The sequence below is a fragment of the Shewanella saliphila genome (assembly GCF_014648295.1).
Taxonomy (GTDB): domain Bacteria; phylum Pseudomonadota; class Gammaproteobacteria; order Enterobacterales; family Shewanellaceae; genus Shewanella; species Shewanella saliphila.
This window is the reverse complement of record NZ_BMQV01000006.1, coordinates 1-57,671: the sequence shown is the minus strand read 5'-3', so window position 1 is coordinate 57,671 and position 57,671 is coordinate 1. Positions and strand designations below refer to the sequence as shown.

Sequence of the window (57,671 nt, the reverse complement as noted above, 5' to 3'; positions counted from 1 at the left end):
ATATTGTTAACGAATATATAACCCTTTAATAAAGCACTAATAACAGATTAGTAAATCTTAATATTAAAAAATAGCGGAATTAAAAAATATCATTACAATTCAGTCAAATAGAAATACTTTCAATCTAATTTATTTAAAAAACCACAATACGCATTATTAAAACTAATTCCAAATGTCATTTTTTCTCATTTGAGCTTTGTAAATGTCGATCGTATAATTTATATACAACATTCTTCGTGGTATTTGCCACCTTAGTCTAGATCCACCTTCCCCTTTGATTTGAGATATCGTATGACACTGTTATTTGAAAATATTGTGAACTTATATAAACACGCCTTTTCTGAAATGTTTACCCCGAAAGAGGATAAATAACTGGCGTAAGTAAGCGGCATTATCAGTATTTTACTGCTCAAAATATGCCATAAAAAAAGCGACTCAATTGAGTCGCTTTTTTGTTCACTAAACATGCTTAGCCAATCTTAACCCGAGCATTACGGAACATACGCATCCATGGGCTGTCTTCGCCCCAACCATCTGGATGCCATGAGTTAGCAACCGTTCTGAACACGCGCTCAGGGTGTGGCATCATAATGGTCACACGACCGTCAGTAGTACAAATACCGGTTAAACCATTTGGCGAACCATTAGGATTTTCTGGGTATTGCGTTGCGATCTGGCCGTGGCCATCAACATAACGCAGTGCAATCGTCCCCGAAGCTTCAGCACCAGCAAGTGCTTGAGCATTGGCAAACTCTGCTAAACCTTCACCGTGTGATACTGCGATTGGCATACGCGAACCGGCCATACCGTCAAAGAATGCCGATGGTGATTGCTGTACTTCAACCAGGCTAAAACGAGCTTCAAAACGCTCAGAGCGGTTGCGCACAAAGTGTGGCCAATGTTCACTGCCAGGAATGATTTCTTTTAAGTTAGATAACATCTGACAACCATTACACACACCTAGCGCAATGCTTGAGTCACGCTCAAAGAAGCGGCTAAATTCATCACGGGCACGACTGTTAAATAAAATCGATTTAGCCCAACCTTCACCAGCGCCAAGTACGTCACCATAAGAGAAACCGCCACAAGCCACTAGGCCCTGGAACTCCTCTAAACTAATACGACCAGATAAGATATCAGACATATGCACGTCGCGGCTTTCAAAACCTGCGCGGTCAAATGCGGCAGCCATTTCAATGTGCGAGTTAACACCCTGCTCACGTAAAATAGCCATTTTAGGCGCTGCGCCTTTTAAAATATAAGGTGCAGCAACATCTTCGCTCGGATTAAAGCCTAATTTAACGGTTAAGCCTGGTGCATCTGCTTGCTGTTTAAGCTCAAACTCTTGCTTAGCACATTCAGGATTATCACGCAGGGCTTGCATGCGGTAGGTCGTTTCAGACCACAAAGTGCGTAATGCGGTGCGGCTATCGGCAAAGATAACGCGCTCGCCATCTGTAATACTGATCTTATCAGCTGTTTGCAGGCCACCAATGTGATGGCAGCTCACACCTTTGGCTTCAAACTGCGCAGCAATGTCGGTTGCTTGCTCTGCACTCACTTGAATAACTGCGCCTAATTCTTCGTTAAATAAACGCTCTAAATCAGTGCCGTTTAAGCCTGCTAAATCGATGCTTAACCCTGTGTTACCGGCAAATGCCATTTCAACTAGGGTGGTAAATAATCCACCGTCGCTGCGATCGTGATAAGCAATGACGGCCTGGTCTGAAACCAGTTTTTGCATCACTTCAAAGAAGCCAGCAAGGTTAGCCGTGTTGTCCAGTGTTGGCGCAATATCACCAAGTTCACTGTACACCTGCGCTAAACATGAGCCGCCTAAACGGTTTTGGCCATTGCTCAAGTCCAGCATTAGCAATGCGCTATCGCCTTTATCTGCGCGCAGCTCTGGGGTGACTGTTTTGCGAATATCTTGCACAACACCAAAGGCGGTAATCACTAACGACATAGGCGATGTTACGGTTTTATTTTCGCCGTTGTCTTGCCATGCGGTTTTCATCGACATTGAGTCTTTACCAACAGGAATGGTAATGCCCAGTGCTGGGCATAAGTCTTCACCGATGGCTTTAACCGCTTCGTAAAGGCCGGCATCTTCGCCTGGGTGACCCGCTGGCGACATCCAGTTAGCTGATAGTTTAATCCGTTTGAACGAGCCAATATCAGTACCGGCAATGTTCATAATCGACTCAGCAACAGCCATACGCGCCGAGGCATCAAAATCAAGTAGTGCTAACGGAGTACGCTCGCCCATCGACATGGCTTCGCCGGTGTAGCTGTCATAACTTGACGCGGTTACTGCGCAGTCAGCAACAGGCACCTGCCAGGGACCGACCATTTGGTCGCGATTCACTAAACCAGTGACAGAGCGATCACCAATGGTGATTAAGAACGTTTTGTCGGCAACGGTTGGTAGGGTTAACACACGCTTAACGGCTTCGGTTAACTCAATCTTAGTTTGATCTAATGCCGGAGAGACTGCTTTAGCCGTTACCACATCGCGGCTCATTTTAGGCGCTTTGCCTAATAGCACTTCAAGCGGTAAGTCGATTGGCTTGTTATTAAAGTGGCTGTCAGCAAGGGTTAAATGCATCTCTTCAGTGGCTTCACCCACAACGGCAAACGGCGCACGTTCGCGAGCACAAATATCAGCAAACTGTTGTAAATTCTCAGGGGCTACTGATAACACATAACGTTCTTGCGATTCGTTACACCAAATCTCAAGTGGGCTCATGCCTGGCTCATCAGAGGGTACGTTACGTAAATTAAATACACCGCCACGATTACCGTCGTTAACTAATTCAGGGAAAGCATTAGATAAACCGCCCGCTCCCACGTCATGAATAAACTGAATAGGGTTGGTGTCGCCCAATTGCCAACAACGGTCAATCACTTCTTGGCAACGACGTTCCATTTCAGGGTTTTCACGTTGCACAGATGCAAAGTCTAAATCTTCACTTGATTGGCCCGACGCCATTGAAGAAGCTGCGCCGCCACCTAAACCGATGTTCATTGCAGGGCCACCTAGCACAATCAGCTTAGCACCGACGGTGATTTCGCCCTTTTGCACGTGTTCTTCACGGATATTACCTAAACCACCGGCAATCATAATCGGCTTGTGGTAACCACGTACTTCAACGCCGTTGTGGCTTGACACTTCTTGCTCGTAGGTACGGAAATAACCGGTTAACGCCGGACGACCAAATTCGTTATTAAATGCCGCGCCGCCTAATGGGCCTTCGAGCATGATTTCTAACGGGGTCACAATACGGTCAGGTTTACCGTAATTGCCTTCCCATGGTTGTACAAACCCAGGGATTTTAAGGTTAGACACGGTAAAGCCATTTAACCCTGCTTTGGGTTTAGAGCCTCGACCGGTTGCGCCTTCATCACGAATCTCGCCACCAGACCCCGTAGCTGCACCTGGGTATGGACTAATCGCAGTTGGGTGATTGTGGGTTTCTACCTTCATCAATACATGCATTGCTTCGGTGTGATAGTTGTATACACCGTCAGGATCGGGGAAGAAACGCCCTGCAACAGAACCTGTCATTACTGCAGCGTTATCTTTATAAGCAGATAACACGTTATCAGGGGTCACTTCAAAGGTGTTCTTGATCATTTTAAACAATGATTTTGGCTGTACTTCGCCGTCGATTGTCCAATCAGCATTGAAGATTTTATGACGACAATGTTCTGAGTTTGCCTGAGCAAACATCATTAATTCAATGTCGTTTGGATTACGATTTAAACGGACAAAGTTTTCGACTAGGTAGTCAATTTCATCATCGGCTAACGCTAAGCCTAACTTAACGTTAGCCACTTCAAGTGCGCGGCGACCTTCGGCTAAAATATTGACGCTGTTAAATTTAGCTGGTTCAGTGCGGGCAAACAGCACTTGGGCGTCATCAAAGCTTGGTAACATCACTTCAACCATGCGGTCGTGTAATAAACCTTGTAATTGCTTTTGCTGCTCGGCCGTTAATGTGGCTGACTCAACATAATAAGCAATACCGCGCTCTAAACGCTTAACTTTAGCTAGCCCACAGTTATGGGCAATATCGGTCGCTTTAGACGACCAAGGAGAAATAGTGCCAGGACGTGGCGTAACAAACAGTAACGATCCCTCTGGCGCATGTGACTCAATGGCAGGGCCGTAGGTAAGAATGGTTTCTAGTTGTAGACGTTCATTATCATCGAGTTGTTCAGTCAGATCGGCTAAATGCACATATTCGGCATAAATTTGCGATACTGGAAGCGATGCGTTTTCGCAAGCCTCCATGAGTTTTTGAACTCTAAATGCAGATAGTGCAGGGGCTCCGCGAATGATTTCCATCACGTCTATTCACCTTATAATTTATATAGGAGGGTCAGAATTGGCGCTATTATAGGGAATTGCACCATACAAATCACGCTCGAGCACGGGTGAAAACAGTGTTTCCTGATAGAGAAAATATCCCCAGCGATGAATGCTACAGTGAATAGTATGGTAACTTTACATTTGAGCAATAACAGTACATTTTGTGGCGTTTTTTTGTACAAGCCTAGGCGTTTTGCAAAACACCTGATAAAGTATGCGAAAAATAACGCCTACCCCTACATATTTAAAGGCTATTCGACAGTATTAAACTCGTTTTTCTCGTATAACTTTCGTGAACATTAACGATACAACTTAAGATAACCAGTTAATAAATATGATCAAAACCTTATTCATTATTCTACTTTGTGCCATTTTAAGCGCCTGTCAGCCAGTTGATATTCAACAGGTCGATATTGCTGCGCCTGCACAAAAGCGCAGTGTTTTGAAAGTTGGCACCTTGTATGGCCCGCAGATTTACCTTAATTCTGAATTAGGTGAAACCGGTTTTGACTTTGAAATGGCTCAGCGTTTTGCTGACTATTTATCGCTGCCATTAGAGATGATCCCTTACACCGATCGTAAAGCCTTATTTAAAGCGTTAAAAGATAACGATATCGACATTATTGCGGCAGGTATTGCCAAAACCCCCAATCGCAGCCAGCAATTTAAACTTGGGCCTACCTTATATAAAGTTAACCAAGTATTGGTGTACAAAGAAGGCACACCTGAGCCTAAAGATATTGGTACCTTGTCGGGTGAAATCACCGTGATGGCCAATTCATCGTCGGTAAATACCCTGACTCAATTGCAAAAAGATTATCCTGAATTGATGTGGAACCAGGTCAGCGATAAAGATAATGAAGAGCTATTTGCCCTGATTGCCAAAGGTGAATTGAACTACACAATTTCTGACTCAAACAGTCTGCTGATCAATCAGCGTTTTTTACCTGAATTACGCGCAGGGATGATTTTAGAAGAAAAAGTGGAAGTGGTTTGGTTGTTGCCGCCAAAAGAAAGTGACCGTTTAATGAGTCAGCTTTTGGCTTTTTGGCACAAAGAGAAACGCGCTGGCACGCTTGAGCACTTAAACGAAAAATACTTTGGCCATGTAAAACGTTTTGATTATGTCGATACCCGCGCCTTTATCCGTGCTATTGACAATATTTTGCCAGAATATCGCGGCATGTTTGAAGAGTACGCTGGCGAACTAGATTGGCGTAAGCTCGCGGCTGCGAGCTATCAAGAGTCGCACTGGAACCCAACGGCTCGCTCCCCTACTGGCGTTCGCGGCATGATGATGCTGACTCGACCTACAGCCTCTTATGTGGGGGTGGATAACCGTTTAGATGCAGAACAAAGTATCCGTGGCGGAGCATTTTATTTAAAAGATATGTTAGACCGCTTGCCAGAATCGATTGCCGACTCACAGCGGGTATGGTTTGCGTTGGCCGCTTATAATATCGGTTTGGGCCATGTTGAAGATGCGCGCCGCTTAACCGAATCAATGGGCATGGACCCTAGCGCTTGGCGAGACGTGAAAAAAGTATTGCCGCTATTACAACAATCAAAATACTACAAACAAACCCGATATGGTTATGCACGCGGCAGTGAAGCGGTACACTATGTTGACAGCATTCGTCGTTATTACGACACCCTAGTTTGGGTAGATAACCAAACTAAACAAATGGAAATGATTGAAGAAAACGACAGCATTGAAGTGATTGCAGAAGAAGCACCAATAAATACCAATGTGTCTGCGCAGCAACCTTAAGGCCTGTTGATCTTTCTTAATAAACCATTGCATTGTCGGTTTTGAAAAAATATTATGACGGTTCTACGATGAGCGATGGCTTATCGTTACACTATTTCACACTGCAATAATGATTGAGGTATGGGTATGAGAAGAAGAATAATGAGCAACATGGTGTCACGCCGCCGTGTGATGCTTAAGGTGCAAAAAAACCGCATTCAAAATCGTCAACGCGCTCATTTTTTACTTGTTCAAACAGAAACTTAATTTAAGTCTGTTCACTCATTACACGCTATTGGGTCCCTGCTAAGCGAATGCTAATCTGCGGGTATTCATCAAAAAGTCTTTAATCAGTTTGCTGTTTAGCTAACTGTTTAAGGGCTTTTTTTTCAGCTCGTCTACGTTTAAAAAACGCACTTAGCTGCGCCGCGCAGTCATCGGCTAATATACCAGCACTGACCGCTAGCTGATGATTAAACGCCGGATGTTGTAATAAATTAATCACGCTCCCCGCGGCACCTGTTTTTAAATCCTCTGCACCATAAACCACCCGTTCAATACGGCTATGCACCATTGCGCCAGCACACATTGAACACGGCTCTAACGTCACATACAGGGTTGTACCTAACATACGATAGTTTTCGAGCACTTTACCGGCTTGGCGAATGCATTCCATTTCTGCATGAGCGGTAGGATCGTGATTTAAAATGCTTAAATTAAATCCGCTGGCTATCATCACATCATCTTTTACCAATACCGCCCCGACCGGGACTTCACCTTTTAGCTCCGCTTGCTCAGCAAGCTGCATCGCTACCCGCATCCACTTTTCATCAATGGCTAACTGGGCACGATCTATTTCGGTATTTTTGATGTCATTATCAACATTGGAATGTAACCAAGGGTCGCTTGGGCGTTCTGCCTTTGGAGTATCTGTCACACTATTAACCTAGGTAAAGTTTATGCTTTCTATTCTACCAAATAAAAAAGACGCCGCAGCGTCTTTTTTGTAGAACCGAGGGTTAATCCGCTTGGGTTATTCCCATTCAATCGTTGCCGGTGGCTTACCTGAAATATCGTAAACCACACGAGAAATACCATCGATTTCATTAATGATGCGGTTCGATACTCGACCCAAAAAGTCGTACGGTAAGTGCGCCCAATGTGCGGTCATAAAGTCGATAGTTTCTACCGCGCGAAGCGACACAACCCAATCATATTTACGACCATCGCCCATCACACCCACTGAACGTACCGGTAAAAATACCGTAAATGCTTGGCTGACTTTGTTGTATAAGTCTGCATTATGCAATTCTTCAATGAAGATAGCATCAGCACGACGTAACAAGTCACAGTATTCTTTTTTCACTTCGCCAAGAACGCGTACACCAAGACCTGGCCCTGGGAACGGGTGACGATAAAGCATGTTGTAAGGTAGACCAAGTTCTAAACCAATCTTACGCACTTCATCTTTAAATAACTCACGTAACGGCTCAACTAAACCTAGTTTCATATCGTCAGGCAAACCGCCTACGTTATGGTGCGACTTAATCACATGCGCTTTACCGGTTGCACTGCCTGCAGACTCAATCACATCTGGGTAAATAGTGCCTTGAGCTAACCATTTCGCATTAACGCATTTTTTAGATTCTTCATCGAAGATTTCAACAAACACGCGGCCAATGATTTTACGTTTGGCTTCTGGCTCAGCTTCGCCTGCCATCGCATCTAAGAAACGGCTTTCAGCATCGACATGAACAATGTTCAGTCCAAAATGATCGCCAAACATTTCTAATACTTGATCGGCTTCGTTTAAACGCAATAAACCGTTGTCGACAAACACACAAGTAAGTTTATCGCCAATAGCACGATGTAATAACATCGCCACAACTGATGAATCCACCCCACCTGAGAGGCCTAAAATCACTTCATCATCGCCAATTTGTTGCTTTAAACGCTCAATAGCATCTTCGATAATTGATGAGGGTTTCCAGTTAGCTTCACAGCCACAAATGTCTAACGCAAAATGCTCAAGCATGCGTTGACCTTGACGAGTGTGGGTCACTTCTGGGTGAAATTGTACGCCGTAAAAGCGTTTTTCTTCGTTGGCCATTGCCGCAAAAGGACAGGTTGCGGTTTTAGCAACAGTCACAAAACCTTCTGGGATCACCGAGACTTTATCACCGTGGCTCATCCATACGTCAAGTAATGGCTTACCGTCTGCACTTACGGCATCTTCAATGCTTTTGAACAGTGCAGAAGTGGTTTGCAGTTCGATTTGAGCATAACCAAACTCGCCCTCGCCTACGCCTTGAATCACTTTACCGCCAAGCTGCTCAGACATGGTTTGCATGCCATAACAAATGCCCAAAACGGGGACGCCTGCGGTAAATACATATTCTGGTGCACGTGGAGAATGATCAGCTGTGACGCTTTCAGGGCCGCCCGCTAAAATAATGCCGTTTGGAGCAAACTCACGAATTTGTGCTTCGCTTACATCCCACGCCCATAACTCACAATACACGCCAATTTCACGAATACGGCGGGCAATAAGTTGAGTGTACTGAGAACCAAAATCGAGGATCAAAATCTTATGATCATGAATATTAATCATGGGTAACCTTTACAAATTGATTAAATGCCATGGCCAACACATAGGCCACAATGCGATTAACAAAAGGGCGACAAACGTCGCCCTCACAAAAATTATGAACCTGAACGGTAATTTGGCGCTTCTTTGGTAATGGTCACATCGTGAACATGTGATTCACCCATACCGGCAGAAGTGACTTTTACAAACTGTGCTTTTTCATTTAAATCTTTAATGGTGGCACAACCTGTTAAGCCCATGCATGAACGTAAACCGCCCATGTGTTGGTGAATAATTTCTTTAATTTTGCCTTTGTATGGTACGCGGCCTTCAATACCTTCTGGTACTAATTTGTCAGCGGCGTTATCGCTTTGGAAATAACGATCTGATGAACCTTGGGTTTGACCCATTGCGCCCAATGAACCCATACCGCGGTATGACTTATAAGCACGGCCTTGGTAAAGCTCAGTCTCACCAGGCGCTTCGTCAGTACCGGCAAACATAGAGCCTGCCATGATGCATGATGCACCCGCTGCTAATGCTTTTGCTAAGTCACCAGAAAAACGAATACCGCCATCAGCAATCACAGGAATGCCAAGTGCAAGCACGGCTTCAGCAGCATCAGAAACTGCAGTAATTTGCGGCACACCTACACCTGTTACAATACGGGTTGTACAAATTGAACCTGGACCAATACCCACTTTAACCGCGTTAACACCTGCTTCGACTAACGCTAATGCGCCAGAAGCTGTGGCAACGTTACCGCCAACAATTTGTAACTCAGGATATTTAGCGCGAGTATCACGAATGCGTTGTAATACGCCTTCAGAGTGGCCGTGAGATGAGTCAATTAGCAGCACATCTACGCCTGCTTTAACAAGTGCATCAATACGCTCTTCATTGCCTGCACCAGCACCAACCGCAGCACCGACACGTAAACGACCTAACTCGTCTTTACATGCGTTTGGCTTACGCTCAGCTTTTTCGAAGTCTTTTACAGTAATTAAGCCTTTAAGCTTAAAGTTGTCATTGACCACCAACACTTTTTCAATGCGGTGTGAATGCATTAACTTTTGCACTTCGTCTAATTTGGTACCTTCTGGTACTGTCACTAAACGATCTTTTGGCGTCATCATGTCAGCAACCGTTTTGCTCCAATCGGTAACAAAACGCACGTCACGACCAGTAATAATACCCACAAGTTCGTGTGCATCATTCACCACTGGATAGCCGGCAAAACCATTACGTTCAGTTAAAATACGTAAATCAGTTAAGCTGGTAGTCGGGGTTACAGTAACAGGATCTTGAACAATACCTGCTTCGTAGCTTTTTACTTTACGCACTTCTTCGGCTTGTTGCTCAATGCTCATGTTTTTATGAATAAATCCTAAACCACCTTCTTGCGCGATAGCAATTGCAAGACGAGATTCAGTCACTGTGTCCATAGCGGCAGACACAAGTGGAATATTCAATTCGATTTTATTCGTTAAACGAGTTTTGAGGACAGCGGTATTAGGGAGTACGGTCGAGTGGGCAGGAACCAACAACACATCATCAAAGGTTAGTGCATCTTTCAGTAAACGTAGCATGGCAACATCTCCCTAGTAAGTAGGATTTGAGGTGAAATATTGCGGCGAGATTATACCTTGCATATTACAGTTGGTAAATGGAAAATAGATTTTTATTACCTTTAGAATGAGAACACTCATGAGTGCCACAAAAAACAATGTTTACACTGTTTCGCAATTAAACGGCGAAGTCAGGCATATTCTTGAAGGTCAAATAGGTAAAATTTGGTTAAATGGTGAAATTTCAAACTTTTCCTCACCCAGTTCTGGCCATTGGTATCTCACGTTAAAAGACAGCCGTTCCCAAATACGTTGTGCCATGTTTAAGGGCCGTAATCAATCGGTACGCTTTAAACCCGTTAATGGTCAACAAGTGTTAGTTAAAGGCGCCATCAGCGTTTACGAGCCTCGTGGCGACTATCAATTACTATTAGAGTCAATGCTACCTGCTGGCGACGGTCTGTTAGCGCAAGAATTTGAAGCGTTAAAACTCAAATTGGCCGCAGAAGGCTTATTTACCACAGAAACAAAGCGCCCTATTCCCCAAAACATTCAACGCATTGGTGTGATTACTTCGGCAACGGGCGCTGCACTTCGAGACATATTGCACGTATTAGCCAGACGCGACCCATCAATTGAAGTGATTGTTTATCCAACCCAAGTACAAGGCGCAGCGGCGAGCCAGTTAATTTGCCAGGCCATTGCTAAAGCAAACCAGCGCCTTGAAGTGGATGTATTACTGCTAACCCGAGGTGGCGGCTCGTTGGAAGACTTATGGTGCTTTAACAGCGAACATTTAGCGCATGCCATTTACAACAGTGCTCTGCCGGTTATTAGTGCTGTTGGCCACGAAATAGATACTACCATCAGCGACTATGTTGCCGACGTTCGCGCCCCTACGCCATCAGCAGGTGCTGAGCTATTGTCTAAAGACAAAGGCAATAAAGCGGAAAAGCTTATGTTGCTGTTATCGCGCTTACAGCAAGGGATGAAGCATTATCAATTACAAAAAAGCGGACGCTTAAGCCAGTTAGGTCACCAGCTTCAGCGCCATGAGCCACAACGTAAACTGCAACAATTTGAACAACGTTTTGATGAGATGCAAATGCGCTTAGAAAATGCCTTACAGCATAAATTGAGCCGCTTAACCTTACGCCACCAGCAATTACATAACCGCTTACAACAACGTTCACCGGCCAGTACCTTAACATTAGAAAAACAGCGCCTACAGTATTTAACAGCGCGGTTTAACGACGCCAGCAGCGACTACTTTAAACAGGCAGCGGAACGCGTTGCCCAAGCATCCCACAAGCTTGATACGGTTAGCCCTTTGGCCACATTGAGCCGCGGCTATTCAATCACTAGCACCAATAAACACGTTATAGAAAATGCTCAGCAGTTAACACTAGGAGATGAAATTCATACCCGCTTAAAACACGGTGAAGTGACTTCTACCGTGACGAAAATATCGAGCAACTAAAACAAATCTCGAGACCCTAGATACACAAAAGCCATCTTGCGATGGCTTTTTATTTAAGCAGTAAAACGATTAAAGCGTGTTACTTAACCTGAGCTCTGGTTACTTACCAATCGGTGTTAATACAATTTCAACACGGCGGTTTTGTGCACGGCCATCGGCAGTATTGTTGCTCGCTATCGGGTTTGACTCGCCCATGCCGGTTGATGACACACGTGAACCACTCACATTCTGGCTAGTGATGTATTGCGCCACTTCACTGGCTCGTACTTGCGATAAACGTAGATTGTATGACTCAGACCCCGAACTGTCGGTATAACCAATCACGTTTAAGCGGGTGTCGCTGTATTCTTTGGCCACTAACACAACGCTGTTTAAGACTGATTTAGCGCGTTCGCTTAACACGGTTTGGTCAACGGCAAACGTCACTTCGTTTGGCATGTTAAGGATGATGTTATCACCATCACGAGTCACGCTGACACCAGTAGATTGTAACTGCTTACGCAATTTAGCCTCTTGTACATCCATGTAGTAACCAATACCGCCGCCAACGGCCGCACCCGATGCAGCACCAATTAATGCGCCTTTACCGCGATCGCTTTTACTTGATGAGGCCACACCTATGGCTGCACCGCTAATGGCACCAATAATGGCACCATTGGTCGCTTTAGCATTTTCAGACTCGCCGGTGTAAGGATTAGGTAATTGGCAGCCTGACAACAAAGTCGCCCCTAATAAACAACCGCATAATAACGATGAATTTAATTTTACTAACATACACTCTCCTAAATACTTATTTTTTAAATCAAAATAAGTAAAAAACTGAGGACTTCAAAAAAACGTAATTCTACTCTAGATGAATCTGATGTTTACGTTATTTTTTGTTCATCAAACGACGGCACCATGCCAATGCGCCAAATAAGCTAACCGTTAACCAAGACAGCGCGCCGCCATGTACTTCTTCCACATAGACTTCTTCAATATATACGGTATCTCTATCGCCACTTTCAAGCGGTAATGCATACAATGAATCAACATCATCACTGCTGATGGTGGCAACAGGGTCAGCATAACCTAGCTCATATAAGTCAATTAACACATCGTAGTGATCGGTTTGATAACCGTTAGCTAGAGTGGTTAATACTTCATAATCATCAAAGCTTGAATCAGCATTTAGCGTGAATACATCGGTCGAGTAATAATGGATCCACGGACCACCGTTTTGGCTTAAATATAACTCAGCAAATACATCTGCTTGCACGTCACCGCCACTGCTGTTGATGTCAGCATCAAAGGTCACGCTAAAGGTTTGATAAAACCCGTCATAGTCGTAATCTTCAAATAAACGCGTTTGAGCATCATAAAATGAAAAGTCATAATAAATGACCTGGTTTTGCTGAGCGAATGCTCGCAACTGTTGGCTTGTTTGGGTGGCTGCGGCTTTTTGATGGACAGCCATACGTTGTTCGCGGGTCACTTTTGAACTGCTATCAGCGGTAGCAGTTAATAACTTAGCTTGTTGATGCAGTGCTGCTACTTGGGTTTCATTGTCGGCGCTCGCAGGCGCATCCAATAATCTTGCTTGGCTTACCGCGCCATTGACCTGGCTTGCACTGACTTGAATCGCATTGGCTTCTTCACTATTGGCGTTAGCAGAGCTTAACCCCAGGGCGCATACCACACCCAAGCTTAGCCCTAACTTAACGGTGTTAAATGATGTTGCTTTGCTGATGTTATCTAAATATGGGTTCATGGTGATTCCTCACAACCTTAAATGTTGTAATCATTAAAACTCACTTAAAATGAACACAAGCTGAACATTACCAAACAGTTAAGCCTCTATATCATCCAATCATCACGCTGTTATTGCCATTCAGTTAATGTTCATCTGCAGACAGGTATACTTGCCCAGCAACTCATTTTGAATCGACTCCCTGTTCAATTATTTAAGTAGATGTTTCTATATAGAAAAGGATCTTTTACACTAACGGTAATGAGGTAAATAGGATTAACACCATGCAGCGAATGTTCAAACTCAAGGCCACGCTTTTAGGCTTAATGTTAGTGATTTCATCACCCAGCTTTGCTGGCGCTTCGCATGTGTTACCGTTAAGTTCTGCGGCCCCATTTGAGCTTGTTCCAGGTCTTAAAGACAATCGCCAAAGTAACAACTTGGTGGTCACTAGTGCACAACAAGCCATTCAAATTGCTAAGCGCAGTTACTCCGGCAAGGTGTTAAAAGTTCAATCTAGCAGCGTAAATGGACATCCTGGGTATCGAGTCAAACTACTCACCAATGATGGCGTTATTTTTTATGTCTCTGTTGATGCCACCAATGGTTCAGTGAGAAGGAACTAGCCCATGAGATTATTACTGGTTGAAGATGACCTAGCCTTACAAGCTAACGTTAAGCAGCACCTTATTGATGCGCAGTACACTGTCGATGTCGCTTCTGATGGTGAAGAAGGCTTATTTCAAGCCCAAGAATATCAATACGATGTGGCGATTATTGATGTCGGGTTACCTAAAATTGACGGTTTAACCCTAATCAGCCAGCTGCGCGAACAAAATATTAGTTACCCCATTATCATTTTAACCGCCCGTGATAGCTGGCAAGACAAAGTGATTGGCCTTGATGCCGGTGCAGATGATTATTTAAGTAAACCGTTTCAGCTAGAAGAGTTAGTCGCACGTATTAATGCATTAATACGGCGCTCAGCAGGCAAAGCCAGCCCAGTGATTCAAAATGGGCCATTTAGTATTAATACCCGCAGCCTTGAAATTAAAATACATCAAGAAGTGGTTAATTTAAGCGGCTCTGAATACAAATTATTTGAATACCTGATGCTACACCCAGGTTCAGTGCATTCAAAAAGCAGTTTAATTGAACATATTTACGATCAAGATTTCGACCTAGACTCTAACGTTATCGAAGTGTTTATTCGTCGCTTGCGTAAAAAGCTCGACCCAGACAATCAATACCAACTTATTGAAACATTACGAGGCCAAGGCTATCGTTTGCGTCAATTAGGACAGCATGAGTAAGTTATTAGGTTCGCTTAAAGTTCGCATTGTGGTCAGTGCGCTACTGCTTATTTTAGGGCTATTACCCATCATTGGCATTACCGTTAATAATGCCTTTGAAACCCAAATTAACGTTGCCGCCAAAAACCAATTAAAAGCTTATGTGTACTCAGTGTTAGCCATGGCAGAAGTAGAAAACGATGAACTACTCATGCCAGAGCACCTGCTCGAAAATCAATTTAATGTTATCGGCTCCGGACTTTATGCACTCATTACCACCAAAGATAACCAATTACTGTGGACCTCAAATTCATTTTTAGGTCTAAATACCCCAATCAACCTACCAAAACCTGCAACAGGTAGAAGCAGTTACGACAACCTGTTAATTAACGACAAGCCGCAATTAATTTACAGTTACAGTGTCAGTTTCGCCACCAGCGAACAACCTTTTACCATGACACTGCACATCATTAAAAACCAGCAAGAATACCAACAGCAAATTAACCAATTTTCTAAGACATTATGGACCTGGTTATTGATCTTAATGGCGCTGTTATTTAGCGTGCAGTTGAGTTGGTTATTATGGACATTAAAACCCTTAGGTAAATTCAGCCAGGAGCTCAGCGCCGTTGAGCAAGGTAAGTCTATGCAGCTAAGCACCCAATACCCCATTGAGTTACAAAAGGTGGCGAAGCAGCTCAATACCTTACTGCAAACAGAGCAAAATCAGCGTAAACGCTACCGTAATGCCCTTGCCGATTTAGCCCATAGTTTAAAAACGCCATTAGCGGTCATGCAAACCCAGGCCAATTTAAATGACGCATCGTTAGAACAAATTAATCGTATTAATCAAATTGTGGCTTACCAATTAAAGCGTGCACAAAGTGCTGCGGGCACAGGTTGGCACCTTGGGGTCAGTGTTGATGACATTGCCGCACGGTTAGTGCGAACCTTAGGTAAAATTTATCAACAGCAACAGCTGGCTATTGATTATCAAGGCGATGCCGAGGCGCGTTTTAAAGGTGATGAGTCGGACTTAACTGAGATGCTCGGCAACGTGTTAGACAATGCCTGCAAAGCCGCCAATCACCGAGTGTTACTCACTGTTAAGCAATTACCGAACAGTTTACACATCTGCGTTGAGGACGACGGCGCAGGCGTACCTAAAGACAAACAACAACAAATTTTTGAACGAGGCATGCGAGCAGACACCTACACACAAGGGCATGGAATTGGCTTGGCAATTGTGCGTGACTTAGTCGACAGCTACCACGGCACATTAACAGTGACACAATCGTCTACCCTGGGCGGCGCCAAGTTTGAGTTTGCATTTACCCATTAATCAATACCCAGATAATCATCATCGCTTTTTTACTCCCCCTTAGTTAACTTTCAGCTTATGTTCATCTTCGGATGGTTATGATGGCTTTAACAGTCATCAATGACACTGGAGATAACATGAAAAAAGCCATTCAAACACCCGCTAAAGCGCTTATTGCATTAGCCTTGGTTTGCATGCCATTAGCAAGTGTACAAGCCGCACAACCTACCGAGTCATCCACTTACAATACAGTGGATGAAGTGGTCAGTGATGCAGAGTTGGCACAAATGCTCGCGCCTATTGCGCTATATCCAGACAGCCTATTAACGCACATACTGATTGCGTCAACCTACCCGCTTGAAATTGTGCAAGCCAAACGTTGGTTAGCCAGCCAGGGAGAGCGCGATACCAGCCAAATTATGACCGCGGTAGAGTCGCAAGATTGGGACCCAAGCGTGAAAGCCTTGGTGGCCTTTCCTAATGTGCTTGAACGCTTAAATGATGATTTAGTGTGGACGCAAAACCTAGGCGATGCATTTTTACAAGATGAGGGGCGCTTGCTAGACACCATACAGTCACTAAGACTACAAGCCGATGAAGCGAATAATCTGGCCGATCTTGAACAAGTTAAAGTGACCCGAGTTGAGCGCCGAATTATTATTGAATCTGTTCGTCCTGAAATTGTCTATGTGCCTTACTATGACAGCCGCATTGTTTATGGTAACTGGCGTTGGAACCGATACCCACCCGTGTATTGGCATGCACCTGCATATGTGCATTACCGCCCAAGTCACAGTGCGATATTTTGGGATGCAGGCGTGCGCATTAGCTTTAACTTCTTTTTTAGTGGATTCCATTGGCATGATCGCCGTGTCATCGCGGTACCGGTTCGTAAAAACTACCGTTATTACACGCCACGTAAAATCAGTTACAGCCATGGTGCACAACATTGGCAACACAAACCTAAACATCGTAAAGGCGTGGCTTATCGCAGCCAAGTCGTGAGTAAACGTTACAATGGTCATTATGAACAACGTCATAAGCCTGTTAGCTATTCTCGTGAGACTAAACGCCAAATGGTTAATGAGCCTCGTAAACAAGTGAGCCACAGCACTAAACAAGACAAGCGCAGTGAGCATGCAGCGGTAAAGGGCGTCAATCGTAATCAAGTGGTAGAGCATCGCAGCACTGCGTTAAAGCGCGAGCTAAGTCAGCAACGTCAAGCCACCTCTAAAAGCAAATCGTTTGACCGTAAAGGTGAACCAATGCGTTCGAGCTACAGCAATAAGCGCGATGTGGTAAATAACAAATCCAAATATGAGGCCAAACCGGTAACCTATGTGACTCAAAAATCACGACAGGTTGAATCTAAAAAAGCAGCAACGCAAAAAGTACAACGTGCAGCAAAAGTAGAAAAAACTCGTCAATCACAAGCCGCTTCGCGAAGTGTCCAGCAAGTGGCAAAACGGCAACGCAGAAGCGAGCCCAAACAGGTGCGTTCTGTCACTCGAAGTGCCCCGCAAAAAGCACAACGCTCAAGCAATTCGCAACGTAGCATGAGCAACCAACAGCGTAGCAACTCATCGAGGCAAGCAAGTCACTCAAGAAGCAGTAAACCAACCAGAGAAAAACATTAGGACCGCAAAATAAAAACAGCATGAGTTTGAGCTCATGCTGTTTTCATTTATAGGCTCTCAGCGTGTTATACCAATCCGTTTATGAGATGGCAGGTAAGCGGATGCATACCAATAACCCTTGCGGCTCAATACGGCGAAGACTCAACTCACCTTGATGTAAACTAATAATATGTTGGCAAATCGACAACCCTAACCCAGCCCCTTGAGAAGCATTTTCATCGACCCGGTAAAAACGGTTTTGGGCTAAACTAATTTGCTCATCTGTCATACCACTGCCCTGATCGCTCACATAAATGTTGATACCCGCATTGGTTTGCTCCGCACGCACAGTAATAACAGAGTCTACAGGGCTATATTTACACGCATTTTCAATGACATTTTTTAACACTAGCTCCAAATAAAATGGGTCGGCATTAACGGTTAACTCATTGGGAATATCAACGTGCCATTGGTAATCGGCGATTAAATGCAATAATTGATTAATTACATTATCAATAATCGCTTGAAGCTGACAATCTTGACGATTTAAGGCATCTATCGCATCAACCCGTGACAACAATAACAGCTGCTCTACCGTATGGCTGATACGGTTAACCCCTTCATCGATAGCATTAATATAAGGTAAGGTTGCTTGTTGAACCGCCTCTCCATGAGCCGACAACTCATCACTTAACCCATCACTATGAAGCTTAATAATGGCTAATGGGGTTTTAAGCTCATGAGCTGCGTCGGCACTAAAGCGCCGTTCCCGAGCAAGGGTTTCGTTAATGCGCTGTAGATAGTTATTGAGTGCTTTTTGGGTTGAACCTAATTCTGTCGGTAAGGCGTAATTAATGGGCGTTAAATCTTGGGCTGAACGATTCGCGAGATTTCGCTCAAGTAATTTCACGGGCTTAAACAAATAGTAAGTCACCAATAACATCATTAGCATCATCACAGGGGTAATGAGTAGAGGCGCACGCCATGAGTTGTTAATGATCATCGAGACGATTTCTTGGCGAACATCATCGCGTTGTGCAGTAATAATCCACACTTGTTTAGGCTGAGAGAAAAAACTGTACACATGCCATAATTTACCGCCAACAATGCGGGTGTCATAACCTTGAGTAAAGTGGGTCAATAATTGCTCACCTGAGCTATCAGAATACGCCAACATTTGCCCTTGTTCTGACAATAATTGAAATGATAATTTGTGTTCATATGACAAGGTGACAGCGTTGGCTTTCTCGGCCAAGGTTTCAATTTGCGAGTCAGCAACATGAAATAACACCGGCTGTTTAATGAGTGCATCTAGTTGCGATGACGTGAGTTGATTAACATAAAATTGCTCAAGCACTTTAGCCGTTTGTACCATTTGGGCGTCAAACAGTTCTTCGACCTCATGGGTTGCATCACGATTACTTAATATGCTCGAAAATGTCACCGTCAACACAATGCCAACAAGCATCAATAAACTTAACAATAATCGTAATGAAAACATAATACCCTTATCTACACCGTAGTTTGGCGACCAATGACTATAGCGTGTCAGTTAAAATATAACCGATACCCCGTACGGTTTTAATTAGTTCTGTGGCGGTTTTTTTACGTAAATGATGAATGTGCACCTCAATGGAATTACTGCCCACCTCATCCCAGCCGTAAGTTAACTGTTCCAATTGATTACGCGTTAATACACGCCCAGCAGATTGAGCAAACTCCAGTAGCACTTGGTATTCACGGCGCGATAATGACACCAATTCGCCACGAAAATGCACCTCGCAGCAAGTAAAATCGATATTGAGTGCGCCATAACTAAATTGATTATTATCGAGCCCATGTTGGCGCCGAATAATTGCCCGTAATCTGGCAATAAGCTCTCTGACATCAAAGGGTTTACTTAAATAGTCATCGGCCCCTATGTCTAGGCAATCAAGGCGGGTATCGAAATCGGTATTGGCCGTTAACACAATAATGGGTAATGATACGCCAGAGCGACGCCACAATTTGAGCAAATCGGCACCATTGCCGTCAGGTAAACCTAAATCTAAAATGATTGCGCTAAAGTCTTCATTATCAAGTGCCACTTGCGCTTGTTTATAGGAAGGTAAATGGTCGACTTGAATGCCTTCTTTTGCCAAGCTCATCACCACGCCTTGAGCCAGTAACTTATTATCTTCAACCAGCAATACTCGCATTTTCACCCTCGAAAGACGTTAAAATCGACACCCTGTTGCTGCAAAAAGGCTTCAGCATCTGGCCCTTTTAACATCGACATAGTGGCTAACATACCGGCCATCACACAATTTGGCGCAAGCACGGTAACCGATAAGGGCGCCTGCTCAACAGGATAGCCCGTTTTAGGATTAATAATATGGCCGTAGCGCTTGCCATCCACCTCAATGTAACGGCGAGTGGTTCCGCTAGTGGCTAGCGCCCCCTGGCGAATGGTTAATAGCGCTGCGGCATTATCTAATTGTTGCGGATTTTCAATCCCGACCTGCCAACCATCGCTTTTGGTGATCGGGCAAGCAATATCGCCACCAAAGTTAACCAACACAGAGTGTTCCGGCCATTGTTTAGCGATCATTTGCGCCGTTTTATCAACCGCATACTCTTTACCTATGCCGCCCAAATCAATACTCATACCTGAGGGTAAATACACGTGGCTATCGCTAAGGGTCATTTGCGATAACCCAACATGTTCTATGGCCTCCGTTATATCGATGTGTTTCGGTACACTGTGTTTACCGTCAAAACGCCATAATGACATTAACGGGCAGGCACTAATGTCAAAGGCGCCGTCACTCAATTGATAACATTGTTGAGCAAATTGCAATAAGTGCACGGTTTCGGCATCAATGGGTTTTGCCACCCCGTTTGCATGATTTACATGCCAAATTAAATTTCCTTCAATAAAGCGACTAAATTTTTGTTCAATACGCTTAGCTTCTTGAAACGCGAGTTGCAGCATTTGCTCGGCAATATGTTGATCATCTACCGCCATCAACACTTCACAGGGGCTTGCCATCGCCGTAAACGAACCTAAAAAACCCCATTCGCGGGGCTGTAAGCTTATGTTGTTTGCCTGTGGGTTTGACGAATTAGCGACCATAAGACTCTCGGTTTATAGCAGCAGGCCATTATTACTCATGCAATAATGGCCTACGATTCAAATTACATTAGATCCACATTAAAACGAATAACTGACTTGAGCAACAATCGCTTTCACTGACGGGAACAAATCATAGTTTTGTAATTGCCCCGGGATTTCAGTGCCGTTGCTATCAGGGTTTTGCTGATAGTACTCAAGACGATATGTCATCTCATGACCACCCGATAAACGCTGACCAAATTTAAGCCCAATGGTATACGCCGTCATATCACCAATTCGGTAATCGGCACTGGCATATTCAGGTAATGCATCGCCGACCATTAAGAAAGGTTGATAGAACTCAGCCGCTTGTTGTTGATAGTAACGTAAGTGCAACTGGCCATAAAAACTCGGGCTAAAGTAATAGCGATAATGCGTTTCTAACGTGTGTGAGGTAATGTCCCAATCATCAGTACTGTAACGATATGAAAAATCCACCACACCAGAGTCAAGCGCGCCTTTTGTCATTAAAAACACACTGTGTTTTAAGCGAGAGTCTGGGCGGTTCTCATAACGATAGCCCTGGGTTAACCCGTTAAGGTCTACTTCGCTTAATATTTTATAAGGGTCGGTCATGTAACCCGACACGCTCGACAAACCGTAATTAGCTTGCATCAACCAGTTACGGTTTAGGATCTGAGTTACACCTATCATCACATCCGTCGTTTGTTTGGTATCATCGCCGTTTAAACGGGTCTGATCAAACGCAGCTTGATACTCAGCGTCACTGTTATAGTCGGCACTAAACACCATTTCAGACAGCGCTACAGGGCGGCCACCAACAGGGTCAACAACGTCATTCGTAAACGCCCCCGACAAAGCAATTGTGGTGTTGTTTTTGTTAAAACTACGTTCTACCCCAGCATTTAAACCCATTGATAAATAATCAAATTCTTTAGAGGCATACATACCGACATTAGTAGTCCAATCTTGATTTAAGATCTCTTGCCAATTGGCACTTAACTGTACGCGAGTATCATGAAAAGTATCGTCAAGCGGCGTGTCACCCGCCTTAACTGTGTACTCGCCTTTACCTGAAGGACGGGTAAATGTTTGGCTTTGCGCTTGAGCAACGGCACCTGATGCAGAGGCACCGGTTAAGCTATCTACCACAATCTTTAGGTCTAATAATGACGAGTCGCCAAAGGCTTTTTGTACATTGCCTATCGCTTCAGCTGCTTGTACGCGGTCTTGTTCACCGTAATACATAATCGCTGCATCGACTTTCCAATCATCGTTAGCAGGCACGGTTTCTGCCGCTTGGGTTTGGCCAATAAGGCTACAACTGGCTAGTGCCAGTGCACTGGCAATACTTTGTGTTGACGTTAGTTGCATCCACAACCTCCACCGGCTAATGAGCGGCCACCACTGGTGCCTTCTTTACTGAAATAAATGTGATCATCTAGTGCTAAATCCAGCTTTTCACTGTTCAGCGCCATGTCTTCACGGGCAAATTGATCTTTTTCCCATGGCTGCACACCTAAACTCGAACAACCCAGTAAACTACTGGCAATCGCTAATGCCAACGCGGTTTTAATTAAAGGCTTATAAAGCACATTACTCATGTGATGACTCCTGTAACAACAATTGAATTTCTTGCTCATAAGCAGGAATGTTTTCTTGATAAAATCCCACATGAGTTTGTACCAGTTGTCCCTGGCGATTAAACAAAAAGCTGCTTGGCATGCCTTGTAAATCATAGGCTTTAGCAACATCACCTTCGGGGTTAAATACAAGATTAAAATGGGCAGGCAATTGAGCTAAAAACTCATGGGCAAGTGCTGTATCAACATCAAGATTAATGGCCACAACCTCTAACCCCTGTTGTTGATATTTTGCATGCATGGCATTCATCCATGGAAATGACTTACGGCATGGCCCACACCAAGATGCCCAAAAATCAACATAAACCACCTTGCCAGCATATTGCTGCAAACTAACCGATTGACCTTGAGCGTTTAACACTGAGTGCTCTAAAGACGGTGCGGCATACACTGCAGTGCTTAGACTCAGTGCCACACTAAGTAGGGTAAAACTGAATTTATTTGTGAGAGAAAATAACTTTTTAGACATTATATTTTCACCTTATGAGTTGATAAGTCACACACTAGGTCACCAATCTTAAGGTTTACTTAAGCTAAAAACAGATTTAAGCATTAACGATAAACAACTCGTTATGTCATCCGTATTAGCCACCAATCATTTTAGATACAATGCCTTTTTCATCGGTATATTCGGCAATGAATATACCGGCCACGTGCAAGCTGATAAACGGAATAAAATACCATAATGCCAGTTTATGTATTGTTTCTACTTGATGCTCTATGGCCTCAGGACCAAATTTGAGTAATAACCCGGTGACCACCGACATGGCCACACCGACATAAAACACCCAATACACCCATGCTTGAAATTTTTGCTTCATTGTCGCCTGACGGCTCAATGGCGAAAGATAATGCAGACCAAATTTAGCCATATACATAAAGCGAGCAAACACCAATACACTCACTGCATAACCAAAGTAAATGTGCCATTTAAACATCACTCCACGGATCCCTTTCGCAATAATTACCGCTTGTTTATCGGTGATCATGACATCAATATTGGCTAAGCCTTGAGTGACCACTGCAGCCATGTGATGTTTCTCCATCCAGCCTAAACGTAACAATACGGTTAATAACATCACCAGCATGGTTATCGCTAATCCCCAGTGGAGAAAACGGTGAAGCAATGAAAAATTTGATTGGGTATACATAGACACCTCGATAGATTAAGTTAACCACTGCATTATTGTCTCGTAAGCTTAACAATCACTTACGGTTTTGGATTTTATTCGTAATATGACTGACCGAGCGGCAAGATAAATATGAAAGGGATTTATGAATAGGACGTTCTCATGGCTGAATTTTTTAAACGTACACAAACCTTAGCACTGCTGATTGCCGGTATTGGTACATCGTTAGGTGGGCTTTATACTATCGCGCCTCAATGGGCTTTAGCGCAGTTAAACCAATTGCCCTATATTGTTAGCGACACAATATTTATTCAGCATTGGGGCTTTTTAGTGTTAATGATGGGCTGTGGTTTCTTGATTGCGATATTTCGTAATGACTGGAGCATCCCAGTGTTTTGGGTGGCATTAATTGAAAAATTATTTTTTGTCAGTTTAGTTATAGGTTATTCAAGCCAACCTTTTACTCATGGCTTTTGGTTATCCATGGTAATGGAAAGTGTTATCTGCCTGTATATTGCTGGCTATCTATTGAGCGCTAGACAATCGAAAACTAAGACGCGCCAATAGCATCTACAGGTTCTTCACGATCACATTTTTTACAGTTAAGTTGCATACCTAAATGTTGTTTGCGACCAAGATCGGTAGTGACCCATTCGCGGACAGTCCAGGGTGGGTCATGGCGCACATGTTGAAAATGGCCACATGTTATACCAATTCCACTAATTATCTGGTCATTCAGCGGGAATTCTGTGTCTTCTAGGCAAGTAATAGAATTGAAGGCATAGTTGCTCTCGGCAACTGCTCCTGCGTTGCTCTACCTCCTGCATCCATGCAGTCGTACGTCAAAATGCTATTAAGCAGCATAGAAGGCACAGAAACCCGCCTTGCAGGAGGCACTCAGACCGTTCATTTCTTTGTTGCATCGTCTTAGAAGGGAATAACCATTATTACAACAATGCGCCTCAAACTGAACAGTCTGAGTGACTCTGATTGGTCACATAATTAATGGAAATGGTATTAACTGGGCAACCCAATGCTGTTCTTCATCTTGGTGGTAAGCCATTATAGCTTGTATGCATTTCCCTATTAATATGCCAGCCACAAAAAAGCCTGAACATGTCAGGCTTTTTGTTATTGCTTGTCGTTATTTTTTACGATCGCGAATATGGCTCATTGCACGCTTACGGCGACGTTCCTGCCCTAGGGTTAACTTGTCTGTTTTACCTTCAAACGGGTTAGCACCTTCGTGGAAACGTAACTGGATTGGCGTACCAACGACTTTTAATGAACGACGGAAATAGTTCATCATATAACGTTTGTATGAGTCAGGCAGCTTGCTGACCTGGTTACCGTGTACCACAACAATCGGTGGGTTATATCCACCCGCATGGGCATATTTAAGCTTAACACGGCGACCATTGACCAATGGTGGTTGGTGATCTTCTTGCGACATTTGCATAATACGAGTCAACATCGACGTGCTTACACGACGGGTTGCACTGTCGTAAGCTTCTTCGATTGACTCATATAGATGGCCAACACCAGTACCGTGTAATGCTGAAATAAAGTGAATACGAGCAAAGTCGATAAAACCTAAACGACGGTCCAATTCGCTTTTAACTCGGTCTTTAACCAGTTGATCAATACCGTCCCACTTATTCACGGCAATCACGAGTGCACGACCAGCGTTTAAGGCAAAACCAAGTAAGCCAAGGTCTTGCTCTGCAATACCTTCGCGTGCATCAATCACTAACAATACCACGTTAGCGTCTTCAACCGCTTTGAGGGTTTTAATTACTGAGAACTTTTCAACGACTTCATGCACTTTACTACGACGGCGTACACCGGCTGTGTCGATAAGGACATATTCACGGCCTTCGCGCGACATTGGTATATAAATACTGTCACGGGTGGTGCCTGGTTCATCATAAACCACGACACGGTCTTCACCTAAAATACGGTTAATCAGCGTTGACTTACCTACGTTTGGCTTACCAATAATGGCCAGCTTAATCGGCAGGTTTTGTAAACGAGTTTGCTCTGCTTCAGCTTCTTCTTCGCTGTATTCACGTTCAACCTGCTCACCTTCTTCGTCAAGCTCACGGACAATGCCCATAGCTTCAGCGTAAGGTGTTAACGCGTAGTCAATCATGTTGGTGACACCACGGCCCTGTGCGGCAGCCATTTGGTATACTTCACCTAAACCTAGAGACCAAAATTCTCCACAGGCCGAATCGGCATCGATACCATCAACTTTGTTAGCAACCACGAAGGTCACTTTGTCACGGCTACGTAAATGCTGTGCAATGGCTAAGTCGGCAGCGGTTAAACCAGCGCGAGCGTCGGTCATAAACAACACAACATCAGCTTCTTCAATAGCCGCTAATGACTGCTCAGCCATTTTGGTTTCGATCCCTTCTTCGGTGCCATCAATACCGCCGGTATCAACAACGATAAACTCGTAACCAGCTAAAAATGCACGGCCGTATTTACGGTCACGTGTTAAGCCAGGAAAATCAGCTACTAACGCATCACGAGTACGTGTAAGACGATTAAATAATGTCGATTTACCGACGTTTGGTCGCCCCACAAGGGCCACTACAGGGATCATGATTTTGCCTCTAAAAAACTTTTCAATAAAAAGCCCCCGGAACGCTTCCAGGGGCTCTAGTAGAGATATTATACCTTAATTAATTCAGAAATGGTCCTAGGACTTATTCTGTATTGGCTTGGGTATCTTCCTCAACATGCATTTACTCTTCGCCTAAGACAACAATGGCAACTTTACCACTGCGACCTTGCACATAGATTTTGTCATCAACCACTAATGGCTGAGCATATAAACCATCACTGTCGACTTGAATACGGCCTACAACATCACCATTAGTACGGTCGATGAAGTGTAAGTAGCCTTCTAAATCGCCAACAACTAGATAATTATCGATAACAGCTGCGGCAGTAAGCTCACGGTTTTTAAGGGTTGAGTTACTCCATAGCTCTAAGCCGTTACGACGGTCAACTGAATAAATTCGGCTATGGTCATCAACAAGATATAAGCTTAAGCCCGCTTCTACTAGTTCATTAAAGCTCGAATATTTACGCGACCAAACAGTACGTCCGCTGCGTAATTCCATTGACACTAAGTTACCGTTGTAGCTGGCAACATATAAGTTTTCGCCCAGAATTAACGGGGTCATATCAACATCAGCCATACGGGTAAACTCATTACCGCCACTTGGGCTGTATACGGGTTGTTCCCAGGCGGCCTGGCCGTTATTTTTAACCACGACAGCCACTTTACCGTCGGCAGTACCAACAAAGAACCCACCGGCTTCATAGGCAGCAGAAGATGTGCCACGCAATGTTAAGTTAGGAAGCTGACTTTCGTAAGTCCATAGCTTTTCGCCAGTATCAATACTAAAAGCTTCAAACGCACCTTTAGCCGTGTTGACTGCAACAACGTCTTCAGCAACCGTTGGCGCTGAGAGTAACTCGCCGTTTGCTTGTGCTGACCAAACCACTTCACCAGTAGCCTCATCTAACGCAACCAATAAACCCGTTTCACCACCCACAAACACTTTTTTACGTGCTGCGGTCACGCCCGCTGCTAAGCGAATGCCTTTGGTTTTGGTTTTAAGCTCTTCTTCAAACGCGTCATTAAAGTCTGTCGACCATAATTTTTCGCCGGTTGTTTCATCAAATGCAACAACAACACCGCTGCGATCTGCAACGAATAACTTATCGTAACGAATCGTAGGACGAAGCTGCGAGTAATAATCACCTACGCCTTCGCCTACACTGGTGTCCCAACTGATTTCTGGAAACACGGTTGCTTGAATATCAACTAATTCACTCACAGGCTCTTCTTCAACATCACTCGAAGAACAAGCTGATAAAAAAGCAACACTTAGCCCAACGGCAAGTAGATTTCTACACCACGACTTCATCGGCTAAGTTCCTTATGCCTTGTTTAGATTGTCTAGTTTCATTGTCAGCGCAGGACTGGTTAAGGCTCCACCATTATCTACCGCTGCTTGATAAGCTAACTTGGCATTATCCAAATCACCTTGACGCACTAAAAAGTCGCCTTTTAATTCTTCACGTTGCGAGGCAAATGCTTCGTCTGTCACTTGCTCAAGTGTAGCTAATGCCACACCTAAGTTATTTTGTTCAGCTTGCACACGTGCTAAACGAATGGTGGCTACCATGTCTAAACCTGAACCAGGTTTTGCAGCAATCACTTTGGTTAATGCCGTTTCTGCTTTGGTTAAGTCACCTGCGTCAATGGCAGCCTTAGCGACCATTAATTCAAGCAATGCTTGATAACCCGCTTGGTCGTGCTCAGCAGTAAAGGTTTCTGCTTGAGTGATAAACGCAGCAGGATTAGTTGACTGCTCAGCAATGGCCTGAAAAGTCTCAGAAGCTTGTTCAGCTGATTCGACTTTCATGTCTGAATAGGTATTCCACCCATATAGACCACCAAGACCTACCACTGCCCCTACGGCAATTGAGGTACCATAATCTTTCCAGAACTGCTTGATAGCATCTACTTGTTGTTCTTCTGTGCTATAAATTTCCACTTACGCTTCCCCTCTTAAATCAGTTCTGCAATTTTAGTCACCAGTTCAGTACGGGCGACTAATTGTTGTTCGTTGTTATTTCGTAATGGCTTAATGGCAACTTGGTTATTTGCAACTTCATTTTCGCCAATAATTAACGCATATTGAGCACCGCTTTTGTCTGCGCGCTTCATTTGCTTTTTAAAGTTACCACCACCGCAATGAGACATGACTTTAAGCGTTGGTAACTGTTGACGCAACTCTGCGGCAACTTTAATCGCTTCAACTAAGCAATTGTCGCCCATCGCTGTGACGTATACATCAACTTCAGCGGCGATGTCACTAGTTAGCTCTAAGGTTTCAAGCAACAATACAATGCGCTCTAAGCCCATAGCAAAACCAACCGCTGGCGTATCTTTGCCGCCTAACTGGCCCACTAAGCCATCGTAACGGCCGCCAGCCAACACAGTACCTTGTGAGCCTAAACTCGTGGTTACCCATTCAAATACTGTGCGGTTATAGTAATCTAAACCACGTACTAAACGCGGATTGACGGTGTATTGGATGCCAACAGCGTCTAAGAGTTCACATAAAGTTGAAAAATGTGTTTTTGTGTCTTCACCCAAGTAGTCCATCAATGCGGGTGCATCGGCTAAAATAGCCTGTACTTGTGGGTCTTTACTGTCTAAAACGCGCAGAGGGTTTGAATACATGCGGCGCTGGCTGTCTTCGTCTAATTTATCTTTGTGTTGCTCTAAAAAGGCAATTAATGCATCACGATAAGCAGCACGCTCAGCAGGATCGCCAAGTGTGTTTAACTCAAGTGCGACATGGTCTTTAATGCCTAGTTGGTCCCACAAACGTGCAGATAACATTAACACTTCAGCGTCAATGTCAGCAGTGCCAATACCGTAAACTTCAACACCAAATTGGTGGAATTGACGATAACGGCCTTTTTGAGGGCGCTCATGGCGGAACATCGGCCCCATGTACCATAAGCGTTGTTCTTGGTTGTACAGTAAACCATGTTCATTACCGGCGCGCACTGTTGAAGCAGTGCCTTCTGGGCGTAGCGTTAAGCTGTCACCGTTACGGTCTTCAAAGGTGTACATTTCTTTTTCAACGATATCGGTCACTTCACCAATTGAACGTTTAAAAAGATCGGTACTTTCAACGATAGGAGTGCGGATTTCACTGTAACCAAATGCACTTACTGATGAGCGAAGCACCGCTTCGACTTTTTGCCAAATTGGGCTTTGAGTTGGCAGAATATCGTTCATTCCGCGAATTGCTTGGATTTGCTTTGCCACTGTTACTGGTCCAATTTAAAAATTAGCTTACACTAATAAAAAGTAAATTTACCCGCTCAATCTATGCTTCGCACAACGAGCAGGTTAGTGAATTAATCTGTTTTGTCGGCTATATCAATACGATTAGCCATCATCGCCGCTTTAGCGCGAATTTTGGCTTCTAGGGCATCAACAATACTGTTGTTGTCAAAACGCTCTTTTTGGCGTACGCCGTCATCGTAATAGCCACTTTTAGCGTGACCACCGGTTAAACCTATGTGCGACACTAATGCTTCGCCTGGGCCATTAACCACACAACCAATAATTGACACATCCATGGCCGTCGTTAAATCTTCTAAGCGGCGCTCAAGTTCATTCACTGTGTTAATCACATCAAATTCTTGACGAGAACAAGATGGGCAAGCAATGAAGTTAATGCCGCGACTGCGAATGCGTAATGACTTTAAAATGTCAAAACCGACTTTGATTTCTTCAACCGGGTCTGCAGCCAAAGAGATACGAATAGTGTCACCGATACCTTCGGCTAACAACATACCTAACCCAACGGCAGACTTAACCGAACCCGAGCGCATTCCGCCCGCTTCGGTAATGCCTAAATGTAAAGGTTGGCGAATTTGCTTGGCCAGTAATCGATAAGACTCAACCGCTAAAAACACATCAGACGCTTTAACACTGACCTTAAATTGATCAAAGTTAAGGCGGTCTAAAATATCCACGTGACGCATTGCAGATTCAAGTAATGCCTCAGGTGTTGGCTCGCGGTATTTGTCCATTAAATCTTTTTCAAGTGAGCCGCCATTGACCCCGATACGGATGGGAATGTTTTTGTCTCGGGCACACTCAACCACACTGCGGATACGCTCTTCGTTACCGATGTTACCTGGGTTGATGCGCAAGCAATCAACGCCGTATTCGGCCACTTTTAATGCAATACGGTAATCAAAATGAATGTCGGCAACTAATGGCACATCAACGGATTGTTTGATGATTTTAAACGCTTCAGCAGCGTCCATCGTCGGCACTGAAACGCGCACGATGTCGGCACCCACTTTTTCTAAGGCTTTAATTTGCGCCACAGTGGCTTCGACATCTGTGGTTTTTGTATTGGTCATCGACTGTACAGCAATCGGTGCACCGTCACCAATAGGCACTTTGCCCACGTAAATACGTGTGGAAGGTCTGCGAATAATTGGGGATTCGTTATACATGCAAATACGCTCTACTGCTTGTTGCTAAAGCACATTATGCTTTTGGCAGGGTTAATCTTGCGACTCGACCGTTAGCAAATTCAGCTAGGCTGACTTGGTCACCGTCAAGGCTGATACTGGCAACCTGTGGGGCGCCGAGTATCACTTTAAAAGGTTTAAGACCACGCACTTCAACTGACTTAGCGGCGGTTTTCACGCCATCGACCAATACTTTACCATTGGCATCAGTGACGTTAATCCAGCAATCACCACTTAACTCAATCGTAAGTAAGCCTTCAGTGCCAGAAACACTTAACGCGGTACTATCAAGATTAACGATTGATTCAGTGCTAGCTTGATTTAAGGTACTGTTAGCTGCAGGTGTCAACGTACTGGCAGGCATTGTCGTGATGGATGCATTCGGTTGTTCAAGGCTGCTAGTTGCAGCATCGATTTCGGCACTGGCAGCTACACTTGCTTGCTCGGCATTGGCATCAACAGCGGTGCCGTCATCTATCGTAGCTTGTGTATCACCGGCTTGTTCTGCCGGCGTTATTTGTTGCGGCTCAGGCATGCTGGCCTCTGCGGCAATTTCTTCAACCGTTGGCATCGACACGTCAACATTGGTTAATAATGATGACTTTTGCACCCACCAAAGTACAAACATGGCAATTAACACAGCCAAAATAAGGTAAGTGACTAAATTAAGGCGACTGTTACGAGCCTGATGAGTGGTTTTACGTGAAAAGCTTTGCATTGCCGGAGGGACAATTTCAGGCAACTGATGGCTTAAACATAATTGAATGTCATTCAAATCCGCATTAATGAAACGCGCATAGTTTCGGATATAACCCCGAACGTAAGTTGTGGAGGCAATATTATCAAAAATGTCTTGTTCGATATCGCTGATTATTTTTGGGCGTAAATGTAATTGCGTTGCCACCGTCTCAATAGACAGCCCTTTGGCTTCGCGAGCCGCTTTTAAAATAGCACCCGCGGTAACAACGTCATTCAACAACGCGGCCTTTTCAGCGTCTTGTTCTACTTCGAATTCTTTAGTCATTAATTCAAGTTAGCTCTATAATTTTTGGCTTGTGGAGATGCAGGAAACTTCGCAATTAATAAAATGCCAAATCGTTTTACGGCTTCTAAGTCATTCGCCGCCCGCTCAATCTTGATCCCTAAGGCTAAACTTTCTGCTGATTCACTAACAACTCGATGGTATCTTGCGAGTTGTTCGCGCGCATCGCCGTAGTCAGCTTCTTCCATGGCTAACTCGGTTAACTCTAATAAGGTTACTTGTCTTCTTGGATCATACTTTAACGCCATATTAAAATACTGTCGCGCTTTTTCTTTATTACCTGCTTTGCGACTACACACACCTAAATTTTCGTAACTTGATGCTGTGCGGGTGTATTTGGGTGTATTAATGGCCTCAAGAAACATGTTTTCTGACTCAGCAAATTTACCTTGCTGACATAAAAACACCCCAAAATTGTTACGCGCATCGCCGGTCGCATCGCTAAGGCTAATGGCCCGCTTATAAGATTCTTCGGTACGAACGACATCGTCAACCGTTTGGTAATAATACGCCATCGCCACGTGCACTTCACTTAAGTTTGGCGCATGCTCAACCGCTTTATTTAAATTGTATTTTGCTTGCTCGCTGTTACCTCGGCTTAAATATGTCAATCCAAGTTGCATGCGCTCGCGGGCCGCACTCACTTTATCAAATTTACGCTCAGCCACCGGAGTATCAGTACCACTATAGGTGCGTTCGGTTACACAACCGGTAACCGACAGCGCCATTAAGGTCATCACAAAAATTTTTTGCATTCCATGCTTCATTTATAAGCCTATTATCTATGCAAACAACAAGTTAATCCATTGTGACTGAAATCTGGTTTTGTTGCATTTGTTTTTTTGCTAAACGCTTTGTTCTATCACGAATATCACCCGCTAATTGACCACAAGCAGCATCAATGTCGTCACCACGGGTTTTACGTACAATGACGGTTAAGCCATATTCCATCAAGACTTTAGAGAAGCGGTCAATACGTGAATTCGACGAGCGACCGTAAGGTGAGCCTGGGTATGGATTAAATGGAATTAAATTAATTTTACAAGGCGTATCTTTCATTAACTTAGCTAATTCATGCGCTTGGTCTGTGCTGTCGTTGATGTGGTCTAACATCACATACTCAACGGTGACACGGCCACGGTTAGCGTTAGATTTCTCTAAGTAACGACGAATACCCGCTAAAAACTCTTGGAGCGGATATTTTTTGTTAACAGGTACAAGCACATCACGTAGCTCATCATTAGGCGCGTGGATACTCACGGCTAATGCTACATCAATCGCATCACCGAGCTTATCAAGCGCAGGGACAACACCAGAAGTCGACAAGGTGACGCGGCGTTTTGACAAGCTAAAACCAAAATCGTCTAGCATAATGTCCATTGCAGGGATCACATTGGCTAAATTCAGTAAAGGCTCACCCATACCCATCATTACAACGTTAGAAATTGGACGGTCGCCGGTGTCTTTATGAAAACCTAAAAATTGCGATACACGCCAAACCTGGCCGACAATCTCAGACACGCTTAAGTTACGGTTAAAGCCCTGTTGAGCTGTTGAGCAGAAGGTACATTCTAATGCGCAGCCAACTTGCGATGACACACATAAGGTCGCGCGGTCGTCTTCAGGAATATAAACGGTTTCAACTTCTTGGCCTTGGCCAACGTTAATAGCAAATTTAATGGTGCCATCATTTGATTTTTGGAAGTTTGAAATTTCTGGCGCAACAATTTCACATCTTGCCGCAAGCTTTGCTCGCAACGCTTTGTTAATGTTGTTCATTTCTTCGAAGTCACTAACACCAAAGTGATAAATCCACTTCATTAATTGATCGGCACGAAACGGCTTTTCGCCCATTTCGCTGAACAACGCACGCAGTCCTTTACGATCAAGATCTAATAAATTGATTTTTTTTACACTCATTTGCCTAACCTCAAAACGCCAAAACCTGTAACAGGGCGGCAAATTATACAGGTAGCATTACCTTTTAGCCAGTATATCTACATTAAGCTTGCGTTAACTACAAACTCAGCCAGTTATCCTCATTTGAGTCACCTTAACCTCGTTGATTTTCAACCATTCTGATTGAAATTCAGCTTGAATTAACCTAGATGAGTGTAATATTACACTTGGCTATGTGGCCTGCCATGAGGAAGTCTTAACTTTCAACCTATGATAACCCTTCTGTTTATCGTGTTTTTCGCTATATTTATCTCGTTTTTATGCAGTATTTTTGAAGCCGTATTACTGTCGGTTACCCCAAGTTATATTGCTAACCTTAAAGAACACCACCCTCACGCTGCTGCAAGGTTGCATCAACAAAAGCAAAATATCGACTCGCCGCTCGTGTCTATTCTCACCTTAAACACCATTTCTCACACTATGGGTGCATCGGTAGCAGGCGCCCAGGCGGCAATTATTTTTGGCAGTGAGCTACTTGGGGTGTTTTCTGCGGTTCTGACATTTTTAATTTTATTTTTTTCTGAAATTATCCCTAAGATTATTGGTGCCAATCATTGGCGTAAACTCGCACCCGTGGTGTCACTTTGTTTATTTTGGATGGAAAAGCTTGCCCTGCCGTTGATTTGGTTATCACAGAAAATAACCAGGTTATTAGGTAAAAATGATAACCATCATTATATTCGCCAAGAACTCAGTGCCATGAACCAAATGGCCAAAGACAGTGGTGAGTTTAGCGAACAAGAATCGCAAATTTTAACCCAAATGTTGGCGATGAAAGACATGGCGGTCAGCGACATCATGACCCCAAGAACAGTGATGTTTAAATTGCCAACAAGCGTAACTAACGAGCAATTTATGCGTCAGCATCTAAGTAGTCCGTTTACACGTATTCCGGTCTACCAAGATGAACGCGATAACCTGATTGGCTATGTTAATCGTAATGACATTATTTTACGTGCAAGCCAAAAGCCCAACCAAGCCATTGGCGACTATGTCAAAAGCTTATTGGTGGTGCAATCGTCAGTGAGCGTGCTGCCATTATTTCAAACCATGATAAAACGTAATAGTAAAATGGTATTAGTGGTTGACGAATATGGTGAAAGTGAAGGTATCGTCACCATTGAAGACATAATCGAAACCTTGATTGGCTTAGAAATTGTTGACTCAAAAGACATCGCCCCAGACATGCAGGCATTGGCGCGTAAACTATGGCAGCGCCGAATTAAACACAAAGGGTTAGTCATTTATGGTGACACAGAAGCTAGCTAATCGATAATAACAGAGCACAATGCAGTGCATTTAACATAGAAATGGCGGCTAATGCTTTTATGGATCGATTAGGTACAGATTAACAAGGTGCCGTATAGACTGATCTTCAGCCGATAAATGGCCGTATTGTTAGGCCGTTATTGGCGGATAACACGATAAATTTGCCGCTCTTTGTATGCACAAAAATCAGCACATACTAATATTTTATTGTTTTCAAATGACTGCGGATGACAGCATTACGCCAGATACGTTAAGATGATGCCATTACACAGAGGGAACTAATGCAAAATTCTTATCGCTTATCCATTGCACATATCAACGACACACATTCAAATTTTGAACCAAGTCCAGTCCAATTTAGTTTAACCACCGAGCAGCAATCTTATAAGCTGGTAACCAACTCAGGTGGCTATGCACGCTTAGGGTTTCAAATTGACCAGGCAAGGCAGCAAGCAGTCCAGCAGCAAACCCCATTTTTGTTTTTGCACGGTGGCGACAGTTTTCAAGGCACGTTATATTTTCGTGAGTTTCAAGGCGCAGCCAACGCCCATTTACTTAACTTGTTAAAACCTGACGCCATGGTGTTAGGCAATCATGAAATTGATGCAGGAAATAGCCCTGTACAAGCCTTTTTAAACCGCATCGACTTTCCTGTGCTTGCAGGTAACATGGACTTAAGCCACGAAGATAGATTAAAAGTCGGCAGATTGTACGGCCATCCAATGCTGTACGATTTTGATGACAGCAGCGAAACAGCCAAGGTCTTAATTAAGCCTTTTCATGATACAAAAATGGCGATTATTGGTATCACCTTAGATCAAATGCGCTTGATTGCTAGACCCGACCCTGACACCGACTTTGTCAATGCCATTGATACCACACGTGCCACCATTGCACGCCTGCATCATCAAGGTATTAAACACATCATAGTGTTAAGCCATTTAGGATTAGACCAAGACCGAGAACTCGCCCAGCAAGTGGATGGCATTAGCCTGATTGTGGGCGGCCACTCTCATACGCTGCAAGGGCAAATGAGTAACATCGGCTTAAGCAATATTCCTTATGCAGAAACCATTAACTCAACACCTATTTTGCATGCAGGTAAATATGCCGAAACCTTAGGCTTGGCCGAAATAATTTTCGACAATCAGGGTTGTGTCACTGAGCTTATCGGCAACAATTATTTTATGATTGATAGCCAAATTCATGTCAGCGACGCGCAAGGACAAACAGCGTCACCCGCAGTCACGCAGTCGTTAATCGCGCAATTACTTGCCCACCCAAGCATTAAAGATGATCAACACGATGATGGCATTCATCAGGTGATCCACAGCCAATATCGCCCGGCATTAGATGCATTAGAAAACCAAATATTAGCCCATATTCCGCGTGACTTTGTCCATACCCGTTTACCGAGTAAACATTTACCCCACGGCAGTGAAATTGCCCCTTGGGTGAGCCGCAGTATGTATAAAGCAGCCAAAAATATTGAACCCGATATTGATTTTGCATTGCACAATGCTGGCGGTGTTAGGCAATCGCTTAATAAAGGGCAATTGTCACTGGCCGATGTGGTTGGGCGTATTTTACCGTTTGAGTTGCCATTAACCTTGTATCAAATTATGGGCAAATACGTGATTGAGGCGTTAGAGTCGTCGATTAACCGTGCCACAAATAATGGCATTGTGGGTACAGGGGCTGGCAGTTTCCCCTACCCTTATGGACTGCGTTATTTTTACGATGGCAAACAAATTAAAGGCCAACGTATTACGCAAATTGAAATTTACAAGCAAGACCAATGGCAAGCGCTTGAGCCAGACAAACTGTACATTGGTGTGTCGAGCTCCTATACCGCCGCGGGGAAAGAAGGATACGACGCCTTATTGCACGCCCATTGGCAACAAGCGATGACCAGCCAAACCTTACCAGAGGCCTTTATCGACTTTGTCAGCTTGCACGGGCATTTGATTGAAGATCAGTTATTTACCAATGTGCATTACATTAGCCACCGAGAAGATAAATCAAAACATGAATAACAAGCGGCTCATTTAGCGTTAACTGTAATACTGTCACGATAATTTGGGTTTGATCACAGACCACGAGTCGCTTAAATGATTAAATGCTGAAGTATCTTCTTCTAAATCGTATGACAGGAAACCAATATGAAAGCTAAATTAATCGCATTTGCTGCCGCCGCTACCCTAGCGTTAGGGATCTCTTCTGTTTGGGCACAAGGCGCATTACATCAAGGCGAAGTGCTCGACACAATGAATGGCGGTGGTTACACCTACGTTCAAATTAAAGAAGCAGACAAAACCTATTGGGCTGCGGGACCGCAAACCCAAGTCAACAAAGGCGATACTGTAGAAGTGTCTGAGCAAATGTGGATGACCGATTTTGCTAGCTCAAGCCTAAATAGAACGTTCGATAAAATTATGTTTGTTGGCAATATCAACAAAAAATAGTTCGTTTTACGCTTAAAAAACACCATAATTGACCAATCTTTAGGATTGGTCTTTTTTATGCAACATTCACACTCATCGCCTTACCATATTATTGATTTTAGCCCACTGTACGCACAACAAGTGAGCGAGTTATACCATAGGGCGATACAACATATTCGCCATCCAAGATACCCGCAAGCCAAACTCGATGCCTGGTCATCGTCACCGCGCTCAAACAAATTTTGGCAATTAAAATACCAACGAAACCGCGCTTGGTTAGCATTAGACTCAGCGCAACAAGTGATTGGATTTATTAGTGTCGAAACTCACTTTAAGCAGCAAGGTTACATTGACTGTTTGTATGTTGCGCCGGCTTGGCAACATCAAGGCATCGCACGAGCGCTTTATCTGCAATTACAAGCCTGGGCACAACAGCAGCGTTACCCGGTACTGAGTGTCGACGCCTCATATTTGTCTAAAGGTTTGTTTGAGCAACATGGTTTTGTGTTAAAACAGGTCAGTTATCAACACAAACTCGGGCAAACTTTTAATGGATTTTATATGCAAAAAGCATTAATGAATGCTCTTGTTACAGGCCATTAGCGTTTTAATAATGGCTGCAGCATCTCTTCTAAACCATTGAGTTTAACTTCGTACATTAGGGCCAATTGCTCGCCCAATTTACCTTCAGGAAAGCCTTTAGAGTGAAACCACACTAAATATGGCTCAGGCAATTGCAACAACTTGCGCCCCGCATATTTACCAAATGGCATTGTTTGATTAATCGCTTCTACTAGTTGTTGCTCGTTCATCACGTGACCCTTTTACTTTTTATTTAACGATCTTAACACGGGCCATGTAAGCTTTTGCCCCACTTTACCGCCACATCAATTATATTAATTAGTTATACAAAACAAAATAAATTACACAATTAGATATATAAAGTGGATTTATCACCTTGCTGCAACCAATGACACCACACAACTCAACACGGCAACAGGTCAAAAAAGGCCTGTAAGTGATTATCAAATTTAACTTTTCAGTAACATTGACGCTTAACAAGCATCAGTGTCAACTTTTTGCCATTCTAATAAAATTCGTCAATAAAATTTCGTCATGTCATTTATAAAAAAACGTCAAAAATCAGCTAATTGACGAAACGTAACAGAACTCTTACAGTTAAGTTATGTATTACTTTTGGCAGTGTATTCGGCCTGATAAAGAGGACGGTTTCGATGATCATATTAGTCGGCGGAGAAAAAGGCGGTAGCGGTAAAAGCTGTCTTGCACAAAACATTGCGGTGTTTCTCACCCGTGAGGCACAAGCCAGCGTGATTATGGTGGACTGCGATCCACAACGGACCACATCAGACTGGATCCAAGCGCGTAATAATAATCCAGACTTGCCGGCCATCAACTGTGTGCAATTATACGGCAAAATCCGTAACGACCTGCTGAGCTTAGAGCAGCATTATGACTATGTCATTGTCGATTGCGGCGGCCAGGATAACCTCGCATTACGGGCGTCAATGTCAGTGGCATCCCACGTACTCATGCCATTAAGACCTAAACGTCGTGACTTAAAAACCGTCAGCCATATGGACGATATTGTCGCAACCTGTTTAATGATAAACCCTAAAATGAAGCCATCGTTTGTGATTACCCAATGCCCAAGCTTACCCAACCAAGCAAGTCGCATTACCGAAGCAAAAGATGTGTGCCGTACTTACGACATTAATGTACTTGAAGCCGTAAACTATAGCCGTAACATCTATGACGACAGCGAAGAGTCTGGTTTATCAGTATTTGAGTTAGAACCCAAAGGAAAAGCCACTGAAGAAATGCGCAGTATTGCGTGTGAGTTACTCGAAATTACCGATGCAAAACAGCTTATAGACCAACGCAATAATGCATCTAACGTAACGACATTGAGAGGAAATTATGGGACTAGCCGATCTCAAGAAAAACGCTTCGTTATGTAAAAACGAGCGCCCGATTGCAGTGTCGGTTGATGACTTTATTGCCGCAGCCGATTTATATGCCGCAGGCGTTGAGACTCACTCAGGCTTATCCCCCAAAGCCCTGACAGAGTCTTCCAACGTGGTTGATTTTTTACAACGTAAATATCAACAACCGCAAACGACCACGCAAACAACTCAGGCCATAAAAAAGCCATACAAGCGATGTACATACACCTTAAGCGAGGCAGCAATAGAGCAATTAACCCTATTGAGCCAAAAAGGACAAGTGGCTAAATCAAAACTGATTAGGCAGCTCATTGCTCATTATTTTTCATTAACGCCCGAACAACAAAAACGTATAGACGCAAATTTTCACGACTAAGCAAAACTTAACAACACTCAGCATAAACCGAGTTCACCATCTCTCCCCACCCTTTGCTGGCAGCAAATTGACCATCGTTATTTGTATGCCAGTATTTTTTATCTTTATGTTTCTAGCTTGAATTTCACCTAAGCCTCCCCCATAAATAGTTTATGAGAGAATTCATTTGGAAAATCAATGCTAGCGATTGTAATTGTGATAACCGTGTCAATATTAGCAATCGCATGGATTGGCAGTAGCCGCTGGCGTAAACAGCGTCAACGCAAACGCATTACCTCAAAGCCCTTCCCACATGCATGGCGCGCCATACTGAAAGCTCGATTTCCGTACTTTAAAGCCATGCCAACTGATCTACAGCTGCAATTAAAAAAACACATACAGATTTTTATTGAAGAAAAACAATTTGTTGGTTGTAATGGTTTTATCATTAATGATGAAGTCAAAGTCACTATTGCCGCGCAAGCCTGCTTACTTTTACTTAACCGCCAAACCGATTACTACCCTAAATTAACCCAGATTTTAGTGTATCCGGCCGCCTTTATTGTTGAGAACAACCGCACTGACATGGCAGGCGTACAATCAAAGCAGCGCAATGTGTTATTGGGCGAGTCTTGGGGGCATGGCAAAGTCGTCTTGTCGTGGAATAGCACGCTACAAGGCGCAGCAGACCCGTTTGATGGCAACAATGTTGTGATCCATGAGTTTGCCCACCAGCTCGACCAAGAAGATGGCAGCGCGAATGGTGCACCACCACTGAATGACATTACGGCTTATCGTTCTTGGTCACAAACGCTAGGCGAAGAATTTAAACAACTTCAGCATTGCGCAGCGCACCATATACCGTCATTATTTAACTATTATGGTGCGACCAATCCGGCAGAGTTTTTTGCCGTAATCAGCGAAACCTTTTTTGAACGCCCTGTGGAGTTTTATCAACAACACCAACAACTATACCAAGAGTTAAGTCAGTTTTATCATCTAGACCCAATCCATTGGCATTAACGGTAACCCCTATTGGTCAACGCGAAATGCAATTATTAACGTAAGGGATATTATGCAATCTATTATTCACCGACTTGGCGTTATTGCCATGTTAGTTACCACAGCCGCAGCCTTCGATGTACATGCAAATCAAGCTGACGAGTTAAGTGCAGAACAAGCGCAAACAGACAACAAAAACCAATCTATTAGCCAACAAGTGAGCTCAGAAAGCCCTGCCGTCATTAAAGATCTCAACACCACTACTGACATGGTCGACAGCCAGGGCTTATCTGCACAGGACAACCAGGCGGTGAGTGCGCTGCTTAACAAACTGCATGAAAGCGCCGCAAGCGCTGACTGGACAACCTATTTCAGTTTATATCATCCGCAAGCGGTGTTTATCGGCACCGACAATACTGAACGTTGGAACATGGTTGAGTTTAAGCAATATGCACAACCGACAAAAGGCTGGCGTTACGAGCTTCAATCGCGCCATTTATTGCAAATAGACGACACCATTTTATTTGATGAGCACTTGTTTAGCCCAGCCTATGGTGCAAGTCGTGGCACAGGTGCATTAGTTCACACAGAGCAAGGCTGGAAAATAGCGCAATATCATTTAAGTTTTCCTATCCCTAATGACAAAGCTAAACGCATTACCAGCTTAATAATGCAGTAGTGTTGCAATGACAAAAAAGAGATGGCCCGTGGGCCATCTCTTTTTTTATGCTTCCACGCTTTAGGGTTAACTCATCGAAACAGCAAAGCACACATTGGCTAACTGACAAAAATGGGTAAAACTGTCGTTATCTAGCTGCTCAAAATGCCGATGAGTGCTGTGCCTATCAGCATAAAACAAACCTAACACTTTATTACCGATAGCCAGCGGAGCAATTAAAAAGCCATATTTTGACAGTTTCTCAACCAGTACATCATCCATTTGAACAGTACAGTCTTTCGATGAAGGATCATTAACCCAAATACTGCGCTTTTGCTCAATACATTGGCTAAACACAGACTTTTTATCATTAAGGTCAATAACAAAAGTCTGTTTTAGCTGGTCAACATCATCTCCCATCATCACCCTAGGTTGCAGTAGTTTACGGCTCGGCGACAATAACAACACACCGCAACGATCAACCCCCACTCCGGTTAAAATGCCTTCTAATGCAGTTTGCATAATTTGATTAAAATCGGTTTTAACCACAGCATATTGTGTTAACTGACGTAACTTGGCGAGCTGATACCCCTGGTCAACTTGACGGCTCACCGTTTCGATAACTGGCGTTTCAATATTGCTAGCTACTGTCGATGGTTCAGGCAAATACGCCACAATGGCTTTAGCACCATACTCAATGGCAAGCTTATGAGTGACCTGATTACATTGAATCACCCGTTGAGTCATTTCATCAATATCGATGTCGAGCATTTCAGCCGCTTGGCCTAAGCGCTTTTGTAATTCAACTGGATCCGCGTTAGGTAACGACAATATTTCTGACAGCTTATCCGCTAAAAAAATACAATGTATCTCAGGCATGCGCTCATCAGGTTGTGCTAACGACTTTTGCAGTACCTCGCCTAAGCCCCAGCTCCTGGCAATACCCTGAGTGAGTTGTAAAAATGACGCGCCAAGCTCCGCTCTAATAAGGGCATTTTGTTCCCCTTTATCGTCTATAGTGACAAGTTTTCGATGCAGTTGAGCTGGGATTTCACCGCCCATGCTCCAAAACGCGCTTTCACCAATGCGGTACAATAATGATGCTATAAACACTTCTTCACGCAGTGACTCTCCGCGATCGCTCATCATCATGCGCGCCAACATTGCGGCTTGAAAAGACTGTGCCATCAGCTTTAATAAACGGGTGTATACACCTTCAGATAAGTGCTTATTTTCTAACAGGCTGGTTAATAGCTTTGCGGTGATACAAATATTACGGATAGTGTCAAAACCCAGCACAACCGCTGCGCGGCTAACCGTAGAAACCTGGTTAATGCCTTTATTGTATATGGCACTGTTGGCTACACGTAAAATACGCGAGGTTAACGCATTATCATGCATCACGCTGCGCCCCAGTAAAGCTAACGAAGACACATCATCTTTAGCCAGCTTTTCTAAGTCTCGTACGGTGGAGCATAATGCCGGCATTTCTTGGTCACTGATACGCTTAGTCCAGTAATCGGCACCTTTTTGTTGGGTCATCGACTTCAAAAACAATTAACCTAAATGTAACAAACCTGAATTTGAGTATACTCAATTTCAATAAAGAGTCGTAACTTGATTGTTGTTTGTTGTACACAGGTCTAATAAATTTAAGTGACAGATGATTTTTTAAACTTTTTCACTCGGCAAAAAAAAACGGCTCAAAAGAGCCGCAATCACAAATTACGTGGTTGGAAAACTTACGGGTAGGAAGTACCCAAACAGTTAAAATCAACAACTAAGCGTTTGCTTATGATCCAACATATTGGATAAAAATCCCGTGCGACCTGTAGGTGAGTCGCACGGGGTTACAACAGCCACAAAGTGACTAAACTGTAAAACGGTAACACTAACGGTTAAAACTATTCTTCAGTTGAGCCTGTTAACGCTGTAACCAAAGACTTACCGCCCTGAGTAAATAAGTTGGCAAAGTGAATCAATTCAGCCTTGCGCTATGAATCTGTTTACAAGAAATAAGTAATCAATTTGCCATTACGCAGTTAATAATTCGTAACCCGGTAACGTTAAAAAGTCGACCAGTTCATCTGAGGTAGTAATTTGCTCAAACAACGCTGCGGCTTGTGTAAACTTGCCAGCATTAAAACGATCGCTGCCCAACTCTTTTTTCACGTTGGCTGTTTCTTGTTTCAGCATGTCTTTAAATAAATCTTTAGTGACTAACTTGCCATTAGATAAACTCTTTTGATGTTTAATCCATTGCCAAATTGACGTACGTGAAATTTCAGCCGTTGCTGCATCTTCCATCAAACCGTAAATCGGTACACAACCATTGCCTTGGATCCACGCTTCGATGTACTGCAATGCAATACGAATATTTAAACGCATGCCTTCTTCGGTTCGTTCACCTTCGCAGGTTTCAAGTAATTCACTGGCTAAAATAGGGGCATCAACATCACGAGTAATGTGCAATTGATTGGTTCTGTCGCCGCCAATGTAGTCATTAAAAATAGTCATAGCGGTATCGGCTAGTCCAGGGTGAGCTACCCAAGTACCGTCATGACCATTACGCGCTTCAAGCTCTTTATCACCACGTACTTTTTGTAAAACTTTGGCGTTGGTTTCTTCATCCTTTGCAGGAATAAAGGCCGCCATGCCACCCATAGCGAGTGCGCCGCGTTTGTGACAAGTTTTAATCAGTAGACGTGAATAAGCACTTAAAAACTTAGTGTCCATCGTGACAGCTTGACGATCTGGCAGTACACGGTCTGGATAATTTTTTAATGTTTTAATATAACTAAAGATGTAATCCCAACGGCCGCAGTTAAGTGCGACAATGTTTGAACGAAGCTCATAAAGAATTTCTTCCATCTCAAACACTGCCGGTAGCGTTTCAATTAAGCAGGTACATTTGATGGTGCCAGGTTTTAAGCAAAAACGTTCTTCAACAAAAGCAAATACCTTTGCCCACCAACGCGCTTCAAGATGACTCTCTAGCTTAGGGATATAAAAATATGGTCCAGAGTTTTTGGCTAATAATTGACGGTAGTTGTGGTAAAAATACATGGCAAAATCAACCAGACCACCCGGTACTGGGGTGCCTTTATATAACACATGCTTTTCATTTAAGTGCAAACCACGCACCCGGGCAATGAGTACCGCAGGATCGGGATTAAGCAAATACTGTTTACCCGTTTCTGGTGCCGTAAAAGAAATATCGCCATTGACCGCATCGCGAAGGTTAATTTGGCCTTCTACCACTTTTTGCCAACTCGGCGCTAATGAGTCTTCAAAGTCAGCCATAAACACTTTTACATTGGCATTTAGTGCATTGATGATCATCTTGCGGTCAACTGGACCGGTGATTTCAACTCGGCGGTCAGTCAAATCGTCTGGTATGCCGCGGATAGTCCAATCACCATAACGAATAGCACGCGTTTCAGGTAGAAAGTCTGGTAACTCACCATTATCAATGCGCAGTTGTTTTTGTTTACGCTTTGCCAATAACACTGGAACTTCTGCAGCAAACTTGGCACAAAGTGAATTTAAAAACGCCACAGCACCAGAGTTAAACACTTGTTGCTGCCCTTCAATGGTTGGCCCAACAAAAGTGATGTCGGTTTTTACCGTATCTTCTGTTGTTGATGTGGTCTTACCGTACTGAGCTACCAATTGTTCGGCTGTCATATTGTGCCCCCCCCTGAGTGCTGCATGCGTTTGTTTGTTACTGTTAAAGGTATTTAATGATGCTGACGTTATACGGTTTGGGTTATTCCCCATTGATTACCTTATATAGCTCTATGGTGCTGAGCGTATAACCAATGTCCATATTGTTCTGTGTAAATAAATAATCACGCTTTAACGTTCAAACAAGCTTTCATATGTTTGTTTCGTACTAAAAAATAACCAAAAACGTTTGTAATTGCAACAGTCTTTAGTTGACCACAACGTATGTAAAACCATGCTAAACAACATGAAAACAGGTCTTATTTATGGAGACAAACCATGGCAAGCAACTGATTTAAAACAACTAAAATATAACACCAACATTTACAACAATCACTTGCTAAAATTTATCAGACCAATTGACCACAAATCCCAAATGGTAAAAATCAAAGAAACAAAATTACACAGTGTAAATAAATGCATACAGCTATTTAATCTGGATAATCTAATCAAACATTTTATCCACGTTTCGAGCTTACCTGCACGTAAAGCAAAAAATTCATTAAAATACATAAGCTTAATACGATCTCTACTAAAACCAAATTCAAACAGTCGTTTTAAATTAACCTTTACGTTAACGTAATAAAAAATAAAAGGATTTACCTAAAAACTGTGAGTTACGTCACCCGATCAACAAGCCACAGTCGTTTGGTTTTTTTGAAAAAAATTCATTTTTTTTAAAATAAATGAAAAAAATGTCATCAATGGTGCGTGTAAGGGATTTTAAGATTCAAAATGGTGCAGAAACCAAGATGTTAAGCATCATGATGAGAGGAATAGATTGATTTAATCTCGACTAAACGGGGTATCTCGTAATAACGTCAATACCGTTATTAGTCGTGTTGCCACAAATAATTAACTTTATGGTTATTTCATTGACTCGTTGTAACACACAACACAATTACGTCCGTTATGTTTAGCACGATATAAAGCTAAGTCTGCGCGATGAATAAGCGGGTCAAGGCTTAAGTCGTGTTTGTCGGCACAACTAATGCCGCAGCTCACCGTAATGGTAAAGTCATGGCCAGAGAAGCGGGTATTGATAGCCTCTACCTCTGCTCGTAGGCGTTCGGCAAAGTCTGTTGCGACATTAATATCTTGTTTGGGCATAAAGATCGCAAACTCTTCGCCGCCCATGCGGGTGAAAATATCATTAGGTCTGAGTAGCACTTCTATCACACTGGTAAACTTCTTTAATGCCCAGTCACCAGTGGCATGGCCAAATTGGTCATTGATGTTTTTAAATAAGTCTAAATCCATCAACAATACCGAAAACGGCTCATCTATTGTTTGGGTTTGGATAAATTCGTTTTCAGCTAACTCTTGGCCTGTGCGGCGGTTATAAATACCGGTTAACCCGTCACGTTGTGCTTGCTTCATAAATTGATTGCGTTGCACCCAGGCTGAAATCAACAGTAATAATAATCCAACTGACACACCAACAAGTAATGTCGAAAACATGATTGACGAGCTTTTATCTTTCATAAACAAGTCTTTTTGCTGCATCAATAACTCATGGTCTTGCATCAGACTGTTGTTTTCTCGGTTTTTCTCTACACTGTCAAAACGTGCCATTTGGTAGGCATTCTCTTTCACTTTTTGCTCATTTAATATTTGTAAGCTCAAAGCATTAGCAACCACCTGATACTGATAAGCCTTATCAAACTGGCCGCGCTTTCCTGCAACTAAGGATAAGGTTTCATTGGCACGTTTTTTTACCAACAGGTTGTTAGGTGCTATCGGCTTGTCATTCACTTTATTGGCATAGTGCTCGGCATCTTCAAAGCGGTCTAGATAAAAGTAAGTCATGCCTAAATAAGAATGGATTTCATTAATTTCAACTTCAAATTTGAACTTTTGATAGTCCGCTAACGCGCTTAATAATAACGATTCTGCTTTGTCGTAGAGGCTGGTTTCATAGGCCACAATAGCCTGACCTTTGGTCGACATAACGGCGATTAATGGGAAGCCATGTCCACTGCAATATTGCTCGGTGTCGGTAAATAAATTGGAAGCCAAATCGAATTGTTTTGTGCGTAAATTGGCTACCGCATAATACAACATCGAATAACACTGATTTTTAGGATTTTCACCTTGATTTAGGTTTAGAGCCAATTGCGATATTCGCAACATTTCATCATAGGCCTCTAACTCTAGGTACACATTTAATAGGCGATTATAGGTAGCAATTTTAATGCTGTTATCTTGATAGTTATCAATACGAGCTAAGTTGGTCTCTAACAAAGTAAACGCGCGTTTATAGTCTTTTAAGCCAATACTGGTTGTCACCCGATATAAATAGATACGAGTGATAATATCTTCAGGCGGGTTAAAGGTTAACGCGATGTCTAAAGCCTCGTCTGCAGCGGCATACTCAGCTAAATAGATATGTTTAACACTAATCAACATATACAAACGGCTTTTTTGCAACATCGATAACTGGTCTTGGCGCGCTAATACTGAATTTAATTTGGCAATGGCACTTTGAGTGTTGGTATGCATAAAGTTTTCAGCAATATCGAGCTCATCATCCATTTGATTGGCGAGCACAATTCCTGTGCTGCATAATAGTAGCAGCACAGAGATAATGGCCTTGAGGAAAACCTGCATCAACAAGGAATTACGGCTTAGGTGTTGTAACAATCTGGAACATTTTCATATCTTCGTCACCCGCTAATTGACGGATACGCGCTTTATCACCCGACATTACCGCTTTAATTTCTTCTTCTGTAATGCCATTTGCCTGCATCACCCCGATGGGATCTTTTTGATACGCTTCTAATAATTCTGCGTCTGTCCCTAACTGAGTAAAAAATTGACTTAAATTCGACATATCGTGCCCTTAGTGTTTTAAAAGTATTCTTTAACCAAGATCCATTTCACTAATGCCTAACTTTGCTAGCATGGCAGGGTTTAATGCTAATGCTTGCTGAGGCGGGATCAATAATGTGCTGATGGTCGTTAACCGAGCATCAGGTAAATCAGCCAAGGCAATATGCTCTATTCTTGGCGATTGCACTGCTAAGTTTGCAGCTTCATATATTATCACTTGATGATCAATAGGATACCACTGTAATAAATGTTCAACCAAAATATGTAATCGCTGTTTGGTTGTGGAAAATTTTGTCAATGTATGTTCCCCGGCGAGCGCAATTTGCCACAACACTAAATGAGCACAAGGATTAGGTACATGTTGATACAGCATAAACTGTGTGGCTTCATAGCTTTGGTGACCACAACTACCAGGGTCGATACCTAAATCGGCCCATAAACACGCCTCTGCTGAAACACCCGCAAGCATTTTAGCCTTAAAACCTTGCTGCTTAGCTTGTGTAATCGCTAAATGTGATACGCAAGAAAATACCCCCGGATGACCATACAAAGCACAAACCACCCTTTTATTTGCTCGCACTTCAACTAGCATGGCATCAACCATTTGCTGATAAGTGTCGCGGCGGTTTTTTATTTCCCCAGGTTGTGCGTAATACCCTTGTAACGAGCGCACATCAGCGTTCAAGGTCGATAACCATCTGTCGGTGAAGCCATCAGGCACCAACGAAAAAACCACATCTGCAAGTTCAATATAACTCACGGTTAATTGGCCAACTTGTCCTGCAAGCTGCACTCCGGTACCGACACACACTAGCTGACCTTGCTGATTTGCGGCAGTTAGCTGCAAGTTACACCTCATTATGTCATTCTATTTTGTTGATAACAAAATCAACTAAACGGGAAATAAAACAAAGACTAAATCACGCATTTATTATATGAGTATTTCAATCAAATATGCTTTTAAATTAAACAATTTAATGATTATTTACCAACTTTATTAACATTAAGTGGTGCAAAACACGCTTTTGAAGAATTTATCTCAATAAATTTTGTTAGGTAAGCACTTTTACGGCATAGATTAAATGACCAATCAAACCTTATAACACTGAGTTTTGTGAACGAAAACAACGATGCCCTTAAAAACTGGCTGTAAATATCATCGCAAAATGTTGCGCTAAAAGAATAAAGATTAATCAGGGTTGGTATTATTACCAAAAAATAAGGAACTTACGTCGCGATATTCACTCAAAGCCACAACATCTTCTAATCGGCCCTTGTCAGCATAGGGACAGCTTGGGTATGATGACCGACAGAATTTAGGAAGTAGCGCAGACAATGATAAACAAAAAACAAAGTCTTACCCTTGTAAGCGCAGTAGCGCTTTCACTCTCAATGAGCGGATGTAGTGTTTTCGATTGGTTAATTTATAAGCCTGATATACCGCAAGGTAACTACATGGAAACCCAGCAAGTTGAAAAACTTCGCGTCGACATGACCAAAGAGCAAACAGAATACATTTTAGGTCGTCCGGTTTTACGTGATAGTTTTTCTGATGACACTTGGTACTATGTATACCACTTTAAAAGTGGCCGTGATGCCAGCATTATCCATAAAGAGCTGATCATTCATTTTACAGGTGACAAGATCTCTAGCGTCACCGGCGATTACGATTTAAGCAGTGAGTTTAATACCCCGCTTGAGTTAAGCTCTTTGCCAACAGTTAATGAACCTGATTTAACGCCATTACTGCCAGAAACACGTCCAGATTCAAAACCATTGGTTGAAGAAACACGCCCAACGCTAACGAATCAACCTGAAAAATCTAACGACCCAGATAATCGTTAATGGTTCAGAACCAATAAAAAAGCAGAATCAATTGATTCTGCTTTTTTGTATTTTGTATAGCGTTAAACAATTAACTGACCTTCGCACCGGTTATTTTATTAATCCGGCCTTCATCTTTTGCTTTTTCAGCCCGTTTACGGCGAACATCTTTCGGGTCGGCAATTAAAGGACGATATAATTCTACCCGCTGCCCAGGCTGTATCACGTCATCATGCTTAACCACACGGCTAAACACACCCAGTTTGATGTTATCTAGATCGATGTCAGGAAAAAACTTCACGATATTGCTTTGGATCACCGCATCAATAAACGTGGTACCAGGCGCAACCATCACAGTGATAATTTTTTGCTGTTTGGGTAATGCATAAATGATATCAACGGCAAATTGCTCTGTTTCACTTGTCACGATAAATCACCTTCGCTCTGTCGGTAAATGCCACCACCATCGATGACATTAAATCTTTAAAAATTTTACCAAATGCCAAGTCGACTAATGCATTTGAAAATTCAAAATGCAAATCAAACTCTACCTTACAAGCCTCTTCTGTCAGCTCAGTAAATTTCCACAAACCGTGTAAATGCTTAAAAGGCCCGTTTTCTAACTCCAGGGTAATTGATTTAGCTTCAACCACCTGGTTACGAGTCGTAAAGGTTTTACTGATCCCCGCTTTACTCACATCAACCGACGCCACCATGGTTTTGCCGTCAAACTCTAATACTTTACCGCCAACACAGCCGGGTAAAAATGCATGATACGACTCAACATCGTTGACTAAATCATACATTTCTTTGGCACTAAATCTAACCAGCATACTTTTGGAAATTTTGGGCATCTGACATCACTATCATTGAAACAATGTGCAGATTTTATCACGTTAAACAAAAAAGGCATCCGCCATAACGCTAAATCTCACCCTTAATAACACAATAGGCAAGAAACTAGGTATAATCGTTGAAATATCATAAATCTCCCCCATATCTTTTATATCAATGGTGTTAATTTATAACCTTAATATAATAGCGTTTATTAAATGGGCTCAGCGCTGATTGCAAGTCGCCTTTTTTATAGGCCACGGCAGTAATCACAACGGTAAATATAATGGTAAAAAAGAATTCTAAATCAGCAAAAAATACCTCAGCGACCATCGCACGCAACAAACGCGCGACCTTTGAATTCCGTATAGAAGACAAAATCGAAGCGGGTTTAGAGCTAATGGGATGGGAAGTAAAATCTATCCGTATGGGCAAAGTCAATCTGGCTGATTGTTATGTATTTATCAAAGGCGGTGAAGCCTTTATGCACGGTTGTACTATTCAACCACTAAATACAGCATCCACTCACGTGGTGTGCGATCCAATCCGTACCAAAAAGCTATTGTTAAAGCGTAGCGAAATCGACAAATTAGCCGGCTTAATTGAACGCCAAGGCTACACCTTAGTGCCACTGTCGATGTATTGGCGTAAAGGTGCCTGGGTAAAAGTTGAAATTGGCCTAGGTAAAGGTAAAAAAGATCACGATAAACGTGAAGATACCAAAGAACGTGAATGGAAAGTTGAACAGTCTCGCGTCATGAAAAAGAGCAGACTGAACGGATAATAGCCAAACGATGATATTTTGTTAATAGTCACTAGGTATTAGCGAAACAACACGTTATGATATAACCAATTGGGGGCGATTCTGGATTCGACAGGATTCACGAAACCCAAGGAGCATGTCGAGGGGCGGTTGGCCTCGTAAAAAGCCGCACTGTTATAGTTGCAAACGACTCTAACTACTCTCTAGCAGCTTAGGCTAGCTAGCCATCAACCACACGTTTCGCACGTGGACAGTGGATTCTGATGGTCATATTACAGTGTGCTAGCGAGGGAACTCCGTCCGGGGGTGAACCGCGAAACAGTACCGGACTCACCAAGTAGCATCCTGTCTTTCGGAGACTGCTTGGTTAAATAAAAGAGAGACTAAACATGTAGTGCCGAGGATGTAGGCTTTCTGGACGCGGGTTCAAGTCCCGCCGCCTCCACCAATTTATAGAAGGGCTTAGCAGCAATGCTAAGCCCTTTTTGTTTGTCTAATGGCGACAGCCACAAAATGTTCAAACTTCGTTTGAAATAGGATCGCAAGGTTCCACCCTGCACGGGCCAAAAGGGGATCAACAGCAATCCCCTCTTGGATCACCCCTGCCGTTCCGGCAACATTTTCGCTTATAACCAAACAACGGCAGCGAAAAAATTGCGACGGAAAATTATCCAGCTTTTGGCGGCGTTTGTAGCCAGCCTCGGCCACCTCTTTATGGTAAAGAATGAAAATGCTAACGCTTCAGAACGGAGTCTGATGTGAATGGATTCACAAATGTCGTGGTGGCATGAATGCCAAGGAACGACCCTTCCCCTTCAAAGCTAGCTGGCTCTGATAGGCAGGATGCCTGAATGCCTTGAAACACATGGATGTGCGTGAAAGACCATGGCTAGCTCACGTCATTTTCTTCAACGTCCTCAAGTTCAGAGTTAACCTTAAGCATTTGAAATAAAATAAAAAATCATTTCTGATAGAGATCAGTTTAAGGGGCAAGATTGAACTGTTTATAAAAGTTTACCCTGACCCCAAAAGCGTAAAAGCGTAAATACCTTCGAGAGGATAAGTGGTTTTAGCCGATTGACCCCCTCATGTTCCGGATTAGTTATTTAACTCTCTGAGAGCTATAACTAACCCATCTACTTCTGTTGATGGGTTATCTGTGCCTAGTTCTAAAGCTGACTTTCTGGATAATTCTGCATTTTTAATAGCTTCATCTAATTTGTCTATAAGTTCGCTATAAACATTTTTTTTTGCTTTAGAGTAACCAATATATTCACTTTTCAACTCTGATAAAACTACATCCGCAGGGCTTTTTTTGCCAGCTCTATCAAATGGCTTCGTTGTATTTTTAAAGTGTAATAATAACCAATATTCGAAACTTGGTACTGATGTAATCGCTTTGTAAACAGTTGTTTTATTTGCCATACTAGCTATAGAGCGCTTTGCTTCTTCATAATGAACATGACTGTCTTTATCAAAAACACAATAGACTTGGTCAAAAGGCATACCTATTTTAATATGTTCTTTCGCTATTTTTTTTGCATGTCTAAAAAGCTTCAATGGACAAGTTTCAACATTTTGATCAACAACAACATTTGCTGAAGCCAGTTTGTGGTGCCGAATAAGCTCTTTAAAATATAACGGCTCAGTTTTACTTCCTTCACAAACAATTAGTATTTTTGCATAAGGTTTACGGTTACCTAATTTACGGCTTAAATTAGCAGCTCCTCTTCGCTTACGTTTATGATGCAAATCATCTGAACCCATAATAGTTATTCCTCAAACCTCTGAATAAAAGGTAAAGCACCGTATTTACCTGCTAAGTATGAAGCCTCAAAGTTATCCCTTGTTTTATGTGGATTGAAATCTGTCAAAGGATAAAGCTGGGTAGCTAACAACTCATCTTTCTTACAAAACCAAACTTGATCTCTACGAAAGATTTCTTTATTTAAGATGTTTGTATCATGACTAGTAAAAACTAGTTGTCCATTTGCAACATTAATTTCTGGATCATGAAACATTCCAATCAAAAACTCCATCAGCTTTGAATGCAGGTTAAGATGAAGTTCATCAATTAATAGAACATGACCTTCAGATAAAGCTTTTATCCAAGGACCAGCCAAAGAAAAAAGCTTCTTTGTTCCATCTGATTCCTCGGACTCCAAATCAAAATCAACCAATACGCCTTCATCATCTTTCTTTAAAGTTTTAAATTCCAGTAAAGTCTGATCTTTAAACTCTTCAATCAAAGATTCCTTAAAGACAGATGGCATATCACTAGGTAAATTTGCTGGATCAAAAGCATGTTCAATAATATCAATATCTTCAATATCCATATCAGCTGCTTTTAAAAAGTTCATAACTTTAGATTTCTGATCATTCTCACAAAGCTTAGAACTTACAAAAGGCCCCCAGCCTTCACCGGTTCTAGAGATTTTCAAAACGACTCTAAACCAATCATAAACAGGCTTAAGCTGCTTACTATTCAAGTTCACCGCAGTTGAAAGAAACAGTGAGTTACTTTTTGTAGAAGACTGCCATACTTGTTTTGTTCCCTGAAGGGCGCTTCCCATATACCATTCATAACTATCGGTATTTTCATCATAAGTTCTTTCAAACCACTTTTGAGCTCGGCCCTTAGGAAATGCTAATAACCATTCTTCTGTAACTCGACTTTGAGTCACACAAAAACCATATTGATAGCGAACTCCTTGGTGAATAAATGTAGCCTCGAATTCAGAAGGTGAATTACGGCATTTTGCATTCAACCTAAACGGAGATACCTCAAGCTTTTCTTCAACATCAACTTTAGCTGACGATAAAACTAAAGCTTTCATAAAACTTAGAGCTCCCATTACATTAGATTTACCTGATGCATTAGGGCCGTAGATTACCGCTGTTCTCAAAAGCTCATATCCAGAGGACTCAAAAGTATTCTTACTCTCTAGCTCATTGAGTGAAGTTTTCGATAAAGAAAAATTTTGACTATCTTTAATAGAACGATAATTGGAAACATTAAATTCGATTAACATTTGCCTAATCTCCTATGTTACTAGCACATACTTAATGTGCTGAATGTTAGCAGATTAAACACATCAATATAGTGTTTTAATCAATATTTAGGTAAAAAAAACCGAAAAATGGCATGAAAACACCTTGGGATTTAAATTAGCTCTATTGTTAACACTAAATTCAATCGAGATAACTAAGCAATAACTAATGTAGTTGGGTCGGGATAAACTTTATAAAAACAGTTCAAAACTTGTCTCTTAAGCTAATGTCTGTCCAAAATTGAGTGTAGATAGCTTAGTTATAAACACGGCTGAATCGAAGATAACTATACGATGGATGTAATCGCGGCTATGACCTTCGAAAACATGGATGTTTTCGTAGAGCGCCCAAGGATGGGTTTACCGCGTGTCATAGAAGTGATTTCATTTGAGTATCGTCACTAGACACCTAGCACCTAGGCGAAGCGCCACGACGTTCGTGGCCGTAGGCCATAAGTACAAAACGATAAAAACAAACACCTGGATCCCGGCTTAAAAGCATTGCCGGGACGACGATAAAGGGTTAACAAGTTTATAGATTATTAACGGCTTTCCCAGAAGTGGAGTCATATGTGACGGCGGGACTTGAACTGGCGTCCATAAAAAATCCCCGTTGATATTGCTATCAGCGGGGATTTTTAAACATCAGGCTTTAGCTCACTCGTAGGTAACCTAAAGCGACTGACTCAATCAATTAGCTTTGTTTTTTAACAAACTTTGATTTCAACATCATTTGGCCGTTGCCATCAACTTTACAATCGATGTCGTGGTCGCCGTCAACAAAACGGTTGATCACGGCTTTGGTGCCGACTTTCAGCACAAGTGATGAACCTTTAACTTTAAGATCTTTAATTAAAGTCACTTTGTCGCCTTCTGCCAATAGGTTACCCACGGCATCTTTTAAAATGATGGCGTCTGGATCAACCACTTCTTCATTTGGGTTCCACTCATTTGCGCATTCTGGGCAAATTAATAATGTACCGTCTGAATAAGCGTAAGGAGATTCACACTTTGGGCATGGCGGGATGACATCACTCATAAATTCACTCTCTGTATTTTTAGCTTATATCGAACAAGATAAAGGCACTAAGGCATTGTTCAAAAAGCGTTATCGATTGGCATGAGACAGCCACTAAAACCACCTCACCTTAATTGTAATCGCATTATAATGTTATTATCACAAATTGACTAGCCTAAGCCGTTAGGCTCAGTTCACACTCCACCGTAAAAACGCTAAATTAGCTTTTAACTTGCGGGTTCGGTCGGCTTTGATTGTCACCAAAACTGACATCGTGTTTTTCAAGGTATTCACGAATAAGCTGACGGGTAACTTGTGATGGAGTGAGATCTTGTGCCGCACACAATTGCTCAAATGCCTGCTTTTTTAGCGGGTCCATTAGTACAGTAAAACGGGCAGTTTTATTTTCCACTGGTGATGACCTTTAATTGCAACATGATAATTTGATTATAATGCAGTGTTAAGTTAAAGGCCATATATCACAGTGGATATTAAGGGTAGTCAGTAATGGCGCTCAGCATGCCGCTTAGCAGTACATTGCTAAGCACAATCATAGTGGCAGCTTAAGCCATGCTAGCTAACTGTTGTTTAAGCTCATTAAAACTCGGTCTGGCGCTTAACTTAGGCTGCAAGCAATCTTGCACTAATTGATGTAACGCTTGCGCCTTGGGGCTATTAGGGTGCTCAATCAGATTGAGCATGTCTTCAATCATGTACCCAAACGCCCTCACCTCAATAGCTTGCATTAACACACGACGCTCGGGGCTGAACTGGTTTAAGTTGGAGGCGGCGCCAAAGTCACCAAATAACACATTGCCTTGCGGGTTTATCATGGTGTTGTGGGCATAAATATCACCATGGCTAATTCCATTTCGATGTAAATGCGCCAAAATATCGGCCATTTGGGTCGCTATGTTAATAATACGAGACTCACTAAAGCGCGTGTTCGGCTCAAAAGTATCGCGGCTACAGGTTTGCAATGATGGCGGTAAGCCTAAATTGGCGTAACTTGGCGGGATCAGTTGCATCACTAAGCCTAATTGATCGGCTTGGTTAATTTGCGCCAATACATTGATCAAATTAGGATGTTCCCCTGCGGTTAAGCAGCAATCAAGCTCGTCTGCTGGGTATCCGTCGCTGGTGATCAAACCTTTGAATAGTTTTACCGCGACCTCATCATCATAACTAAATTCAGCTGTTCCGTGCTGCAAAGCCATATGTGATGCTTGATAAATTAATCCAGAAGCGCCCTGCCCGAGCAATTGACCTAACTGAAATTGCTGTAAAGGAACAGTAGGGACTCGCTTGTTATCACAGTGCTCAACATGACTAAAACGATTACCTGAAAAAGCCAACCAGGCCAATTTGGGTAGTTCAAATAACCATTGGGGTAACGCATCAAGTTGATTGGCAGACAGCCTGAGTAAAGCCAATCGATGACAATTTGCCATACTGGCCGGCAATGAAGTTAAACGATTGCCCGCCAGCGAAAGTTTTTCAAGGCGAGCACATTGACCCAAACTGTCTGGCATTTGTTCTATCAGATTGTCGGTTAAAATTAACCAGCGGGTTTGTTTTGGGATTGATGCGTCTGATACCGTTCGAATTTGGTTGGCTTTAAAACCAATCATATCTAAATTGGGGCATTGACCCAGTACATCAGGTAAATGTTCAAACAGATTATTCGACAAAAACAGGATTTTTAATTGATGTAAATCGGCAAAGTTGTCAGGTAGAGACGACAACTGATTATCAGTTAAATCGAGCACTTCTAGCGTATCAGCTAACTCAAATAGTTTGGTTGGGAACTCACGCAGCCCCTGGGCGATTTTGACCCGTTGAGCACCTTGTAATAAACCATCATTGAGTTGTTGTAATGTATGCATAACGCTTCTCTGTACCGAAAAATGTCGACATAGTAATAGACTGCTCTCAGGGAGACAAATTTAAGGCAAAAAAAGACCACAGCAAAGGCTGTGGTCAAGACGGACGCTAAAAACACAAATTGGGGTTGATAATTTAGCGCCACTCATTGGCATTTGCATGACAACAAGTGGATTCCTACAAAAATACGCTTCTATACCCAATCAACTTGAAGATCCGTGTTTCAGAGCTTCACCGTGTTTTCAATACTAGGCGCGTTAATGCGGTAATGTAGGTACCTTATAAGTTAACGTAACAACGTAGTGGAAGCTCGGTGAAACTCCCAAAGGGCAAGTTTTACACG

General features: G+C 42.9%; 52 protein-coding genes and 1 other RNA gene. 18 read left to right on the top strand and 35 right to left on the bottom strand.

Annotation, left to right across the window (positions count from 1 at the left end):
* Positions 1–469 precede the first annotated feature (469 nt).
* Entirely contained in the window at positions 470–4,351 is a 3,882-nt protein-coding gene (purL, locus tag IEY48_RS04830) for a phosphoribosylformylglycinamidine synthase (protein WP_188917823.1), read from the bottom strand.
* Positions 4,352–4,709: 358 nt separating this feature from the next.
* On the opposite strand from purL, the gene mltF reads away from it, so the two are divergent.
* Entirely contained in the window at positions 4,710–6,146 is a 1,437-nt protein-coding gene (gene mltF / locus IEY48_RS04825; RefSeq protein ID WP_188917821.1) for a membrane-bound lytic murein transglycosylase MltF, read from the top strand.
* Between the two features lie 325 nt (positions 6,147–6,471).
* On the opposite strand, the gene tadA is transcribed toward mltF, so the two are convergent.
* From tadA to guaB, 3 genes are all read right to left on the bottom strand, one after another.
* Positions 6,472–6,960, bottom strand: a complete 489-nt coding sequence (tadA, locus tag IEY48_RS04820) for a tRNA adenosine(34) deaminase TadA (protein ID WP_373293698.1) — start codon at positions 6,958–6,960, stop codon at positions 6,472–6,474.
* Between the two features lie 198 nt (positions 6,961–7,158).
* Positions 7,159–8,736 (bottom strand): glutamine-hydrolyzing GMP synthase, encoded by a 1,578-nt coding sequence (guaA, locus tag IEY48_RS04815; RefSeq protein ID WP_188917819.1) that lies wholly within the window; start codon positions 8,734–8,736, stop codon positions 7,159–7,161.
* A 92-nt stretch (positions 8,737–8,828) separates the two neighbouring features.
* Complete coding sequence (gene guaB / locus IEY48_RS04810; protein ID WP_188917817.1) at positions 8,829–10,301, bottom strand: IMP dehydrogenase; 1,473 nt, start codon at positions 10,299–10,301, stop codon at positions 8,829–8,831.
* A gap of 118 nt (positions 10,302–10,419) precedes the next feature.
* Here guaB and xseA point away from each other — a divergent pair, with 118 nt between their 5' ends.
* Positions 10,420–11,760: an exodeoxyribonuclease VII large subunit gene (gene xseA, locus IEY48_RS04805; protein ID WP_188917814.1), complete on the top strand. Its 1,341-nt coding sequence runs from the start codon at positions 10,420–10,422 to the stop codon at positions 11,758–11,760.
* Positions 11,761–11,859: 99 nt separating this feature from the next.
* Here the strand turns inward: xseA and IEY48_RS04800 are convergent, their stop codons facing one another.
* Together IEY48_RS04800 and IEY48_RS04795 are read right to left on the bottom strand one after the other, a co-directional pair.
* Positions 11,860–12,534, bottom strand: coding sequence for a YiaD family glycine zipper/OmpA-like lipoprotein (locus IEY48_RS04800; RefSeq protein WP_188917812.1), 675 nt, complete (start codon positions 12,532–12,534; stop codon positions 11,860–11,862).
* Positions 12,535–12,631: 97 nt separating this feature from the next.
* Positions 12,632–13,510 carry a choice-of-anchor H family protein gene (locus IEY48_RS04795; protein ID WP_188917810.1) on the bottom strand — a complete coding sequence of 293 codons (879 nt, stop codon included), beginning with the start codon at positions 13,508–13,510 and terminating at the stop codon, positions 12,632–12,634.
* Positions 13,511–13,773: 263 nt separating this feature from the next.
* Between IEY48_RS04795 and IEY48_RS04790 the strand changes: the two genes are divergently transcribed.
* The 4 genes from IEY48_RS04790 to IEY48_RS04775 all read left to right on the top strand — a co-directional run bounded on the left by IEY48_RS04790 (position 13,774) and on the right by IEY48_RS04775 (position 17,739).
* Entirely contained in the window at positions 13,774–14,115 is a 342-nt protein-coding gene (locus tag IEY48_RS04790) for a PepSY domain-containing protein (protein WP_229786326.1), read from the top strand.
* Between the two features lie 3 nt (positions 14,116–14,118).
* Complete coding sequence (locus IEY48_RS04785) at positions 14,119–14,802, top strand: response regulator transcription factor (protein WP_188917808.1); 684 nt, start codon at positions 14,119–14,121, stop codon at positions 14,800–14,802.
* On the top strand, positions 14,795–16,123 hold the full coding sequence (locus IEY48_RS04780; RefSeq protein ID WP_188917806.1) for an ATP-binding protein: 1,329 nt from the start codon (positions 14,795–14,797) through the stop codon (positions 16,121–16,123). The genes IEY48_RS04785 and IEY48_RS04780 overlap by 8 nt, the downstream gene beginning before the upstream one ends.
* A gap of 116 nt (positions 16,124–16,239) precedes the next feature.
* Positions 16,240–17,739, top strand: a complete 1,500-nt coding sequence (locus tag IEY48_RS04775; RefSeq protein WP_188917804.1) for a DUF3300 domain-containing protein — start codon at positions 16,240–16,242, stop codon at positions 17,737–17,739.
* Positions 17,740–17,818: 79 nt separating this feature from the next.
* Here IEY48_RS04775 and IEY48_RS04770 read toward each other — a convergent pair whose 3' ends face one another.
* From IEY48_RS04770 to IEY48_RS04740, 7 genes are all read right to left on the bottom strand, one after another.
* The gene (locus tag IEY48_RS04770) at positions 17,819–19,219 is read right to left on the bottom strand and encodes a sensor histidine kinase (RefSeq protein WP_188917802.1); all 1,401 of its coding nucleotides are present in this window, start codon (positions 19,217–19,219) and stop codon (positions 17,819–17,821) included.
* A gap of 37 nt (positions 19,220–19,256) precedes the next feature.
* Positions 19,257–19,916, bottom strand: a complete 660-nt coding sequence (locus tag IEY48_RS04765) for a response regulator (protein WP_188917800.1) — start codon at positions 19,914–19,916, stop codon at positions 19,257–19,259.
* Between the two features lie 2 nt (positions 19,917–19,918).
* Positions 19,919–20,833 carry an FAD:protein FMN transferase gene (locus tag IEY48_RS04760; RefSeq protein ID WP_229786325.1) on the bottom strand — a complete coding sequence of 305 codons (915 nt, stop codon included), beginning with the start codon at positions 20,831–20,833 and terminating at the stop codon, positions 19,919–19,921.
* Between the two features lie 78 nt (positions 20,834–20,911).
* On the bottom strand, positions 20,912–22,207 hold the full coding sequence (locus IEY48_RS04755; protein WP_188917798.1) for a DUF3570 domain-containing protein: 1,296 nt from the start codon (positions 22,205–22,207) through the stop codon (positions 20,912–20,914).
* Positions 22,198–22,437: a DUF4266 domain-containing protein gene (locus IEY48_RS04750; RefSeq protein WP_188917796.1), complete on the bottom strand. Its 240-nt coding sequence runs from the start codon at positions 22,435–22,437 to the stop codon at positions 22,198–22,200. Before IEY48_RS04750 ends, IEY48_RS04755 begins: the two co-directional genes overlap by 10 nt.
* Positions 22,430–22,945 carry a TlpA disulfide reductase family protein gene (locus tag IEY48_RS04745; RefSeq protein ID WP_188917794.1) on the bottom strand — a complete coding sequence of 172 codons (516 nt, stop codon included), beginning with the start codon at positions 22,943–22,945 and terminating at the stop codon, positions 22,430–22,432. The genes IEY48_RS04750 and IEY48_RS04745 overlap by 8 nt, the downstream gene beginning before the upstream one ends.
* 115 nt (positions 22,946–23,060) lie before the next feature.
* A complete protein-coding gene (locus IEY48_RS04740; RefSeq protein WP_188917792.1) occupies positions 23,061–23,627 on the bottom strand; it encodes a cytochrome b/b6 domain-containing protein in 567 nt (188 codons plus the stop codon).
* Positions 23,628–23,768: 141 nt separating this feature from the next.
* Between IEY48_RS04740 and IEY48_RS04735 the strand changes: the two genes are divergently transcribed.
* Entirely contained in the window at positions 23,769–24,173 is a 405-nt protein-coding gene (locus IEY48_RS04735; RefSeq protein WP_188917789.1) for a hypothetical protein, read from the top strand.
* On the opposite strand, the gene IEY48_RS04730 is transcribed toward IEY48_RS04735, so the two are convergent.
* From IEY48_RS04730 to rlmN, 9 genes are all read right to left on the bottom strand, one after another.
* Positions 24,157–24,345, bottom strand: a complete 189-nt coding sequence (locus tag IEY48_RS04730; RefSeq protein WP_188917985.1) for a DUF3565 domain-containing protein — start codon at positions 24,343–24,345, stop codon at positions 24,157–24,159. The two genes, IEY48_RS04735 and IEY48_RS04730, sit on opposite strands and share 17 nt — an antisense overlap.
* 405 nt (positions 24,346–24,750) lie before the next feature.
* Positions 24,751–26,217, bottom strand: coding sequence for a ribosome biogenesis GTPase Der (gene der / locus IEY48_RS04725; RefSeq protein ID WP_188917787.1), 1,467 nt, complete (start codon positions 26,215–26,217; stop codon positions 24,751–24,753).
* A 142-nt stretch (positions 26,218–26,359) separates the two neighbouring features.
* Complete coding sequence (bamB, locus tag IEY48_RS04720; protein WP_188917785.1) at positions 26,360–27,553, bottom strand: outer membrane protein assembly factor BamB; 1,194 nt, start codon at positions 27,551–27,553, stop codon at positions 26,360–26,362.
* A gap of 12 nt (positions 27,554–27,565) precedes the next feature.
* On the bottom strand, positions 27,566–28,186 hold the full coding sequence (locus IEY48_RS04715; RefSeq protein WP_188917783.1) for a tetratricopeptide repeat protein: 621 nt from the start codon (positions 28,184–28,186) through the stop codon (positions 27,566–27,568).
* A gap of 14 nt (positions 28,187–28,200) precedes the next feature.
* A complete protein-coding gene (hisS, locus tag IEY48_RS04710) occupies positions 28,201–29,475 on the bottom strand; it encodes a histidine--tRNA ligase (protein WP_188917781.1) in 1,275 nt (424 codons plus the stop codon).
* A 92-nt stretch (positions 29,476–29,567) separates the two neighbouring features.
* Entirely contained in the window at positions 29,568–30,683 is a 1,116-nt protein-coding gene (gene ispG / locus IEY48_RS04705) for a flavodoxin-dependent (E)-4-hydroxy-3-methylbut-2-enyl-diphosphate synthase (RefSeq protein WP_188917779.1), read from the bottom strand.
* 34 nt (positions 30,684–30,717) lie between these two features.
* Positions 30,718–31,725 (bottom strand): RodZ domain-containing protein, encoded by a 1,008-nt coding sequence (locus IEY48_RS04700; protein ID WP_188917777.1) that lies wholly within the window; start codon positions 31,723–31,725, stop codon positions 30,718–30,720.
* On the bottom strand, positions 31,725–32,510 hold the full coding sequence (pilW, locus tag IEY48_RS04695) for a type IV pilus biogenesis/stability protein PilW (protein WP_188917775.1): 786 nt from the start codon (positions 32,508–32,510) through the stop codon (positions 31,725–31,727). The genes IEY48_RS04700 and pilW overlap by 1 nt, the downstream gene beginning before the upstream one ends.
* Positions 32,511–32,541: 31 nt before the next feature.
* Positions 32,542–33,663 (bottom strand): dual-specificity RNA methyltransferase RlmN, encoded by a 1,122-nt coding sequence (gene rlmN / locus IEY48_RS04690; protein WP_188917773.1) that lies wholly within the window; start codon positions 33,661–33,663, stop codon positions 32,542–32,544.
* A 249-nt stretch (positions 33,664–33,912) separates the two neighbouring features.
* Between rlmN and IEY48_RS04685 the strand changes: the two genes are divergently transcribed.
* From IEY48_RS04685 to IEY48_RS04670, 4 genes are all read left to right on the top strand, one after another.
* Positions 33,913–34,971 (top strand): CNNM domain-containing protein, encoded by a 1,059-nt coding sequence (locus IEY48_RS04685; RefSeq protein WP_188917771.1) that lies wholly within the window; start codon positions 33,913–33,915, stop codon positions 34,969–34,971.
* 281 nt (positions 34,972–35,252) lie between these two features.
* Complete coding sequence (locus IEY48_RS04680) at positions 35,253–37,007, top strand: bifunctional metallophosphatase/5'-nucleotidase (protein WP_188917769.1); 1,755 nt, start codon at positions 35,253–35,255, stop codon at positions 37,005–37,007.
* A gap of 126 nt (positions 37,008–37,133) precedes the next feature.
* Entirely contained in the window at positions 37,134–37,436 is a 303-nt protein-coding gene (locus tag IEY48_RS04675) for an NrfJ (protein ID WP_188917767.1), read from the top strand.
* 57 nt (positions 37,437–37,493) lie between these two features.
* A complete protein-coding gene (locus IEY48_RS04670) occupies positions 37,494–38,018 on the top strand; it encodes a GNAT family N-acetyltransferase (protein ID WP_188917765.1) in 525 nt (174 codons plus the stop codon).
* Here the strand turns inward: IEY48_RS04670 and IEY48_RS04665 are convergent.
* Complete coding sequence (locus IEY48_RS04665) at positions 38,015–38,227, bottom strand: DUF3820 family protein (protein ID WP_188917763.1); 213 nt, start codon at positions 38,225–38,227, stop codon at positions 38,015–38,017. The two genes, IEY48_RS04670 and IEY48_RS04665, sit on opposite strands and share 4 nt — an antisense overlap.
* A gap of 423 nt (positions 38,228–38,650) precedes the next feature.
* Here IEY48_RS04665 and IEY48_RS04660 point away from each other — a divergent pair, with 423 nt between their 5' ends.
* The 4 genes from IEY48_RS04660 (at position 38,651) to IEY48_RS04645 (ending at position 41,418) form a co-directional block, all read left to right on the top strand.
* Positions 38,651–39,397 (top strand): AAA family ATPase, encoded by a 747-nt coding sequence (locus tag IEY48_RS04660; RefSeq protein ID WP_188917761.1) that lies wholly within the window; start codon positions 38,651–38,653, stop codon positions 39,395–39,397.
* The gene (locus tag IEY48_RS04655; protein WP_188917758.1) at positions 39,357–39,758 is read left to right on the top strand and encodes a hypothetical protein; all 402 of its coding nucleotides are present in this window, start codon (positions 39,357–39,359) and stop codon (positions 39,756–39,758) included. The genes IEY48_RS04660 and IEY48_RS04655 overlap by 41 nt, the downstream gene beginning before the upstream one ends.
* A gap of 177 nt (positions 39,759–39,935) precedes the next feature.
* Positions 39,936–40,760 (top strand): M90 family metallopeptidase, encoded by an 825-nt coding sequence (locus IEY48_RS04650; RefSeq protein ID WP_188917756.1) that lies wholly within the window; start codon positions 39,936–39,938, stop codon positions 40,758–40,760.
* A gap of 52 nt (positions 40,761–40,812) precedes the next feature.
* The gene (locus tag IEY48_RS04645; RefSeq protein ID WP_188917755.1) at positions 40,813–41,418 is read left to right on the top strand and encodes a nuclear transport factor 2 family protein; all 606 of its coding nucleotides are present in this window, start codon (positions 40,813–40,815) and stop codon (positions 41,416–41,418) included.
* Between the two features lie 66 nt (positions 41,419–41,484).
* Here the strand turns inward: IEY48_RS04645 and IEY48_RS04640 are convergent, their stop codons facing one another.
* The 5 genes from IEY48_RS04640 to IEY48_RS04620 form a co-directional block, all read right to left on the bottom strand.
* Positions 41,485–42,939 (bottom strand): HDOD domain-containing protein, encoded by a 1,455-nt coding sequence (locus IEY48_RS04640; protein WP_188917983.1) that lies wholly within the window; start codon positions 42,937–42,939, stop codon positions 41,485–41,487.
* A 492-nt stretch (positions 42,940–43,431) separates the two neighbouring features.
* Positions 43,432–45,084 (bottom strand): malate synthase A, encoded by a 1,653-nt coding sequence (aceB, locus tag IEY48_RS04635; RefSeq protein ID WP_188917752.1) that lies wholly within the window; start codon positions 45,082–45,084, stop codon positions 43,432–43,434.
* Positions 45,085–45,990: 906 nt separating this feature from the next.
* Positions 45,991–47,703 (bottom strand): GGDEF domain-containing protein, encoded by a 1,713-nt coding sequence (locus IEY48_RS04630; RefSeq protein ID WP_188917751.1) that lies wholly within the window; start codon positions 47,701–47,703, stop codon positions 45,991–45,993.
* Positions 47,704–47,743: 40 nt separating this feature from the next.
* Entirely contained in the window at positions 47,744–47,956 is a 213-nt protein-coding gene (locus IEY48_RS04625; protein WP_188917749.1) for a hypothetical protein, read from the bottom strand.
* Positions 47,957–47,986: 30 nt separating this feature from the next.
* Positions 47,987–48,814, bottom strand: coding sequence for an SAM-dependent methyltransferase (locus tag IEY48_RS04620; RefSeq protein ID WP_188917747.1), 828 nt, complete (start codon positions 48,812–48,814; stop codon positions 47,987–47,989).
* Between the two features lie 476 nt (positions 48,815–49,290).
* Here IEY48_RS04620 and IEY48_RS04615 point away from each other — a divergent pair, with 476 nt between their 5' ends.
* Positions 49,291–49,800 carry an outer membrane protein assembly factor BamE gene (locus tag IEY48_RS04615; RefSeq protein WP_188917745.1) on the top strand — a complete coding sequence of 170 codons (510 nt, stop codon included), beginning with the start codon at positions 49,291–49,293 and terminating at the stop codon, positions 49,798–49,800.
* Positions 49,801–49,870: 70 nt separating this feature from the next.
* Here the strand turns inward: IEY48_RS04615 and IEY48_RS04610 are convergent, their stop codons facing one another.
* Both IEY48_RS04610 and IEY48_RS04605 read right to left on the bottom strand, forming a co-directional pair.
* A complete protein-coding gene (locus IEY48_RS04610) occupies positions 49,871–50,206 on the bottom strand; it encodes an RnfH family protein (protein WP_188917743.1) in 336 nt (111 codons plus the stop codon).
* Positions 50,196–50,633 carry an SRPBCC family protein gene (locus IEY48_RS04605; protein ID WP_188917741.1) on the bottom strand — a complete coding sequence of 146 codons (438 nt, stop codon included), beginning with the start codon at positions 50,631–50,633 and terminating at the stop codon, positions 50,196–50,198. Before IEY48_RS04605 ends, IEY48_RS04610 begins: the two co-directional genes overlap by 11 nt.
* A 266-nt stretch (positions 50,634–50,899) precedes the next feature.
* Between IEY48_RS04605 and smpB the strand changes: the two genes are divergently transcribed.
* A complete protein-coding gene (smpB, locus tag IEY48_RS04600; protein ID WP_188917739.1) occupies positions 50,900–51,397 on the top strand; it encodes an SsrA-binding protein SmpB in 498 nt (165 codons plus the stop codon).
* Between the two features lie 71 nt (positions 51,398–51,468).
* Positions 51,469–51,824, top strand: a transfer-messenger RNA (tmRNA) gene (ssrA, locus tag IEY48_RS04595).
* A gap of 650 nt (positions 51,825–52,474) precedes the next feature.
* On the opposite strand, the gene IEY48_RS04590 is transcribed toward ssrA, so the two are convergent.
* From IEY48_RS04590 to IEY48_RS04570, 5 genes are all read right to left on the bottom strand, one after another.
* On the bottom strand, positions 52,475–53,143 hold the full coding sequence (locus IEY48_RS04590) for an RloB family protein (protein ID WP_188917737.1): 669 nt from the start codon (positions 53,141–53,143) through the stop codon (positions 52,475–52,477).
* Between the two features lie 5 nt (positions 53,144–53,148).
* Complete coding sequence (locus IEY48_RS04585) at positions 53,149–54,408, bottom strand: AAA family ATPase (protein WP_188917735.1); 1,260 nt, start codon at positions 54,406–54,408, stop codon at positions 53,149–53,151.
* Between the two features lie 712 nt (positions 54,409–55,120).
* Complete coding sequence (locus IEY48_RS04580; RefSeq protein WP_188917732.1) at positions 55,121–55,465, bottom strand: zinc ribbon domain-containing protein YjdM; 345 nt, start codon at positions 55,463–55,465, stop codon at positions 55,121–55,123.
* 199 nt (positions 55,466–55,664) lie between these two features.
* Positions 55,665–55,856 carry a ribbon-helix-helix protein gene (locus tag IEY48_RS04575; protein WP_011636565.1) on the bottom strand — a complete coding sequence of 64 codons (192 nt, stop codon included), beginning with the start codon at positions 55,854–55,856 and terminating at the stop codon, positions 55,665–55,667.
* Between the two features lie 151 nt (positions 55,857–56,007).
* Positions 56,008–57,330: a leucine-rich repeat-containing protein kinase family protein gene (locus IEY48_RS04570; protein WP_188917730.1), complete on the bottom strand. Its 1,323-nt coding sequence runs from the start codon at positions 57,328–57,330 to the stop codon at positions 56,008–56,010.
* Between the last annotated feature and the right edge of the window lie 341 nt (positions 57,331–57,671).

Excerpts from the sequence above, each read along its gene's own strand:
- purL (WP_188917823.1), bottom strand. The coding sequence starts at position 4,351 with ATGGAAATCATTCGCGGAGCCCCTGCACTATCTGCATTTAGAGTTCAA.
- mltF (WP_188917821.1), top strand. The coding sequence starts at position 4,710 with ATGATCAAAACCTTATTCATTATTCTACTTTGTGCCATTTTAAGCGCC.
- guaA (WP_188917819.1), bottom strand. The coding sequence starts at position 8,736 with ATGATTAATATTCATGATCATAAGATTTTGATCCTCGATTTTGGTTCT.
- guaB (WP_188917817.1), bottom strand. The coding sequence starts at position 10,301 with ATGCTACGTTTACTGAAAGATGCACTAACCTTTGATGATGTGTTGTTG.
- xseA (WP_188917814.1), top strand. The coding sequence starts at position 10,420 with ATGAGTGCCACAAAAAACAATGTTTACACTGTTTCGCAATTAAACGGC.
- IEY48_RS04800 (WP_188917812.1), bottom strand. The coding sequence starts at position 12,534 with ATGTTAGTAAAATTAAATTCATCGTTATTATGCGGTTGTTTATTAGGG.
- IEY48_RS04795 (WP_188917810.1), bottom strand. The coding sequence starts at position 13,510 with ATGAACCCATATTTAGATAACATCAGCAAAGCAACATCATTTAACACC.
- IEY48_RS04790 (WP_229786326.1), top strand. The coding sequence starts at position 13,774 with ATGCAGCGAATGTTCAAACTCAAGGCCACGCTTTTAGGCTTAATGTTA.
- IEY48_RS04785 (WP_188917808.1), top strand. The coding sequence starts at position 14,119 with ATGAGATTATTACTGGTTGAAGATGACCTAGCCTTACAAGCTAACGTT.
- IEY48_RS04780 (WP_188917806.1), top strand. The coding sequence starts at position 14,795 with ATGAGTAAGTTATTAGGTTCGCTTAAAGTTCGCATTGTGGTCAGTGCG.
- IEY48_RS04775 (WP_188917804.1), top strand. The coding sequence starts at position 16,240 with ATGAAAAAAGCCATTCAAACACCCGCTAAAGCGCTTATTGCATTAGCC.
- IEY48_RS04770 (WP_188917802.1), bottom strand. The coding sequence starts at position 19,219 with ATGTTTTCATTACGATTATTGTTAAGTTTATTGATGCTTGTTGGCATT.
- IEY48_RS04765 (WP_188917800.1), bottom strand. The coding sequence starts at position 19,916 with ATGCGAGTATTGCTGGTTGAAGATAATAAGTTACTGGCTCAAGGCGTG.
- IEY48_RS04760 (WP_229786325.1), bottom strand. The coding sequence starts at position 20,833 with ATGGTCGCTAATTCGTCAAACCCACAGGCAAACAACATAAGCTTACAG.
- IEY48_RS04755 (WP_188917798.1), bottom strand. The coding sequence starts at position 22,207 with ATGCAACTAACGTCAACACAAAGTATTGCCAGTGCACTGGCACTAGCC.
- IEY48_RS04750 (WP_188917796.1), bottom strand. The coding sequence starts at position 22,437 with ATGAGTAATGTGCTTTATAAGCCTTTAATTAAAACCGCGTTGGCATTA.
- IEY48_RS04745 (WP_188917794.1), bottom strand. The coding sequence starts at position 22,945 with ATGTCTAAAAAGTTATTTTCTCTCACAAATAAATTCAGTTTTACCCTA.
- IEY48_RS04740 (WP_188917792.1), bottom strand. The coding sequence starts at position 23,627 with ATGTATACCCAATCAAATTTTTCATTGCTTCACCGTTTTCTCCACTGG.
- IEY48_RS04735 (WP_188917789.1), top strand. The coding sequence starts at position 23,769 with ATGGCTGAATTTTTTAAACGTACACAAACCTTAGCACTGCTGATTGCC.
- der (WP_188917787.1), bottom strand. The coding sequence starts at position 26,217 with ATGATCCCTGTAGTGGCCCTTGTGGGGCGACCAAACGTCGGTAAATCG.
- bamB (WP_188917785.1), bottom strand. The coding sequence starts at position 27,553 with ATGAAGTCGTGGTGTAGAAATCTACTTGCCGTTGGGCTAAGTGTTGCT.
- ispG (WP_188917779.1), bottom strand. The coding sequence starts at position 30,683 with ATGTATAACGAATCCCCAATTATTCGCAGACCTTCCACACGTATTTAC.
- IEY48_RS04700 (WP_188917777.1), bottom strand. The coding sequence starts at position 31,725 with ATGACTAAAGAATTCGAAGTAGAACAAGACGCTGAAAAGGCCGCGTTG.
- pilW (WP_188917775.1), bottom strand. The coding sequence starts at position 32,510 with ATGAAGCATGGAATGCAAAAAATTTTTGTGATGACCTTAATGGCGCTG.
- rlmN (WP_188917773.1), bottom strand. The coding sequence starts at position 33,663 with ATGAGTGTAAAAAAAATCAATTTATTAGATCTTGATCGTAAAGGACTG.
- IEY48_RS04685 (WP_188917771.1), top strand. The coding sequence starts at position 33,913 with ATGATAACCCTTCTGTTTATCGTGTTTTTCGCTATATTTATCTCGTTT.
- IEY48_RS04680 (WP_188917769.1), top strand. The coding sequence starts at position 35,253 with ATGCAAAATTCTTATCGCTTATCCATTGCACATATCAACGACACACAT.
- IEY48_RS04675 (WP_188917767.1), top strand. The coding sequence starts at position 37,134 with ATGAAAGCTAAATTAATCGCATTTGCTGCCGCCGCTACCCTAGCGTTA.
- IEY48_RS04670 (WP_188917765.1), top strand. The coding sequence starts at position 37,494 with ATGCAACATTCACACTCATCGCCTTACCATATTATTGATTTTAGCCCA.
- IEY48_RS04665 (WP_188917763.1), bottom strand. The coding sequence starts at position 38,227 with ATGAACGAGCAACAACTAGTAGAAGCGATTAATCAAACAATGCCATTT.
- IEY48_RS04660 (WP_188917761.1), top strand. The coding sequence starts at position 38,651 with ATGATCATATTAGTCGGCGGAGAAAAAGGCGGTAGCGGTAAAAGCTGT.
- IEY48_RS04655 (WP_188917758.1), top strand. The coding sequence starts at position 39,357 with ATGGGACTAGCCGATCTCAAGAAAAACGCTTCGTTATGTAAAAACGAG.
- IEY48_RS04650 (WP_188917756.1), top strand. The coding sequence starts at position 39,936 with ATGCTAGCGATTGTAATTGTGATAACCGTGTCAATATTAGCAATCGCA.
- IEY48_RS04645 (WP_188917755.1), top strand. The coding sequence starts at position 40,813 with ATGCAATCTATTATTCACCGACTTGGCGTTATTGCCATGTTAGTTACC.
- IEY48_RS04640 (WP_188917983.1), bottom strand. The coding sequence starts at position 42,939 with ATGACCCAACAAAAAGGTGCCGATTACTGGACTAAGCGTATCAGTGAC.
- aceB (WP_188917752.1), bottom strand. The coding sequence starts at position 45,084 with ATGACAGCCGAACAATTGGTAGCTCAGTACGGTAAGACCACATCAACA.
- IEY48_RS04625 (WP_188917749.1), bottom strand. The coding sequence starts at position 47,956 with ATGTCGAATTTAAGTCAATTTTTTACTCAGTTAGGGACAGACGCAGAA.
- IEY48_RS04620 (WP_188917747.1), bottom strand. The coding sequence starts at position 48,814 with ATGAGGTGTAACTTGCAGCTAACTGCCGCAAATCAGCAAGGTCAGCTA.
- IEY48_RS04615 (WP_188917745.1), top strand. The coding sequence starts at position 49,291 with ATGATAAACAAAAAACAAAGTCTTACCCTTGTAAGCGCAGTAGCGCTT.
- IEY48_RS04605 (WP_188917741.1), bottom strand. The coding sequence starts at position 50,633 with ATGCCCAAAATTTCCAAAAGTATGCTGGTTAGATTTAGTGCCAAAGAA.
- smpB (WP_188917739.1), top strand. The coding sequence starts at position 50,900 with ATGGTAAAAAAGAATTCTAAATCAGCAAAAAATACCTCAGCGACCATC.
- IEY48_RS04590 (WP_188917737.1), bottom strand. The coding sequence starts at position 53,143 with ATGGGTTCAGATGATTTGCATCATAAACGTAAGCGAAGAGGAGCTGCT.
- IEY48_RS04585 (WP_188917735.1), bottom strand. The coding sequence starts at position 54,408 with ATGTTAATCGAATTTAATGTTTCCAATTATCGTTCTATTAAAGATAGT.
- IEY48_RS04580 (WP_188917732.1), bottom strand. The coding sequence starts at position 55,465 with ATGAGTGATGTCATCCCGCCATGCCCAAAGTGTGAATCTCCTTACGCT.
- IEY48_RS04570 (WP_188917730.1), bottom strand. The coding sequence starts at position 57,330 with ATGCATACATTACAACAACTCAATGATGGTTTATTACAAGGTGCTCAA.